The sequence below is a fragment of the Flavobacterium sp. DG2-3 genome, assembly GCF_030730925.1.
Classification (GTDB): domain Bacteria; phylum Bacteroidota; class Bacteroidia; order Flavobacteriales; family Flavobacteriaceae; genus Flavobacterium.
Genome location: NZ_JAVAMB010000012.1, coordinates 1 through 57,671, shown reverse-complemented (window position 1 = coordinate 57,671; position 57,671 = coordinate 1). Strand labels below are relative to the sequence as shown.

The 57,671-nt window shown below is 33.9% G+C and carries 53 protein-coding genes and 1 riboswitch (1 of these 54 running past the window's edge); of the genes, 23 read left to right on the top strand and 30 right to left on the bottom strand.

Annotation, left to right across the window (positions count from 1 at the left end; all coding sequences use genetic code 11):
* On the bottom strand, positions 1–37 hold the beginning of the coding sequence (locus Q9Q97_RS16410; RefSeq protein ID WP_306159056.1) for a DUF4199 domain-containing protein. The gene continues 494 nt to the left of window position 1, outside the view; the window shows 37 of its 531 coding nt (coding positions 1–37); its start codon is at positions 35–37; its stop codon lies off the left edge, out of view.
* A 249-nt stretch (positions 38–286) separates the two neighbouring features.
* On the opposite strand from Q9Q97_RS16410, the gene Q9Q97_RS16405 reads away from it, so the two are divergent.
* On the top strand, positions 287–541 hold the full coding sequence (locus Q9Q97_RS16405; RefSeq protein WP_007804523.1) for a type B 50S ribosomal protein L31: 255 nt from the start codon (positions 287–289) through the stop codon (positions 539–541).
* A 300-nt stretch (positions 542–841) separates the two neighbouring features.
* Positions 842–2,017 (top strand): GlmU family protein, encoded by a 1,176-nt coding sequence (locus tag Q9Q97_RS16400; protein WP_306159054.1) that lies wholly within the window; start codon positions 842–844, stop codon positions 2,015–2,017.
* Between the two features lie 159 nt (positions 2,018–2,176).
* Here the strand turns inward: Q9Q97_RS16400 and Q9Q97_RS16395 are convergent, their stop codons facing one another.
* Positions 2,177–2,620 (bottom strand): PepSY-like domain-containing protein, encoded by a 444-nt coding sequence (locus Q9Q97_RS16395; RefSeq protein ID WP_306159052.1) that lies wholly within the window; start codon positions 2,618–2,620, stop codon positions 2,177–2,179.
* Positions 2,621–2,864: 244 nt separating this feature from the next.
* Here Q9Q97_RS16395 and Q9Q97_RS16390 point away from each other — a divergent pair, with 244 nt between their 5' ends.
* Entirely contained in the window at positions 2,865–4,499 is a 1,635-nt protein-coding gene (locus Q9Q97_RS16390; RefSeq protein ID WP_306159050.1) for an ABC-F family ATP-binding cassette domain-containing protein, read from the top strand.
* Positions 4,500–4,593: 94 nt separating this feature from the next.
* Here the strand turns inward: Q9Q97_RS16390 and Q9Q97_RS16385 are convergent, their stop codons facing one another.
* Positions 4,594–4,878, bottom strand: a complete 285-nt coding sequence (locus Q9Q97_RS16385; protein WP_371878221.1) for a GNAT family N-acetyltransferase — start codon at positions 4,876–4,878, stop codon at positions 4,594–4,596.
* A gap of 299 nt (positions 4,879–5,177) precedes the next feature.
* On the opposite strand from Q9Q97_RS16385, the gene Q9Q97_RS16380 reads away from it, so the two are divergent.
* Positions 5,178–5,837 carry an alpha/beta hydrolase gene (locus Q9Q97_RS16380; RefSeq protein ID WP_306159159.1) on the top strand — a complete coding sequence of 220 codons (660 nt, stop codon included), beginning with the start codon at positions 5,178–5,180 and terminating at the stop codon, positions 5,835–5,837.
* Between the two features lie 338 nt (positions 5,838–6,175).
* Here Q9Q97_RS16380 and Q9Q97_RS16375 read toward each other — a convergent pair whose 3' ends face one another.
* Entirely contained in the window at positions 6,176–6,880 is a 705-nt protein-coding gene (locus Q9Q97_RS16375) for a S24 family peptidase (protein WP_306159046.1), read from the bottom strand.
* A gap of 1,224 nt (positions 6,881–8,104) precedes the next feature.
* On the opposite strand from Q9Q97_RS16375, the gene Q9Q97_RS16370 reads away from it, so the two are divergent.
* Positions 8,105–11,269 carry a hypothetical protein gene (locus Q9Q97_RS16370; RefSeq protein ID WP_306159044.1) on the top strand — a complete coding sequence of 1,055 codons (3,165 nt, stop codon included), beginning with the start codon at positions 8,105–8,107 and terminating at the stop codon, positions 11,267–11,269.
* Positions 11,270–11,449: 180 nt separating this feature from the next.
* Positions 11,450–12,010, top strand: a complete 561-nt coding sequence (locus tag Q9Q97_RS16365) for a hypothetical protein (RefSeq protein WP_306159042.1) — start codon at positions 11,450–11,452, stop codon at positions 12,008–12,010.
* 84 nt (positions 12,011–12,094) lie between these two features.
* Here Q9Q97_RS16365 and Q9Q97_RS16360 read toward each other — a convergent pair whose 3' ends face one another.
* Positions 12,095–12,610 carry a DUF2892 domain-containing protein gene (locus Q9Q97_RS16360; protein ID WP_276172333.1) on the bottom strand — a complete coding sequence of 172 codons (516 nt, stop codon included), beginning with the start codon at positions 12,608–12,610 and terminating at the stop codon, positions 12,095–12,097.
* Between the two features lie 169 nt (positions 12,611–12,779).
* Between Q9Q97_RS16360 and rpmH the strand changes: the two genes are divergently transcribed.
* Complete coding sequence (gene rpmH / locus Q9Q97_RS16355; RefSeq protein WP_008464848.1) at positions 12,780–12,941, top strand: 50S ribosomal protein L34; 162 nt, start codon at positions 12,780–12,782, stop codon at positions 12,939–12,941.
* 147 nt (positions 12,942–13,088) lie between these two features.
* Positions 13,089–15,944 (top strand): carbamoyl-phosphate synthase large subunit, encoded by a 2,856-nt coding sequence (carB, locus tag Q9Q97_RS16350; RefSeq protein ID WP_306159007.1) that lies wholly within the window; start codon positions 13,089–13,091, stop codon positions 15,942–15,944.
* Positions 15,945–16,378: 434 nt separating this feature from the next.
* Here the strand turns inward: carB and Q9Q97_RS16345 are convergent, their stop codons facing one another.
* Genes Q9Q97_RS16345 through Q9Q97_RS16330 form a run of 4 tightly spaced genes read right to left on the bottom strand, consistent with a single transcriptional unit; the run spans position 16,379 to position 18,421 of the window.
* Positions 16,379–16,918 carry a DUF4252 domain-containing protein gene (locus Q9Q97_RS16345; protein WP_306159005.1) on the bottom strand — a complete coding sequence of 180 codons (540 nt, stop codon included), beginning with the start codon at positions 16,916–16,918 and terminating at the stop codon, positions 16,379–16,381.
* Positions 16,919–16,920: 2 nt separating this feature from the next.
* The gene (locus tag Q9Q97_RS16340) at positions 16,921–17,448 is read right to left on the bottom strand and encodes a DUF4252 domain-containing protein (protein WP_306159003.1); all 528 of its coding nucleotides are present in this window, start codon (positions 17,446–17,448) and stop codon (positions 16,921–16,923) included.
* A 15-nt stretch (positions 17,449–17,463) separates the two neighbouring features.
* The gene (locus Q9Q97_RS16335; protein ID WP_306159001.1) at positions 17,464–17,925 is read right to left on the bottom strand and encodes a hypothetical protein; all 462 of its coding nucleotides are present in this window, start codon (positions 17,923–17,925) and stop codon (positions 17,464–17,466) included.
* Entirely contained in the window at positions 17,912–18,421 is a 510-nt protein-coding gene (locus Q9Q97_RS16330; protein ID WP_306158999.1) for an RNA polymerase sigma factor, read from the bottom strand. Before Q9Q97_RS16330 ends, Q9Q97_RS16335 begins: the two co-directional genes overlap by 14 nt.
* 501 nt (positions 18,422–18,922) lie before the next feature.
* On the opposite strand from Q9Q97_RS16330, the gene Q9Q97_RS16325 reads away from it, so the two are divergent.
* Positions 18,923–20,383, top strand: coding sequence for a S41 family peptidase (locus tag Q9Q97_RS16325; RefSeq protein ID WP_306158997.1), 1,461 nt, complete (start codon positions 18,923–18,925; stop codon positions 20,381–20,383).
* 147 nt (positions 20,384–20,530) lie between these two features.
* Here the strand turns inward: Q9Q97_RS16325 and Q9Q97_RS16320 are convergent, their stop codons facing one another.
* From Q9Q97_RS16320 to Q9Q97_RS16285, 8 genes are all read right to left on the bottom strand, one after another.
* Positions 20,531–21,559 (bottom strand): YncE family protein, encoded by a 1,029-nt coding sequence (locus Q9Q97_RS16320; protein ID WP_306158996.1) that lies wholly within the window; start codon positions 21,557–21,559, stop codon positions 20,531–20,533.
* 3 nt (positions 21,560–21,562) lie between these two features.
* Complete coding sequence (locus tag Q9Q97_RS16315) at positions 21,563–23,416, bottom strand: TonB-dependent siderophore receptor (RefSeq protein WP_306158994.1); 1,854 nt, start codon at positions 23,414–23,416, stop codon at positions 21,563–21,565.
* Positions 23,417–23,442: 26 nt separating this feature from the next.
* A riboswitch (cobalamin riboswitch) is annotated at positions 23,443–23,653 on the bottom strand.
* 65 nt (positions 23,654–23,718) lie between these two features.
* On the bottom strand, positions 23,719–24,252 hold the full coding sequence (gene cobC, locus Q9Q97_RS16310; RefSeq protein WP_306158992.1) for an alpha-ribazole phosphatase: 534 nt from the start codon (positions 24,250–24,252) through the stop codon (positions 23,719–23,721).
* On the bottom strand, positions 24,237–25,034 hold the full coding sequence (locus tag Q9Q97_RS16305) for an adenosylcobinamide-GDP ribazoletransferase (protein WP_306158990.1): 798 nt from the start codon (positions 25,032–25,034) through the stop codon (positions 24,237–24,239). The genes cobC and Q9Q97_RS16305 overlap by 16 nt, the downstream gene beginning before the upstream one ends.
* Positions 25,035–25,583: 549 nt before the next feature.
* A complete protein-coding gene (locus Q9Q97_RS16300) occupies positions 25,584–25,865 on the bottom strand; it encodes a transposase (RefSeq protein WP_306158988.1) in 282 nt (93 codons plus the stop codon).
* A 66-nt stretch (positions 25,866–25,931) separates the two neighbouring features.
* Entirely contained in the window at positions 25,932–27,611 is a 1,680-nt protein-coding gene (cobT, locus tag Q9Q97_RS16295) for a nicotinate-nucleotide--dimethylbenzimidazole phosphoribosyltransferase (protein WP_306158986.1), read from the bottom strand.
* A 125-nt stretch (positions 27,612–27,736) separates the two neighbouring features.
* Positions 27,737–28,246 carry a bifunctional adenosylcobinamide kinase/adenosylcobinamide-phosphate guanylyltransferase gene (gene cobU / locus Q9Q97_RS16290; protein WP_306158984.1) on the bottom strand — a complete coding sequence of 170 codons (510 nt, stop codon included), beginning with the start codon at positions 28,244–28,246 and terminating at the stop codon, positions 27,737–27,739.
* 85 nt (positions 28,247–28,331) lie between these two features.
* Positions 28,332–28,694 carry a DUF5522 domain-containing protein gene (locus tag Q9Q97_RS16285; RefSeq protein ID WP_306158983.1) on the bottom strand — a complete coding sequence of 121 codons (363 nt, stop codon included), beginning with the start codon at positions 28,692–28,694 and terminating at the stop codon, positions 28,332–28,334.
* A 94-nt stretch (positions 28,695–28,788) separates the two neighbouring features.
* Here Q9Q97_RS16285 and Q9Q97_RS16280 point away from each other — a divergent pair, with 94 nt between their 5' ends.
* The 4 genes from Q9Q97_RS16280 to Q9Q97_RS16265 all read left to right on the top strand — a co-directional run bounded on the left by Q9Q97_RS16280 (position 28,789) and on the right by Q9Q97_RS16265 (position 32,389).
* Positions 28,789–29,931 (top strand): ABC transporter substrate-binding protein, encoded by a 1,143-nt coding sequence (locus Q9Q97_RS16280; protein WP_306158981.1) that lies wholly within the window; start codon positions 28,789–28,791, stop codon positions 29,929–29,931.
* A gap of 2 nt (positions 29,932–29,933) precedes the next feature.
* Positions 29,934–30,959, top strand: coding sequence for an iron ABC transporter permease (locus tag Q9Q97_RS16275; RefSeq protein ID WP_306158979.1), 1,026 nt, complete (start codon positions 29,934–29,936; stop codon positions 30,957–30,959).
* A gap of 142 nt (positions 30,960–31,101) precedes the next feature.
* Positions 31,102–31,515 carry a GxxExxY protein gene (locus Q9Q97_RS16270; RefSeq protein ID WP_306158977.1) on the top strand — a complete coding sequence of 138 codons (414 nt, stop codon included), beginning with the start codon at positions 31,102–31,104 and terminating at the stop codon, positions 31,513–31,515.
* Positions 31,516–31,612: 97 nt separating this feature from the next.
* Positions 31,613–32,389: an ABC transporter ATP-binding protein gene (locus Q9Q97_RS16265; RefSeq protein WP_306158974.1), complete on the top strand. Its 777-nt coding sequence runs from the start codon at positions 31,613–31,615 to the stop codon at positions 32,387–32,389.
* A 35-nt stretch (positions 32,390–32,424) separates the two neighbouring features.
* On the opposite strand, the gene Q9Q97_RS16260 is transcribed toward Q9Q97_RS16265, so the two are convergent.
* Both Q9Q97_RS16260 and Q9Q97_RS16255 read right to left on the bottom strand, forming a co-directional pair.
* The gene (locus tag Q9Q97_RS16260) at positions 32,425–32,880 is read right to left on the bottom strand and encodes a tRNA (cytidine(34)-2'-O)-methyltransferase (RefSeq protein ID WP_306158972.1); all 456 of its coding nucleotides are present in this window, start codon (positions 32,878–32,880) and stop codon (positions 32,425–32,427) included.
* A gap of 82 nt (positions 32,881–32,962) precedes the next feature.
* A complete protein-coding gene (locus Q9Q97_RS16255) occupies positions 32,963–33,535 on the bottom strand; it encodes a pseudouridine synthase (protein ID WP_306158970.1) in 573 nt (190 codons plus the stop codon).
* A gap of 405 nt (positions 33,536–33,940) precedes the next feature.
* Here Q9Q97_RS16255 and Q9Q97_RS16250 point away from each other — a divergent pair, with 405 nt between their 5' ends.
* The 3 genes from Q9Q97_RS16250 to Q9Q97_RS16240 all read left to right on the top strand — a co-directional run bounded on the left by Q9Q97_RS16250 (position 33,941) and on the right by Q9Q97_RS16240 (position 38,967).
* A complete protein-coding gene (locus Q9Q97_RS16250; protein WP_306158968.1) occupies positions 33,941–34,315 on the top strand; it encodes a hypothetical protein in 375 nt (124 codons plus the stop codon).
* Between the two features lie 155 nt (positions 34,316–34,470).
* Positions 34,471–35,223, top strand: a complete 753-nt coding sequence (locus tag Q9Q97_RS16245; RefSeq protein ID WP_306158966.1) for an SDR family NAD(P)-dependent oxidoreductase — start codon at positions 34,471–34,473, stop codon at positions 35,221–35,223.
* Between the two features lie 300 nt (positions 35,224–35,523).
* Complete coding sequence (locus Q9Q97_RS16240; protein ID WP_306158964.1) at positions 35,524–38,967, top strand: T9SS type A sorting domain-containing protein; 3,444 nt, start codon at positions 35,524–35,526, stop codon at positions 38,965–38,967.
* Positions 38,968–39,014: 47 nt separating this feature from the next.
* On the opposite strand, the gene Q9Q97_RS16235 is transcribed toward Q9Q97_RS16240, so the two are convergent.
* The 5 genes from Q9Q97_RS16235 to Q9Q97_RS16215 are packed head-to-tail and all read right to left on the bottom strand — an operon-like array spanning position 39,015 to position 43,159.
* A complete protein-coding gene (locus Q9Q97_RS16235) occupies positions 39,015–39,524 on the bottom strand; it encodes a MepB family protein (RefSeq protein ID WP_306158962.1) in 510 nt (169 codons plus the stop codon).
* Positions 39,525–39,568: 44 nt separating this feature from the next.
* Entirely contained in the window at positions 39,569–41,275 is a 1,707-nt protein-coding gene (locus tag Q9Q97_RS16230) for a hypothetical protein (protein ID WP_306158960.1), read from the bottom strand.
* Positions 41,272–41,823 carry an RNA polymerase sigma factor gene (locus tag Q9Q97_RS16225; RefSeq protein WP_095929537.1) on the bottom strand — a complete coding sequence of 184 codons (552 nt, stop codon included), beginning with the start codon at positions 41,821–41,823 and terminating at the stop codon, positions 41,272–41,274. Before Q9Q97_RS16225 ends, Q9Q97_RS16230 begins: the two co-directional genes overlap by 4 nt.
* A 51-nt stretch (positions 41,824–41,874) precedes the next feature.
* Positions 41,875–42,276: a hypothetical protein gene (locus Q9Q97_RS16220; RefSeq protein WP_306158957.1), complete on the bottom strand. Its 402-nt coding sequence runs from the start codon at positions 42,274–42,276 to the stop codon at positions 41,875–41,877.
* A gap of 7 nt (positions 42,277–42,283) precedes the next feature.
* Entirely contained in the window at positions 42,284–43,159 is an 876-nt protein-coding gene (locus tag Q9Q97_RS16215; protein WP_306158955.1) for a protease complex subunit PrcB family protein, read from the bottom strand.
* A gap of 187 nt (positions 43,160–43,346) precedes the next feature.
* On the opposite strand from Q9Q97_RS16215, the gene rmuC reads away from it, so the two are divergent.
* The 4 genes from rmuC to Q9Q97_RS16195 all read left to right on the top strand — a co-directional run bounded on the left by rmuC (position 43,347) and on the right by Q9Q97_RS16195 (position 47,295).
* A complete protein-coding gene (gene rmuC / locus Q9Q97_RS16210; protein WP_306158953.1) occupies positions 43,347–44,717 on the top strand; it encodes a DNA recombination protein RmuC in 1,371 nt (456 codons plus the stop codon).
* Between the two features lie 572 nt (positions 44,718–45,289).
* On the top strand, positions 45,290–45,838 hold the full coding sequence (locus Q9Q97_RS16205; RefSeq protein ID WP_306158951.1) for an acyl-CoA thioesterase: 549 nt from the start codon (positions 45,290–45,292) through the stop codon (positions 45,836–45,838).
* 40 nt (positions 45,839–45,878) lie between these two features.
* Positions 45,879–46,274: a VOC family protein gene (locus tag Q9Q97_RS16200; RefSeq protein WP_306158949.1), complete on the top strand. Its 396-nt coding sequence runs from the start codon at positions 45,879–45,881 to the stop codon at positions 46,272–46,274.
* Positions 46,275–46,728: 454 nt separating this feature from the next.
* Positions 46,729–47,295, top strand: a complete 567-nt coding sequence (locus tag Q9Q97_RS16195) for a YceI family protein (RefSeq protein ID WP_306158947.1) — start codon at positions 46,729–46,731, stop codon at positions 47,293–47,295.
* Positions 47,296–47,443: 148 nt separating this feature from the next.
* On the opposite strand, the gene Q9Q97_RS16190 is transcribed toward Q9Q97_RS16195, so the two are convergent.
* Positions 47,444–48,355 carry a TIGR01777 family oxidoreductase gene (locus tag Q9Q97_RS16190; RefSeq protein WP_306158945.1) on the bottom strand — a complete coding sequence of 304 codons (912 nt, stop codon included), beginning with the start codon at positions 48,353–48,355 and terminating at the stop codon, positions 47,444–47,446.
* 98 nt (positions 48,356–48,453) lie between these two features.
* Here Q9Q97_RS16190 and Q9Q97_RS16185 point away from each other — a divergent pair, with 98 nt between their 5' ends.
* Both Q9Q97_RS16185 and Q9Q97_RS16180 read left to right on the top strand, forming a co-directional pair.
* Complete coding sequence (locus tag Q9Q97_RS16185) at positions 48,454–49,113, top strand: TetR family transcriptional regulator C-terminal domain-containing protein (RefSeq protein ID WP_306158943.1); 660 nt, start codon at positions 48,454–48,456, stop codon at positions 49,111–49,113.
* Entirely contained in the window at positions 49,113–50,417 is a 1,305-nt protein-coding gene (locus Q9Q97_RS16180; protein ID WP_306158941.1) for an AarF/ABC1/UbiB kinase family protein, read from the top strand. The genes Q9Q97_RS16185 and Q9Q97_RS16180 overlap by 1 nt, the downstream gene beginning before the upstream one ends.
* A gap of 364 nt (positions 50,418–50,781) precedes the next feature.
* On the opposite strand, the gene Q9Q97_RS16175 is transcribed toward Q9Q97_RS16180, so the two are convergent.
* Complete coding sequence (locus Q9Q97_RS16175) at positions 50,782–52,803, bottom strand: hypothetical protein (RefSeq protein WP_306158939.1); 2,022 nt, start codon at positions 52,801–52,803, stop codon at positions 50,782–50,784.
* Between the two features lie 361 nt (positions 52,804–53,164).
* Complete coding sequence (locus tag Q9Q97_RS16170) at positions 53,165–53,380, bottom strand: hypothetical protein (RefSeq protein ID WP_306158937.1); 216 nt, start codon at positions 53,378–53,380, stop codon at positions 53,165–53,167.
* 407 nt (positions 53,381–53,787) lie between these two features.
* On the opposite strand from Q9Q97_RS16170, the gene Q9Q97_RS16165 reads away from it, so the two are divergent.
* A complete protein-coding gene (locus Q9Q97_RS16165; RefSeq protein WP_306158935.1) occupies positions 53,788–54,153 on the top strand; it encodes a hypothetical protein in 366 nt (121 codons plus the stop codon).
* A 321-nt stretch (positions 54,154–54,474) separates the two neighbouring features.
* On the opposite strand, the gene Q9Q97_RS16160 is transcribed toward Q9Q97_RS16165, so the two are convergent.
* From Q9Q97_RS16160 to Q9Q97_RS16150, 3 genes are all read right to left on the bottom strand, one after another.
* Positions 54,475–55,770: a deoxyribodipyrimidine photo-lyase gene (locus Q9Q97_RS16160; protein WP_306158934.1), complete on the bottom strand. Its 1,296-nt coding sequence runs from the start codon at positions 55,768–55,770 to the stop codon at positions 54,475–54,477.
* A 419-nt stretch (positions 55,771–56,189) separates the two neighbouring features.
* Complete coding sequence (locus Q9Q97_RS16155; protein ID WP_306158932.1) at positions 56,190–56,663, bottom strand: SRPBCC family protein; 474 nt, start codon at positions 56,661–56,663, stop codon at positions 56,190–56,192.
* 208 nt (positions 56,664–56,871) lie between these two features.
* Positions 56,872–57,312 carry a sterol desaturase family protein gene (locus Q9Q97_RS16150; RefSeq protein ID WP_306158930.1) on the bottom strand — a complete coding sequence of 147 codons (441 nt, stop codon included), beginning with the start codon at positions 57,310–57,312 and terminating at the stop codon, positions 56,872–56,874.
* Positions 57,313–57,671 lie beyond the last annotated feature (359 nt).

Genomic DNA, 57,671 nt, shown 5'->3' with positions numbered 1-57,671 from the left:
AAGTAACTCCATTCTTTTTTATAACTTCATTAATCATATTTCGATATGTTTAAAATTAATCCACAAATATAGTAATTCCCACTATAAACGGATATAAAAAAAGCTTTTCGAAATAAACTAAAAAAAAGTAAGCTAACTGTTTGTTTATTAAAAAAGAATTGTAAATTTGCACACTCAAAAATAATTAAATTTTTAAACAAAAAAGAGTAGTGCTTGTTTATACCTTTTTCTAACCATGAAAAAGCTTCAAAATAAAAATGCTCTAAAACAATAAATAAAAGAAAAGATGAAAAAAGGAGTTCACCCAGAAAATTACAGATTAGTTGCATTTAAAGACATGTCTAATGATGACGTTTTTATCACTAAATCTACTGCAGATACAAAAGAAACAATTGAAGTTGACGGAGTTGAGTATCCAGTTGTAAAAATGGAGATTTCTAGAACATCTCACCCTTTTTATACTGGTAAATCTAAACTTATCGATACTGCAGGACGTATTGATAAATTCAAAACTAAATACGCTAAACACGCTAAAAAATAATAGCTGTTTTAAATTATATAGAAAGCCTTCCAATTCGGGAGGCTTTTTTTATTGTTGATTTTAACCGCAAAGAGCACTAAGATTTACGCAAAGTTCGCAAAGGTTTTTATTATAAGCTTTGCGAACTTTGCGTTTTGCCATTGCGTTCTTTGCGTTTAAATCTTCGTCCAAAGTTATTTTTATATTAAAAATATACTCTTTTTTCAGAATAGGATAATACGCGACAAATACTACAATTAAAATATTTGTAACTTTGACCCTAGGTAACCAAACTAATTTTTAATAAACACTCAATTATTTATGAACTACATTCTTTTCGACGGTCCCGTTCGGAATGCTTTATTACCCTTTACTTTTACTAGACCTGTAGCTGATATTTTAGTCGGAATTATGACCATTCGCCAAAAATGGGAAAAATATTTAGGTTCGACTATAACGACTATCACCGAGGAATATTTGTCGGAAAAATTTCCAATGGTCGAAATGGAAGAAAACGTAATGATCAATGCAGCGTATTTGCCAAATGATACTCTTGCAGAGATGGTTTCTAATTTGACAGAAAATCAGGCAATCTTTAAAGGTGAAGATGTAATTGCTTTTTTTGCAAGCGAAAACCAAGAAGAAGTCGATTTTGATTCTTATGAAATTATTCCATACAACGAAGATTGTATCACTATTGAACATACTTGGGATATTTTCTCAAAAAATGATGCTGCTATTCGTCAGGATTTTAAATTTCTTACGGAAGATCGCACATCGCAACCAATTCCTAAAAGCGTTAACGTAATTTCTCCAGAAAACATTTTTATAGAAGAAGGAGCAAAATTAGAGTTTGTAACTTTAAATGCTTCAACTGGACCTATATATATAGGTAAAAATGCCGAAATTATGGAAGGAACTGCAATTCGAGGACCTTTTGCTCTATGCGAAAATGCTATGGTTAAAATGTCGGCAAAAGTGTATGGCGCAACAACTGTAGGGCCTGGATCTAGAATAGGCGGCGAGGTTAAAAACTCGGTTCTTTTTGCGAATTCAAATAAAGGGCATGAAGGCTTTTTAGGTGATTCTGTTTTGGGTGAATGGTGTAATATTGGAGCAGATTCTAATAACTCGAACCTAAAAAATAATTACGAAGAAGTAAAACTTTGGAGTTATGAAACAGAAGGGTTTGCCAAAACTGGACTTCAGTTTTGTGGTTTAATGATGGGAGATCACAGTAAATGTGGTATCAATACGATGTTTAACACTGGAACTGTTGTTGGTGTAAGCGCTAATATTTTCGGATCTGGTTTTCCTCGCAATTTTGTGCCAAGTTTTTCTTGGGGCGGTGCGGCAGGTTTTACAACCTATGTAACTAAAAAAGCTTTTGAAACAGCGCGTTTAGTTTTGTCAAGACGAAATATAGATTTTGATGCAACAGAACAAGCAATCTTAGAACACGTTTTTGAAGAAACTAAAAAGTGGAGAAAAGATTAATTAGATAATTAGTCAATTTGATAATTAGATAATTTTTCTAAGCATTTTTTAATAGTTAAACCCGACAGGTTTTTAAAACCTGTCGGGTTTTGTTGTGTTTAAAGTTTTGAGAATTTTCCAATTATCTAATTTTCTAATTGTCACATTTCCTAATTTGCCTTATCTGTCGATTTTAACGAAATTTTCTTTTAAATTGAATTTTAATTCTAAGCCATTGGTAAGTTTTGTTTCATAACCAGAACTTCCAATTTCTATTTTAGTTACTTTTTCTTTTGGAAAATTGGTTTTGATGTAAGAAGCGATTTTTTTAGGAACGATAGATTTCGGAATAGCAGTATTTTTGCCATCAACTTCTTTCCAGTTTCCTTTCTTGTCGAATTCAATCTCAATTTCGTTGTTAAATTTAACTTGGTATTCTGTAGATAGAATTTCTTTGTCTTCTAAAATATAAGTCGGCTTTTTTGAACCAAAATGAGTCTTTAAAAAAGCTTGTGCATTTGCAGGTAAAGCCTCTTTTTTTATTACCGTTTTTTGCGCATTTGCAGAAAGTCCAAACATTAACCCTGCAATCAAGTAAATAGTCAGTTTTAATTTCGTTTTCATATTTTGCTGATTTTTAAAATTATAGTACAAGATAAGGCTAAATTTTTTAAATTTTTCAAAACCATTTGAGTTTCGTTTATTACAATTGAGGCATTATTTAAATTAGCAATTATCTAATTGACACATTCTCAAAATTATCTAATTATCTCATTGGCACATTCTCTAATTAAATATATCTTTGCAGCACGAAAAAAATGGGTAGTCAGATAAACGATTAACCGATTAAACAAATTAACAAAGACAAATGATTACAGTTAACGATATTTCGGTTCAGTTTGGCGGAACTACACTTTTTAGCGATGTCTCTTTTGCTATTAATGAAAATGATAAAATTGCCCTTATGGGTAAAAATGGTGCGGGAAAATCTACGCTTTTGAAGATAATTGCTGGAGCAAACAAACCTTCTACAGGAAGCATTTCTGCTCCAAAAGAAGCTGTAATTGCATACTTGCCTCAGCATTTGCTTACTGAAGATGGTGCAACTGTAATGGAAGAAGCATCAAAAGCTTTCAGTGAGATTTTTACAATGAAAGCTGAAATTGATCAAATCAATGAGCAACTGACAGTTCGTACCGATTATGAAAGTGATGAATACATGAAGCTGATTGAAAGAGTTTCGGACTTAAGCGAGAAATTCTATGCTATTGAAGAAGTAAATTACGAAGCTGAAGTTGAGAAAATTCTAGTAGGTTTAGGTTTTGAGCGTGAAGATTTTACGCGTCAGACTTCTGAGTTTTCGGGAGGATGGAGAATGCGTATCGAGCTTGCTAAAATCTTATTAAGAAAACCAGATTTAATTTTGCTAGATGAGCCAACCAACCACATGGATATTGAAAGTATTCAATGGTTAGAAGATTTCTTGTTGAATCAGGCAAAAGCAGTTGTGGTAATTTCGCACGATAGGGCGTTTGTAGATAATATTACCAATCGTACAATCGAAGTGACGATGGGAAGAATCTACGATTATAAAGCAAAATATTCTCATTATTTAGAATTAAGAAAAGACCGTAGAATTCATCAGCAGAAAGCATACGACGAACAGCAAAAAATGATCGCTGACAATAGAGCTTTTATCGACCGTTTCAAAGGGACTTTCTCTAAAACAGATGCGGTTCAATCTCGTGTAAAAATGCTTGAAAAACTGGAAATTGTTCAGGTTGATGAAGTAGATACTTCTGCATTACGATTAAAATTTCCGCCAGCAGCACGTTCTGGTCAATATCCGGTTATTGTAAAGGACATGTCTAAGGCGTACGGAGATCATGTTGTGTTTAAAGACGCAAACATCGTAATCGAGCGAGGACAGAAAGTGGCTTTTGTCGGAAAGAATGGTGAAGGGAAATCGACTATGATTAAAGCGATTATGAAAGAAATCGGCGTGGATTCTGGAAGCGTTGAAATTGGACATAATGCACAAATTGGATATTTTGCTCAAAATCAGGCTGCATTGCTAGATGAAAATGCAACGATTTTTGAAACAATTGATGGTATTGCAGTTGGAGATATTAGAACGCAAATCAAAAATATATTAGGAGCTTTCATGTTTCAGGGGGATGATATTACTAAAAAAGTAAAAGTGCTTTCTGGAGGAGAAAAAACGCGTCTAGCGATGATTAAACTATTGCTGGAGCCAGTTAACTTATTGATTCTGGATGAGCCTTCAAATCACCTTGATATGAAGACTAAAGATATTATTAAAGATGCTTTAAGGGATTTTGACGGAACTTTAATTTTGGTTTCTCACGACCGTGATTTCCTTGACGGATTGGCTACTAAAGTTTTCGAATTCGGAAACAAAAGAGTAAAAGAGCATTTTGAAGATGTTGCAGGTTTCCTAGCTCATAAAAAAATGGATTCTATGAGAGAGATCGAAAAATAGATCCTAAGTAAATATATATAGTAAAAGCACAAGAGTTACCTTGTGCTTTTTTTATTTCTTTATAATTATTAAGATTCCGTATTATCGGCGATTTTTAGATTCTGATTCCCGGAGGAAGTAATTCTTTGTATCTAGGATTTTTTTTGAAAAAAGAAACAATTTTCGGGTGGATAGGAACTACTCTGTAATTTTTTTCAGAACTTAATTCTAAAATATTTTTTAGCAAATTGTTGATTGCTTCTTCGTTCTCGTAAGAATCGGGCTTGTTGATTTTGGTTAAAAAGATCTTTTTTTCTTGAAATGAATACTCAACTGCTAACATTCCTTCAGGGATGACAGTTTCGAATTGGCGTGCAAATGTGTTGTCTTTGATTTCCATAGTTACAGATGTTTCCATAGTAATTTCTTGTTAGGTTATTGGTAAATAGCGAATTTGGGATTTCAAAACATTTTTGAAAGAAAACTCTTTATAAGATTTAAAATCAATAAATATTTCGAAATGCAAAGGTAATCATTTGATTTTCAATATTAAATAAAATTTTAAAGAAGCGTTGCGATTCGTTTCTTTTTTTTGGAATCGATTACACAATTAAGGCTTGAATTTTGATTAAGATTACAGTAAAAAAGCTAATTTTAGTTTTAGAAATAATAATTGTAATCGTAATCTCTTTTGGTGCTATGAGTAAAATTCCAGTTTATTTTATGCCAGGTTTGGCAGCAAGTTCATCTATTTTTGAAAGGATAAAATTGGATGAAGATGTTTTTGATATGTATCTTTTGGAGTGGGAAATTCCGAATACGAAAGAATCGTTGTCAGATTATGCGCTTCGAATTAGTGAAAAAATACAGCATGAGAATCCAGTTTTAATTGGAGTTTCTTTTGGCGGAATTCTAGTTCAGGAAATTTCTAAACATATAAAAACAAGAAAAGTAATTATTATATCGAGTGTTAGAAGTAATCTTGAGTTTCCGCGAAGAATGAAAATAGGGAAGAGAACGAAAGCTTATAAACTTATCCCGATGCAGTTAATTCTTAATATTGAGAAGTTAGCTAAGTTTTCTTTTGGCGAAAAAGTCAATAAGAGAATTAAATTATATGAGAAATTTTTATCGGTTCGTGATCTAGGTTATCTGCAATGGGCGGTAGAAAGCGTGATTTTATGGGATAGAGATAAAATTGATGAGAATGTAATTCACATTCACGGCGATCAAGATGAAGTTTTTCCAATAAAATATATAGACAAATGCATTCTGGTAAAAGGAGGAACTCATATCATGATATTAAATAAGTATAAATGGCTGAATGAGAATTTGCCTTCGATAATATTAGAAGATTAAAATATGAAAATTTCAATTTATGAAATTCCAAATTCCAAGCCTAGACAGAGTTTGCGCAAAGTAAACCTGACAGGTTTCTAATTCCAGCTCTCTTTTTTATCGACAGTTTAGAGCTCAACTTTGTCAAAGGTCAAAAATTTTGACAAAGATCAAGAAACAAAGTTATCCGCAATATTGTTATCTCATTCAAGATAATTTTGTTAAATAAATAAAAAGTAAGATTTTATTTATTTTTTCTATAAAGTATTCAAGAAAATAATTTAGAAAAAAGACCCTTTTTTAGGGAATCTTAGTGAGAAAAATATAAATAAGTTTATATTTTTGAAAGAAACAAGGCATTATTCTAGTCTAATTACTCCAGTTACAATCGCAACAGACAGTATTTCAGATTTGGCCAATTCGAACGAATCATACTCTTTATTATCGCTGACAATTGTGATAAAATCTGGGTTATTGGATTTGCAAATCCTTTTCACCAGAATGCCCTGTGCTGTATTTACTACATATACTTTATTCCATTGAAAAAAAGTAGTCTGCGATAGATGTTTACAGGCAACGATGTCGCCATTATTATATTTTGGATACATAGTATTGCCTATCACGGTAATCAAATAATCAGATCCTTTAAAAGTTGGAATAACAAAATCTTTTCTAAGTTGCGTTGTAATATCTTTGTTTCCAGAATTGTACTCAATCATAGTTTCGGGAGAAATTAAAGATAATCCCTGGTTTTTTAGATATGTACTATCGCTGTAATTTGTATTTATAGTAATATTCTCTCCATTATAACTTTTGTTAGTGCTGTTGTTATTTTCCAGAATATTGCCTTTTCCTGTTTTAATCCATTCTTTATTAATTGCTGAATTTAGATGGCATAATCTGTCTACAAAATCAGCAGGCAGGTTAACAATACCATTGATTACTTGAGAAAAAGATGACTTATTTGAGTATCCTAATAACCTTCCAATCTCTTCCTGGTTTTTTGCAACACCTAAACTTATTAATGTTTTTAAGCTTATTTTAATTCTCTGTAACTCAGTCATCTATGTATCAATTGTAGGAATTTTAGTTTTTTTTCTTGTTTTATTGTAAACTAGTTTATATCTTTGCTACGTTTTAACAAATAAAGCTATGGGTAAAAGTAAGACAAAAATTTACAAATCCTATGATTCTAATATTTTGGAAGCCCTGTTTATAAAGTATGGCGTGTCAAAGTATTACATACGCAAAAGTATTAATGGATCTGTGCAGGGGATGACGGCAAATAAGATCAAAGAAGATTATTTGATAATGGAGGAAGTAAACAAGGATACAGTTTTCAATCTTATTAGAAGATCAAGTAAGCAAAATTATTAAAGATATAATTATGAAATTTTAATTAAAAAAATATCGGTAACCATTACATAGTATGGTGCACTATTGAAATTCGTTTAAAAAATTATTAATCTTTGTTTCAAAGCGTAAATTTTATACAATAGCAGTCACAAATAGGAGTGATAGCAGTAAAATATAATACTGCGGCCAAACAAGATAAAAAAGGGTATAGATAATATTAATACTATTTGTTTTGTGCAAATGCTAAAAAATCAGAACCTGCAATTAAGTCTAAAAACAGGCATACAAATTACTATTACTGCGGCAATACCACACCGCTGCACTAATATATTTAGACTCTAATATAGCACCCAAGTTTTATTAGGGGTTTTACAAACTAAACGCCTTATAAGAAAAGCACTACTTGCTTTTTTTGCGATTTATTAAAATTTTCAGACCATCATCATTCTGCTTTGTAAGGTTTTTTTTCTTATAGGGCAAAACCCTATGTAGTATTAAATGAACGGAATGAAGAGGGATGAAAATAGTAATACATTAAAAGTGTTACTAGCAATTATTTGAAAATATACTGAGGCAGATGCTTAAAAGATAATGATAAAATTGAAAACAGTACCTGAATCTTTTGGAATAAAAAAGAATTTCAAAATAAACAGGAATAACATACAGGCTGGTAATGCATCAGCTATAATTTAATCGAATTTTATTTAAGATAAAACGCAATGAAAAAGAATACTACAATAAAAAGAAATGACAGCTCTTACAACAATAGCCTGTTATTTCTTCCTTATAGTTGAATGATAAATAAAACTAAAAAAAAAGAAGTTTAAAAATGGTTTGCCAATAGTTGATTAACAGCACTGTATATTTTGTAATCTGTTATTTTTTTTACTATTTAAAAAAGCTTCAATTTAAAACAATTTAATAATTAGATAATGAAGAAAAATCTATTTTCGATGTGGCTGATGCTTCTGGCCATATTATTTTCGGTAAACATGGAGGCTCAGATGACGATAGGAGGAAAAAAAGAGCCCGAGGCTTTCTCTGTTCTGGAACTGCTGAATAAAGGCGGACTTAGACTGCCTCAAATGACCACTGCAGAGCGCAATGCATTTGCCGTAAGAGGGAATGATAAAGGGGAAGGTCTTACGATCTATAATAAAACAACAGGCTGTGTAGAGTATTGGAACAAAGCACGCTGGGTGAGTTTGTGTGAAGGAACATCACAAACTAGCATTAGCCCAGATCCCTGTGTAAATGTACCGGCTAACGGTACGGGCTGCGATAGCACTTTTAACATTACTGATCCAGACTGTCCAAATGGGCCTTTCTCAATTGCTATTACGGCGGGAAGCCAATATGCATCGTTGTATGATGTAGATGAGAGCAACGGAAGTTTTAAAATTGCTTTCATGCCAAACGAAACGGTAAGCACACATACGGTTTTAGTGCGTGTAACAAGCACATGTACAAGTCTGTATAAAGAATTTTTATTCTCACAAAATGGAGTAGAGTGTAATTCTATGTCATATACTGCACCGGCAATTTCGCCATCGAGTGCATCATCTTTAACATTATGTGCAGGAGGTTCTGTGTATTTATCAGTGCCTTCAAATACAGCAAATCTGGATAAATTAATCTGGACACGCAACGGTATTGAGGTAGCGCGCGGAGTATCATATTATATTGCGAACCAGAAAGGGAAATACAATATTTCTATGGGTGCTGTAGGATGTAACACCAATGCAGCAAACGAACGCAATGTAACAGAATCTTCAACAGCAGCACCGGGAAGCATCAGTATAATGGCTTCTAATAACGGAGTAATCTGCGGAACCAATGCTGTGAAACTTTCGGCAACTGGAGCAGGTAGCGGTACTGTTGTATGGTTTCATAATGGAGTAGAAGGACAAACAGGTGCGAACATAGATATTTCTGGAGACAGTAATGTGGGCGAATGGTTTGCAGCCGTAAAAGATGGCAGCTGTTATTCTAAACAGTCTAATATCCTGACAATAACAAAAAGTGCAGCAACAGGACAAGTAAATGTTGCAGCGGGAGATGTATTGGTAAATGGTGTAGCGTTAAATACGTTCAGTTCTTTCTGTGCCGGAGGATCTTTAAATTTAAGCATTGCCAACAAATTAGATGGTGTTACCTATACATGGTATAATGGTAATGATGTTATTACGACAAACCCATATATAGTGCCAAGCGGACAGGCTACCATGTCACTGCGTATGGTTGCTACAGATAACAGCGGTTCTAAATGTCCAGCAGAGGCTAGTGTAATCGAAAAAAACATTGTAAGCGGCAGCACGCCGCAGCAGCCTAATATTACAGGAAATGCAACTCTTTGCGATGGAAGCACCGATTTAACATTAGTGCCGGCTACACCGGGAACGTATACATATACTTGGTACAAGGATAATGTAAAAATGGCCGAAACAGCAGCTACCATTACGGTAACTACGCCAGGTTCAGTATACAGCGGAACAGTAACAAATACTACTGGCTGTACCAGTACGCTGGCAACAAAAACGATCTCTAGCACGCTTTCCAGCTTACCGGTAGTTTCTTTTGTAACCAAGCCAGCTACAGCAGTATTTGGAGCAAAAGTAACCTTGCAGACCGCTATTGAATTTGGTCCGGCAACATCATACACTTGGACAGCAGATAACGGAGCGGTTGTAACAGGTTCTGGCGCAAGCGTTTCGGTGCAGCTTCCGGCTAGCGGAACGGATGGCTTAACAGTTACCATTAAAGTAACAGCAATAAACAGCTGTGGTACTTCAGTGCCAGCAGAACTTGCGATCATATTAAACAATGACTGTCCTACGCCAGTAGTAACAGCACAGTCTGCTATATCGCAAAATACAGTAGCAAACAAATCGGTAGATTTAAAAGTGACTGCCTCAAGCGCTGTTAGTGCAACTTACCAATGGTACAGCAACACGAGCGCAAGCACTACTGGAGGAACAGCTATAAGCGGAGCTACAACAGCTGCTTACACTTATACGCCAACCGCAGTTGGTACTTCTTATCTATATTGTGTGGTAACGAATGGCTGTGCAGGAAATAAAACAGGAACTTCACCAGTGTTTACAGTAGTAGCGGCACAAAATCCTGCTTCTATACCAACAGGAACTGGTTCTTTGAGCGGTAAAACCTGTTTTGATATTGCAGAAAGCAATGACGGAGTTTCTTGCGGTGCATTGGCAAGCCGTCTGTCTAATAAATCAGATTTTAACTTAACAGCAACCAATACACAGACTTATATGTTTACCCCAAGCGGTACAGTAAGTAAAGTGCGTTTTGTATATGTAGAATCGTATAGCGGTCATATAGTACAGTCTCTGACCCCAACAGTTGACAAATCACAAGCGACTAACGTAACAGGTGCACAAACGGCAGTGTTGGTTTATAAGTCAACATTAAGCAGTGGTAGCGCAGGAACAGGAGATGCTAAAGGAAAAGACGCGACAAGTGCACTTTCTGTAGATATCTATGCGATTTATAATGATAATGCATCAGGTACAGGTACAGATAAAACCGTAAAACTAACCGCTAAGATCAAAGACTGTGCGTGCTGTGGTGCACTTATCAGCGCTACAAAGTGGAAAGAATTTATGTGCCATAATTTAGGAGCAGACCAATCTTTAGATCCTTTTACACCGGTACCAGGTTTGTTGGGGGATAATTATTCACAGGGGGCAAAAACACCGACTGCAACATACGTAAGTAGAGGATGGTATGATACTACTGGTGCCAAAACGGCTTCTGACCCTTGTCCTGATGGTTATAGAGTGCCAACTTATGAGGAATGGGATGGAGTTGCAAGAAATAATAAGCTAAGTTTCGTGGGCACCAAAGACTTTAGTGGATACGGAGGTACTATGCTGGGCAACAATTTGATGTTTCCTAATGCTTCGCAATTCAATGCAAATAATGTGGATCGTGGGTTTAATTATCCTATTATGTTGTGGAGTACTTATGCTAATTATACGATTCATGTCGCTAGTTTTAATTCTACCGCTGCTTCTTTGCCTGTTAGTTGTACTGATTGCAAAACAAAAATTCGTTGTATCTCAATAAATTAACAGAATACTTTACTTAAAACATTTTATTTAAAGAATGAAAAAGTAAAACCTATGAGAATAACTTAAAATAAGTACGGAAAAAGAAACTACGCTTTTCATATACTGTCTACGGGCAGTTATGAAAGGCGTATTTCTAATTTATGAAAACAACTACTATAGTGTAAATCTTATAATAATGTCATGAATAAGCTACTATTAAAAATGGTGGCCATTTTGGGTTTTACCAACGTTATGCAGGCGCACACGATAAACCTTACTTTTACGCATTATGCAGGTAAACAATATGTGTATGTCACCACAGGCAAGCTAGATGGAGAAGGAAAAGCGGTTCTAGCGGTGCCACTTAAAAATAATTATGCCGGGATATCTAATTTTATACTTACCGATGACGGCGGAATGGATTTTGTGGTAAACAAAGAAAATTTCCTTATTTCCTGCACCGAAGAACAGCCTAACTTTGACAATACCAAATATATTGTTTCTGCAGAAAACGACTATTTAAACAATAGAGCAAAAACGCAGCGCAGTCTTTTAGAAAAAGCAGGAATGATTAGATGTGGGCTTCAAGTTTATAAAAAAGAAGATGCGCTGTATTCGGCATTAGAGAAAGAACAGCAAACTGAGATTGATGTAATGCTGTTACTTGAGCTTGCATATAATTACTTCCTGAAGATGAAATGGAATTGTTGGATGAAGTTTATAAATTTATCACAACTCTCAAATGTAGTCATGGCTTATTAATAGAAATCAAAAAAAAAATCCCAAATTCGTCCCGACGCTTCGGGGGAATTTGGGATTTTAAATATTTGGAATTTTAAAAAATCTTTAGATTTTCTTCATTTGCTCTTTCATCATAGTAATCTGTTCTTTCAGCATTCCTTGTTTATCTAGCTTTTTAGCTTCGTTTAACAGATTAGTTGCCTCAAGCTTTCTTCTGCGTGACATTGCAACTCCGGCAAGGTTTAATTTAGCTACAGCTAAATCCATATCCATTGATAGTCCAAGTTCGATTGCTTTTTTGAAATGTTTCTCTGCTTGGTTGATATTGGTTTGAGATAACATGATGCCTTGTAAATAATTTAAGTAACCTTGTTGTTTTCTTACTAATGCACCTTCAGGATTTTTAATATATGATAACCATTTATTAGCGCCTTCAAAGTCTTGTTTTCTTAATTTAAGGAAAGCTAAAAGGATAAATTCGTTTTTAAAATAAAGAAAAATTGGAATCGCAGTCAATAATATAAGAAAAATTCCATTTCCGATATTACTTTCTGTAAATTGCCAAATGCCCGCCACCACTAGAAGTCCGGCCAAAATAAGTTTAATATTTTTGTGAAACATAATTGTTGTAAATTTGTGATTGCAAATATAGTAAAATGAATTAAAAATATTTTTATAAAAGTGCTTGCCAGAAAAAAAAAGCTTTGTATATTTGCACTCGGTTTTTGAATAACGATATCCAAAGCCAAAATAAAGAGTTAATAGATACCATTTTTAAAGATACAAAGCAATGAGCAAAAGAACATTTCAACCATCGAAAAGAAAAAGAAGAAATAAGCACGGATTTATGGACAGAATGGCTTCTGCGAATGGAAGAAAAGTTCTAGCGCGTAGAAGAGCAAAAGGAAGACATAAATTAACTGTTTCTAGCGAGCCTAGACACAAAAAATAATGTTTGTATAAACATACATAAGGCGATTACTTTTTTAGTATCGCCTTTTTTTATACCTTGTCGGTAATAATTTTCCCAACATTCTAGTTTAGAATAGACTACGAATGTTTTTTAGAAGACTTTTTATAACTACACAATACATACAAAATGCCTAAAGACACATCAATTAAATCCGTTTTAATAATAGGTTCAGGACCTATTGTTATTGGTCAAGCTTGCGAATTCGATTATGCAGGATCTCAATCTGCACGTTCGATTCGTGAAGAAGGGATTGAAGTTATCTTGATTAACTCAAATCCAGCGACGATTATGACCGACCCATCTATGGCCGATCATATTTATTTGAAACCATTAACTACAAAATCGATTATTGAAATTCTTAAGGAGCATCCACAAATTGACGCTGTTTTGCCAACAATGGGAGGGCAGACAGCCTTAAACTTGTGTTTGGAAGCTGAAGAAAAAGGAATCTGGCAAGATTTCGGAGTAAGATTGATCGGTGTTGATGTTAACGCAATCAATATTACAGAAGACAGAGAGCAGTTTAAACAGCTTTTAGAAAAAATTAAAGTGCCAACTGCACCAGCAAAAACAGCTACTTCTTACTTAGAAGGAAAAGAAATCGCTCAAGAATTTGGTTTCCCGCTTGTAATTCGCCCTTCGTTTACACTTGGAGGAACTGGAGCAGCTGTGGTTTACAAAAAAGAAGATTTTGATGAGCTTTTAACAAGAGGTCTTGAAGCTTCTCCAATTCACGAAGTTTTAATTGACAAAGCTTTGATGGGATGGAAAGAATACGAATTAGAGCTTTTAAGAGATAAAAATGACAACGTTGTAATTATTTGTTCTATCGAAAACATGGACCCAATGGGAATCCATACTGGAGATTCGATTACAGTTGCGCCAGCGATGACATTATCAGATACAACTTTCCAAAAATTACGTGACTATGCTATCTTAATGATGAGAAGCATCGGAAACTTTGCGGGAGGATGTAACGTACAATTTGCAGTTTCGCCAGACGAAAAAGAAGATATCGTAGCTATCGAGATTAACCCTCGTGTATCTCGTTCTTCTGCTTTAGCATCAAAAGCTACAGGTTATCCAATTGCTAAAATCGCTTCGAAATTAGCTTTAGGATATAACTTAGATGAATTGCAAAACCAAATTACAAAATCTACTTCGGCTCTTTTCGAACCAACTCTAGATTATGTTATCGTAAAAATACCACGTTGGAACTTCGATAAATTTGAAGGTTCAGACAGAACTTTAGGTCTTCAGATGAAATCTGTAGGTGAGGTTATGGGAATCGGACGTTCTTTTCAAGAAGCGCTTCACAAAGCAACTCAATCTTTAGAAATTAAGAGAAATGGTTTAGGAGCTGACGGAAAAGGATACAAAGATTACGAGTTGATTATCGACAAACTGACTCACGCAAGCTGGGATCGTGTTTTCGTAATCTACGATGCAATCGCAATGGGAATTCCGTTGAGTACTATTCACGAAATTACAAGAATCGATATGTGGTTCTTGAAACAATACGAAGAGCTTTACACTTTAGAAAAAGAAATTTCTAACTATAAAGTTTCAGATCTTCCAAAAGAATTATTGTTGGAAGCGAAACAAAAAGGTTTTGCTGACAGACAATTGGCACACATGATGAATTGCTTAGAAAGTGAAGTTCATACTTTACGTATGGAGCAAAAAATCAACCGTGTATTCAAATTGGTTGATACTTGTGCGGCTGAGTTTAAAGCGCAGACTCCTTATTACTACTCTACTTTTGAAGCTGAAATCGAAAAAGCAAACGGAGAACGTTTTGTAGACAACGAAAGTATCGTTACAGAGAAAAAGAAAGTAATTGTTTTAGGTTCTGGACCAAATAGAATCGGACAAGGAATCGAGTTTGATTACTCTTGTGTACATGGAGTTTTGGCTGCAAAAGAATGCGGTTACGAAACCATCATGATCAACTGTAATCCTGAAACGGTTTCAACTGACTTTGATACGGCTGATAAATTATACTTCGAACCAGTTTTCTGGGAGCATATTTATGATATCATTCAGCACGAAAAACCAGAAGGGGTAATCGTTCAGTTAGGTGGGCAAACAGCTTTGAAATTGGCTGATAAATTGTCTAAATACGGAGTAAAAATCATCGGAACTAGTTTTGATGCGCTTGATTTAGCAGAAGATAGAGGACGTTTTTCTGACTTATTGACTGAATTGCACATTCCTTTTCCAAGATTCGGAATCGCAGAAACGGCTGATGAAGCTTCTAAATTAGCAGATACTTTAGATTTCCCACTTTTAATTCGTCCTTCTTATGTACTAGGAGGTCAGGGAATGAAAATTGTAATCAACAAAAAAGAATTAGAGGAGCACGTAATCGACTTGTTGAAAGCTATTCCAGGAAACAAATTATTACTGGATCACTACTTAGCTGGAGCAATCGAAGCAGAAGCTGATGCAATCTGTGATGCTGATGGAAATGTTTACATCATCGGAATTATGGAGCATATCGAGCCATGTGGAGTTCACTCTGGAGATAGTAACGCGACATTGCCTCCTTTCAACTTGGGAGAATTTGTAATGCAGCAAATTAAAGATCATACGCATAAAATTGCTAGAGCTTTAAAAACGGTTGGTTTAATCAACATTCAGTTCGCAATTAAAGATGATACAGTTTATATCATCGAAGCAAACCCTAGAGCTTCTAGAACGGTTCCGTTCATCGCGAAAGCTTACGGAGAGCCTTACGTAAACTACGCTACAAAAGTAATGTTAGGACACAATAAAGTAACAGATTTTGATTTCAACCCGCAATTAAACGGATATGCGATCAAACAGCCAGTTTTCTCTTTCAGCAAATTCCCGAACGTAAACAAAGCGTTAGGGCCAGAAATGAAATCGACAGGAGAAAGCATCTTGTTTATTGATGACTTAAAAGACGATCAATTCTACGAATTGTACTCTAGAAGAAAAATGTATTTGAGTAAATAATCTCAGATTCTATTATATAAAAAAAAGGAGCAGTCTAATTAGACTGCTCCTTTTTTTTATAATGTTGTTCCGTAGGAACATTTCATTGGTAGAAAATTATGTTTTTATCATTGTTTACGTTCCGTAGGAACGTTTGATTTAGGTATCGTTTTAATAATTGACAAACAAACGTTCCTACGGAACGTAAATGTGTCTGATTTTCTATTTTTTTTACCAATGAGACATTCCTAATGGAATGATAACGAATTAAAGTTCTTTTCCTGCAAGGTTTTCAAAACCTTGTAGGTATTTTGAGTTTTATATTTTATACCCTGTGTATAATGTAAACCTACAAGGTTTTGGAAACCTTGCAGGAACGTATATTTTATAGTTTCATCTAAAAAAGAAAAGCCCCAATAATGGAGCTTTCTTAAATTATAAAAAAGTAAGGGTAATTATTTTTTAAGCAATTGTTCTAAAGGTTTTAACTGTTCCATATCTATTTTAGATTTCTGTAAAACAGACATCAAAGTCATAATGTTATTGGGGTTCATATCTTGGCCTAAAACTCGAACTACAGCAAAGCCATTTTCTTTTTTATTGGCAAAAATGATAAACTCTTTAATATTATCGTCACTTCCAACATAGCTTACAGAAGCACCTTCTTTACCAGAACCAAATTTCATTAATTCCTGATATTTCGGATCTTTTAATATGGCTTTTACTTTATTTCTTTCTGTCTCAAACTGCGTCTGATTGCTTTCATTGGCTTTAAAAGCGATAATATTCATTTTCTCGAAAGAATTTACAGCTTCAGTCTGTTCTGCTGACAGTTTAGTTTTTTCAAGATTTAAAATGCTTGGCGAAATATCTAAAGCAATGAAATCTTTTTTCTCCGAATTCTCAACAAAATACTTTTGCAGTGTTGGTTCAGAATTACAGCTCCCTAAAGTTAGAAGAGCTGTAAGTGCTAGTATGAAGATTTTTGTTTTCATTTTTATTTTTTGCTTTTAGAAGCTTTTTTTAAGTCAGTACCTCCTGGAAGCTGCATTTTATCTGTTAGAACTGAGATTTCGTTTAAATCAAAATTACCAGTTAAAGATAGCAAAACAGTTTCGTCGTTTTTGGCACCGTCAACATACATTAAAAGTTCTCTTATTTGCGTGTCTGTAGCTCCAGATTTAACCATTATTCTAACATTTTTTCCGCTGTCATTTACGCGCATTAACTCTTCTAGACCGGCAGTTTTTACATATTTGTCAGCAGTAGCTTTCATATCGGCTTCGACTTTTGGGTTTTTAGTGGTAAACACTTTTAAGTAATCCAATTTTTTGATTAGAGCAATGTATTGCTGTGTTTCTTTATCAGAAGCATCAACTTTTACTTTACTCATTAAATCAAACATTTTTTTGTTTACAATTACTGAGGTTACATCGTCTTGACCATCAAATTTATCAAAAGCACCTTGTGCGTAAAAAGTTGTGGTAACGAATGCGAATACTAAAGTTATGATGAAATTTTTCATTTTGATTGAATTTAATTACCGTTTAAAAATTTTGTTTTTTGATTGTTCATATTCTTTAATGTACTGTACACTTTCAATACCTACATTAACATTGTTTGATAATAAAGCCAAAGCCTTTTGAGTTGCTTTTAAAGCTTCTTCGGGATTATCGTAAGTTCCTAATTCTGTTTGCGAAGCCACTGCAGTTGTATTGTTTTGTTCGCTCACAAAAAAGTAAGTTCCGATGCCCAGTAAAAGAACAGCTGATGCCGCAATCGATAACCACGCTAAGTTACGTTTCTTAGATTGTAGTGGAATTTCATACGTTGATTTCTGTTCTTTTGCTTGAGAGAAATAGCCAAACATAGGTTTGTACTGCTCCAAATGCTGCGCAACATCTGGTGAAGAAAAATATTTTTTTAATTGATTTTCTTCGGCAATAGAAGTTTCTCCCTGAAAGTATTTTGCTAATAAATCTTCTATTTTATTTAGTTCCATAAAGGTGTGTATTTGTAATTGATTCTCTAATTTTTTTTCTTGCTCTCGAAAGCGCCACTCGTATAGCGGTTTCGTTCATGTTTACGATTTTGGCTATTTCTTCAAATTCATATTGCTCTACATCTCGAAGCTGAATTAATAGTTGCATTTGTTCGGGCATCTCATTTATAATTTTTTCGACCCATTCTAGAGTATTTTCATCTTCTAGTTTTTTATCCAATTGCGGCTGCCTATCGGTAAAGTTGTTATGAACAATCTGCAGATTGCTGGCTCTTTTGGATTTTAACTGATCCAGACAATAATTTTTGGTCATTGTCATGGCTAAGGCCTCAACACTATTATAACTATCCAGATTATCTTTTTTATTCCATAATTTTACCATTACTTCCTGAGTGGCATCTTCGGCCTCTTCAGTACTTGTAAGCAATCTTTTTGCCAGACGAAAAACTTTGTCTTTAAAAGGATTTACTAATTCTATAAATACAACTTGGTTCATTAATTGGATGGTTAATCGTTAGCTTATATATTCAAGACGAGGTACAATTATATTTGTTACAACAAAAGCGCAAAGTTTTTTTTAAACCATTTAAGTTATATAAGTTCATTTTAGAATAATTAATTTATCTTATATACTTTAATTCTCTTAGCTCAAGACGAGTGGCAATTATATTTGTTACCGCAAAAGCACAAAGTTTTTTTAAACCATTTAAGTTATATAAGTTCATTTTAGAATAATTTAATTTATCTTATATACTTTAATTCTCAGCTCAAGACGAGTGGCAATTATATTTGTTACCGCAAAAGCGAAAAGTTTTTTTAAACCATATAAGTTATAAGCTTATTTTAAAATAGCTTAAATTATCTGATATTACTTATATGGTTTAATTGTCTTAGTGACTCTGCGCTTTTTTATGTAAAAAAAATACTGCTTTAATGATAAAGCTAAAACTAAAGATACTACTTTTACGTTTATTCAGAATATAGAAACCTACACGATATGAAAACAACTTTCAAGAGCATTCTTTTACTCTTTTTGTTCGCTTTTTCTTTGCAGTCTTGTGAAGATCAGGACGATATTGCTGCTCCAGCAGATACACAAATTAATAATTTCATTTGGAGAGGATTGAATGAAGTTTACTTATGGCAGGCCGATGTGCCAAATCTAGCCGATGGACGAAATCTGCAACCCGATTTTAATCAATTTTTAAAGGGGTATTCTAAACCTGAAGACTTGTTTGAAGATTTATTGTACAAGCCAGAAAGTAAATATCCAAATGACGCCATTGATCGTTTCAGCTGGATTGTTGACGATTATACTGTTCTAGAACAGGAGTTAAGCGGAGTTACAAAAAATAATGGTGTCGATTTCAGATTGAGCCGTGTTGCTGCAGGTTCAAATGATGTGGTAGGTTATGTGCGCTACATTATTCCAAATTCGGATGCTTCTACAAAAGCAATTAAACGTGGAGACTTGTTTACAAGTGTGAATGGCGTAAAATTGACTGTTTCAAATTATCAGGAACTATTATTAAATTCTGATAATTATACGCTAAACTTGGCAGATTATAATGGAAGTGGATACGTTTTGAATGGAAAATCGGTTGCGTTGACTAAAACTGTTTTAGAAGAAAATCCTATTTTGATTAATAAAGTGATTACTTCTGGAAGCCATAAAATTGGTTATTTAATGTATAATGGATTTTACCCAGGATATGATGATAAATTAAATCAAGCATTTGGTGAGTTGAAAGCTCAGGGTGTAACAGATTTAGTTTTAGATCTTCGATATAATGGAGGAGGAGCTATTACTTCTTCAATTAGACTTTCTAGTATGATTACTGGTCAGTTTGATGATCAGGTTTTTGCTAAAACGCAGTTTAATACAAAGCTGATGAAAGAATTTACAGCTGAAGATTTAGAAGATTTGAATTACAGATTTGTAAATAATATTGACGGTAAAGCGTTGAACAGTTTAAATTTAAATACAGTTTATATTATTACGACGGAAAGTACCGCTTCTGCGAGCGAATTGGTTATTAACGGATTAAAGCCTTATATTAATGTAGTTCAAATTGGGGAAACGACAACAGGTAAAAATGTGGGTTCGTATACAATTTATGACTCTGAGACACTTTTTTCTAAAAAAGGAATCAATCCAAATCATAAATACGCGATGCAGCCTTTGGTTTTAAAAATTTCTAATTCTGTAGGTTTTGGAGATTATACTCAAGGTTTACAGCCTACATATCAGCAAACAGAATATATAGATACTTTTGGTGTTTTAGGAGAAACCTCTGAACCTTTGCTTAGTCTGGCTATTTCAAAAATTACAGGATCTGCGGCGAAAAGAATTCTTACTTCTGGACCAGAGCTTCCCTATTTAACAGATTCAAAAATCATTAATGGATTAAGACACGGAATGTATTTTCAAACCGCTCCTCCAGTAAAGGGGTTATAATAAAATTCCAATATTTAAATTCCAAATTCCAATATTGAATTGGAATTTGGAATTTGAATATTAGGATTTAAAAAGAAAATAGAAAAGGCTTTCATCACTGAAAGCCTTTTCCATAAAAAAAAACAAAAACTAATTCTAAGGATAAAATTAATCGTTAAAGTAGAATCCGTTTGGACCTACACCAACCGTTAATTCTTTTAATAAGCTTCCTGCGAAGTTGTAAATATATGCTTTACTGTCTGTTTTGAAGTTTCCTCCATCTGAAAGATAAACGCGGTTGTCTTTTACAGCAAATCCGTAAAGGTATCCAATATCTGAAGTAGCTGTGAAAAGTGGGCTAATAGAAGCTGTTGTTGCAGCTGAATTAATTGAATATATTGAGTTTCCTACTGTATAATAAATCTGGTTATTTTCGATATCTAAATATCCAGCAACTCCTTGAGATTCTGGAATTTCAATTTTAGAAACTGATTTGTCAGAGATTTTAACTTTTATAATTTCACTACTTTGTGTGTAAGAAGGACGTAAGATAAAAAGAGTTCCGTTTTCTTCTCCAATAGAATCTGAACCAGAACCAATTGTTATCGGATCTTCTAAAGATTTTGTATTGATGTTGTAAATAGAAAGCTTGTCACTACCCATAGGATCTGTAATGTATAATTTTCCGCTTTCTTCAATAATTCTATTTCCGGTCGTGTTTAAGTTAATTTTAGATTCAACAAGGTTTGTTGCCAAATTAATAACAGCAATATAATCATCTGTAACAGAATCGTAAGAGTTTGCATTTGTTACATAAGCTTTACCGTCTTTAACAACACCATATCTTGGGTTAACCAATCCGCTGTCAACTTTAGCAATTAGCTTAAAAGTATAACGGTTTACAATGCTTATTACATTTGATCCTCCTGCGATAATATACGCTCTGTCTCCACTAAAAAAGATGTTTTGAACAAATTTTCCAAGTACATCAGATCCGTTTTCTGCTTTGTAAGCATCTTTTGTGAAAATACTGAAATCATTACTAGAGAATGATACAGTTCCAGCATCTGTCGATCCTTCATTCAAAATGAAAAAACCATTGTCGTAAGCACCTTTCGGAGAATCGTCATCATCGCTTGAACAAGAAGCGAATAACGAAATGCTTAACGCTATTAAAAGTAATTTACTAAACTTCATATATTAAAATTTTAAGGTTAAATACACATTGAAATTGCGACCAGGCATCGGTCTGTTTTCTAAACTTTCATAATCTTTATTCAAAAGATTCAAAACTTGAAAGCCTACTTTGAAAGAATCTAAAAACTTCAGATCATAATCGATTCCGATATTAGAAATCGTATAATCATTAATAATTTCGTCCGGATTATTGTCGGCTCTTGTATAGACAAATCCGTTATAAAGCACTTGATAATAAGCGCTTATTTTATTTCGAGAATAAGATAATGCTCCAGTTGCTTTATGAAACGGAACAAAAAAGATCTGGTTTTTTGTTTCCTCATCTTGAGAAACCGTGTAAGCATAAGTAGCATTTACAGCAAAAATGTTTTTGCCATAGCTTTTTTTCCATCCCAATAGCGTCTCGGTTCCGTAGCTGTTTACTTTATCTTGATTTTGTGGAGTCCAAATACCGCCTGAACCAGGAACCCATTGTAGCATATCGGTAATTTTCATGTAATAGAAATTCTGCGTCCAAGTCAGATTTTTGAAGGTAAAGACATTGCCAATTTCTCCTTGATAAGAACTTTCAGGTTTTAAATCTGGATTTCCTCCTTGATCCCAATACAAATCGTTGTAAGTTGGAATTCTGAAATTTCTAGAAATATTTAGTTTTAAATTGTACCAGTTACTGAATTTATACGAAGATCCTAAATTGAATAAAACAGGCGATTTGTAATTACTTGTAAATTCTTTTCTAACGCCGAATTCATTCTTCCAGTCAGCACCAATATCTTGTCTGATCAATAAAGCAGCCGAACTTATTTCTCGAATATGACTCCCAAAACTGGTTCCGTAACCATTTGTTCTGCTGTAATCAGCAATTCCGTTTATATGAGTTGATTTGAATAAATGATAATCGACATCCAACTTGGTAATCAAGTTTTCTGTCTTTCCGTAGGTATAATATTTTGAAGCATTATCAGCAAAATATTGATAGTTCTCGAAAATATAAGCCGTTTTGAAATTGGTTTTCAGTTTACCGAAAGTTCCATCATACTCCAAGAGATTTCGATTAAAACCATTTACATATTTACTTTTTGTCTCAGATTCTGTCACCAAAGAAGTATTGCGATCGGTGTTTGAAGTCTGACTGTAAAGTTTTAAAATATGATTTTCATTGATTTTATATCCAGCATTGGCGCTTACTGTAATAATATCATATTGCCCGTTTTGATTCCAGCGCTGTTCGCCTCTCCAAGTATATCGATTTAAATATTTGTAATCGTTTGTCGAACTATTTTTCGAAAGTCCGATTTGAGCACTCCATTTTTTGTTAGAAATGGAAGTTTTATAATTAATCCCAATCGTATTAAAACTGCCGTAATCCAGTCTTAAATTATTCTCAAAACGATTAAAAAACAACAGATCGTTATTTAAATGCACAGTTCCTCCAACTGCGCCACTTCCGTAAATGACACTTCCGCCACCGGCTTTTACGCTTATCGAATTATAATCGGAACCTGAAATTGTATTAAAATCGGTACTTCCGTTCATTTGGGAATTAATATTTATTCCGTTCCAAATGACAGCTGTCTGAGAAGAAGTTGTTCCTCTAAAAGAAACTGTAGAAAGCATTCCGCGTCCGTATTCTTTAAAATATAAAGTCGAATTAAAGTTTAATAGATCGGTTAGAAGCGCTTCATTTTTATTGATTATAGAATCGTTTAATTTTAAAACAGACTGTGAAGCGGAGTAAGTTTTTAAATTTTTGTCTGAAACAAAAACCTCTTTTAGACTGGTAATAGAATCGCTCTGCGCCGAAATAATCTGGCACATTACACATAAACAAAAAGTAAAAAGTCTTTTTAAAGTCATAACTTCTACACTCTTTTTCCCGAGAGCTCGATAATTGTTACAAAGGCAGGTCTCCTGGCTTGCGTCTTGCTGTTTACCTTCCCATCACGCAGGGGCGTGGCAGTGGTTTGTAGATAACAGCAAGCATTCATTTTTTTGAACGTAGCTTACAGTTGCGGGTACAGCTCAAGAATTTACTTGATTCCCTTTTAATGTATTTTTTAAATTAAAAACACAACCTTAATTTGCTGCAAAGATAAAGTTAAAAATATTGATTATTCAAATTTCTTTTGCGTTTCATGAAAAATTATAAATAATTTGCTTTAAAAATCAATTTTTATAACTTCTCCGAAATCTACTTTATTATCAAAAGCATCTTTTAGCGGAAGCGAAGTTTGATGGCATAAAATACTTCTGATGATTCCGGCGTGTGCAACAATGATGACAGGCTGATCTATTTTTGATATTTTTTCAGATAAAAATTTTCCAACTCTTTTGTGCAATTCAACAAAAGATTCCCCGTTGGAAACTTTGATGTTTACAAAATCTTCCATCCACGGATTGAGTTGTTCGGGCGGAATTTCATTCCAAGTTTTTAATTCCCAATCTCCAAAATTCATTTCTTTTAAGCGTTCGTCTTCCTGATATGAAATAGCTTTAATATTGTTTTGAATGTGTTTAGCTAAAACCACACAACGCTTTAAAGGACTAGAAAAGATAACTGCTTCTGAAGGTAATTCTGAAATAATTTTGCTGAAGATTTCATTAAACGGTTCAGCAATATCCACATCAGATTGTCCATAGCAGATTCCTTTTTCGCAAATGGTTTCGGTATGGCGAACTAAATAAATTTCCATAAAAATAAGATACCTAAGTAAAAGACCACTTCACAAACCTGTTGTGTCGCGCCAAGACAATCTCCAGTATATCCATCGATCCATTTTTGAAAATATCGGGCAAGAAAATATCTTGTTATAAAAACGGGAATAATGGCTAAAAGGAATTTTAAATTAAAAGTAGAAAACACAATCATTGGAATTAAACCAAAAAAGAAAGAACCAAAAACTTCTTTCCAAGTATATTGTTTGGCAATAGGTTTGCTTTTGCTCGAAGCATCTTCTCGAGAATATTCATGTGTAAAAATAATGCTGATTGCCGCGAGACGACTCAAAGAATGAGCAGAAATAAATAAAAGGAAAATTTTTAAAACTGCTTCAGAATCATAAACTTGAAATAGCAGAATAGATTCTGAAAGCAATTTGTATTTTAATAAAAAAAGCAAAACCAATCCGATGGCTCCGTAAGCACCAATGGCGCTGTCTTTCATAATCATTAATATTTTTTCTTTGGTCCATCCTCCTCCAAAACCGTCACAGACATCGGCAAAACCGTCTTCATGGAAAGCGCCCGTTGTTAAAATAGAAGCAATGATCGCTACTATTGCAGCTGCTTCTGTAGAGAGAAATAGGGCAAATGCAGAATAAACAAAAAATGAAATGCTCCCAACAATCCATCCAATAAAAGGAAAATATCTTGTGGCTTTATTTAAATAATCTGGATGATGTGTAATGTTTTTTGGGCATGGAATTCTGGTGTAAAACATTAAACAGGTAAAGAAAATATGTAGTTCTTTTTTCATTGATTTATAATTATTTGGCTAAAGCCCTCTTAGGAGCAAATTTATGACCTCCAGATAAATCTGGAGGCAATTCAAAAATAAAATTTTAAAAAATTGTTTTGATGAACTGCCAACATCTTTAGATGTTGGTTTTTATATTGCTGTTTAAGAAAGGCTTTAGCCAAATTTATTTCTATTAAAGTCGTGTGTGTTTGGCTAAAGCCTTTTGGAATGCCAATATTTTGTTCCAACATCTAAAGATGTTGGCAATTCATTTTTTTAATTTTTCATTGATTGGAATTAAAAACTCAACAGATGTAAAAACTATTTCTTAAATTAAAATTATGGAATAAATTTGAATTGCCTCCAGATTTATCTGGAGGTCGAGATTGTGTCAAAGAATTAGGCTTTAGCCAAACTTTGAAGATTTGCTAAATCCAAATTTGATAATAAATTCTTCATATTCTTCTTGAAATGTTTTCTTTTTATGATGCTCTTCCTGATTTTGATATAATCTCGAACTTTATCTACAATAGATTCTGAAACTGAGACAGCAAAATACTCATCCTGTCATTCAAATTTATCTATCGTTAATTGATTTTTATTAATCCAATATGAAGATTCTCCTTTTAAAAGTTGTATTGTTTTTTGAATAGTTTGATCTGTTCCTAAAGAAATCAAACAATGAAAATGGTCAGTATATCCGTTAATAAAGTCAAGATAAATATCTTTTTTCAGTGCATTCTCTTTTATATGTTGCCATACTTTTTGCCGGAGGTCGATTGAATTTAGAAATGGAAATCTGTTTTTTGTGCTCCAAACACAATGAATATAGACTTTGGTAAATGGCATGTATAATATATTTTAATAATTTTGATTTTGTCAATCAAAGGTATTAAAATTAAACACAAAAGTAATTTATTTCCTACTAATCCCCGCGCTTTCAAAACTAGCCATTTCATTCAAAAAAGCCTCAGCCGATTTCAAAATTGGGAAAGCAACAGCGCAGCCAGTACCTTCTCCTAATCGCAAATCTAAATTTAAAATTGGTTTTGCTTCTAAATAATGTAATAATTGCGAATGTGCTTTTTCCGCAGAACAGTGGCAGAAAACAGCATTTTGCTTGATGTTCGGATTCATTTTATACGCAATTAAATAAGCAACCGTACAAATAAAACCATCAACCAGAATCAATATTTTATTTTCAAAAGCTTCAAGCATAGCGCCAGCCATTTGAAGAATTTCAAAACCTCCAAAATAAGAAAGTTGCGATAGTATTTCGGCTTGATCGGAATAATTATCAATTGCTTTTTTGAGCAAGTTTTGTTTCAGAAGCAGTTTTTCGTTTTCAACTCCAGTTCCCTTTCCGATGCATTCTTCAAGAGGAAAACCAGTTAAAAGGCTCATTAAAACAGAAGCGGTTGAAGTATTTCCAATTCCCATTTCTCCAAAGCCAATACAATTGGAACCCGATTTTGCAATATTTTCAACAACTGATTTTCCTTTTTCGAAACACAATTGAACTTCAGATTCGCTCATTGCGGGAACATGCAGAAAAGACTGCGTTCCTTTAGCAATTTTAGCATCGATTAATTTTGCATTTGTTGGGAAATCATAATTCACTCCAGCATCTACAATGGATAATTGTATGTTGTTTTGTTTGCAGAATACGTTTATGGCAGCGCCGCCTTCTAGAAAATTAGTCACCATTTGCCGCGTAACATCTTGCGGATAGTCGCTTACGCCATGATTTGCAATTCCGTGATCGGCAGCAAAAACGACAATGTTTGGCTTGGTAATTTTCGGATTTAAAGTTTCAAAAACCGATGCCATCTTAAAAGCCAAAGATTCTAAAGTGCCCAAAGAACCAACAGGTTTAGTTTTAGAATCTATTTTTTCCTGTAAAAGAGAATGAAAATCAGATTTGTTTTGGATCTTTTTTTCTGCTTTTACATCCAGATTGGGAATATGTATTTGATTGATTTCTTTAATTTCAGAACAAATAGGAGCTTCAGATTTTTGTTTCCAATGCAATTGCTGCAGCATTGGCTGATTGTTATAATTAGTAGCTGGTTTTCCAATGCAGAAATAACCAAGTGGCTCTATATTTTCGGGTAAATCGAGGATTTTTTTAAACTGATAATAATTTAAAATCGAAACCCAGCCCATTCCGTAACCTTGTTCTGTCAGCGAAAGCCAGATATTCTGCGCCGCACAAACCGAACTAAATTTCACTGCTTCGTTACTCCCAATGGTTCCAATCGTAAACTGATTTAAAACAGAACGGTCATAAGCAATTATAAGTCCGATTGGTGCTTCTTCGATTGCTTCTAGTTTCAGCGATCTGTAAAGTTCTTTTTGTTCTGGATTGTCGGTTAGTTCCTCCGCTTTTTTATTGTAATCTAAAAAGAGCTTTTTGATAGACGTTTTAACCTCATCCGATTTAATAAGATAATATCTTGTAGCATCAGTCAGTCCGACCGACGGAGCCCAATGTCCAGCTTGCAGTGCTTTCTGAATTACTTCGTCGGGCACTTCATCGGCAGTAAAATGTCTGGTGTCGCGGCGTGATTTTAAGATATCGTCTAGGTTGCTCATTTTTTATAAATTCCAATTTCGTTTAAATCTCAAATCCCAAATCCCAAATCCCAAATTCCAAATTGAGAAATTAAAAACATTCTAGTAAAGGTAAAGCTTAGCTTTGGAATTTGAAATTTAAAATTTTATCCTTTTATTTTAACCGGAATTCCGGAAACCATCAACACAACCTGATCGGCATTTGCGGCAATAAATTGATTCATCCAACCTTGAAGTTCAACAAATTTTCTTCCGATGTGAGTTTCAGCATGAACGCCCATTCCGATTTCATTTGTTACAATTATGATATTGGCATTTTGGTGTTTAGCAATGGCAAGAAATTCTTTTTTTGCTTCTTCTAAACTTAAAGCCACATCGTTTTTAGTGTCAACAAAAAAATTAGTCAGCCAAAGCGTTACGCAATCAATCAAGGCCGTTTTTCCAGAAAAATCAATTTCGCTTAAAAATTTCTCTTTTTCAATATTAGTCCAATGCTCGTCTCTTTCTTGCTGATGGCGATCAATTCGATTCTGAAAATCGGCATCCCATTTTCTGGCAGTTGCAACATATAAAGGAGAATTTGAAAGTTCTAAAGCCAATTTCTGAGCATAACTGCTTTTTCCAGAACGTTCGCCGCCGGTTATCAAGTAAATCATTTTGATTAATTATAAGTTTTGAATTATGAATTATGAGTTCTGCCAAGTTATAAATTAATTATGAAGGCCAACTCATAATTCATAATTAATAAGGACAATGTCGGCAGTTATTTCCGCAGCAAGTTCCTCTTTTTAGATGAAACCACGCTTTAAAAACATAATTGCCATTTTCGATATAATAATCGATTCCTTCAATTAAATTATCAGATTTAGGCAAAAACATAGCCTTATTATTAAGAGCCTTTTTGGGAGTTACAGTTTCGACATAAGCATCAATTTTATCTTCGCAGGCTTCCTTAAAGCAGGCGGGACAAAGACAATCGCCTCCGTCTGAAAGATTGAAAATAGGTGGGAAATCATTACACCAGCACTTATTTTCGGGTGAAGTGTCGCCGCAGGAAAAAGCAGTTTCACAACTGGAGCAGATTTTTGTTTTTGGTACATTCATCAAATAAAAGGCTATTTGTTTAAATTTGTAGGAATAAAGGTAAACAAAAAAAATAGAAATTGATTTACCTTTGTGACCACACAAAATATAAAACATGAAATATTTTTTCCATAAATTACAAGTCGTTTTTTTACTTTTTATTGTAATCAGCTGTAAAAAAAATGAAACGCAAGATACTGTAAAATCTATCGCTGCCAAAGAAAGTATCGAATTTGCATCGGGACTTTCCATTGTAAAAAACGAAGGTTATTCGATTGTGAAAGTTAGCAATCCATGGCCAAATGCTAAGGGAAAATTCACTTATATTTTAGAAGAAAAAGAGGCGCAAATTCCAGACAGTTTAAAAAAATATCCTTCTATAAAAGTTCCTCTAGAAACCATTGTGGTAACTTCAACAACCAATATTCCTTTTTTAGAAATGCTGGAAGTGGAGAATAAATTGGTCGGATTTCCGCATACTGATTATATTTCTTCTGAAAAAACCAGGGCGTTAATTGATAAAGGTTCTGTGAAAAACGTTGGACAAAATGAAAAATTGAATATTGAACAATTAATCGAATTGTCACCCAATTTGATTGTTACTTTTGGTATTGATAACAATAATCCGATGCTGGATAATCTTAAAAAAAGCGGATTGAATGTGCTAATTCAAGGCGATTGGATGGAACAATCTCCACTTGGAAAAGCAGAATGGATTAAACTTTATGGCGCTTTGTTCGGAAAAGAAGCTAAAGCGAAAGAGCTGTTTGATAAAATAGTAGACAGTTACAATCAAGCAAAAAAACTGGTTCATGAGAAACCTGCAACTTCAAAAGTTTTATATGGTACGATGTACGAAGATGTATGGTATGTTGCAAAAGGAAATAGCTGGGTTGCGCAGTTTATGAAAGATGCGAAATCTAATTATTTATGGGCTGATCTAGAGGGAACAGGAAGCGAAGGTTTGTCTTTTGAAAAAGTTTTGGACAAAGCAAAAGATGCCAATGTGTGGATTGCTTCGGGCTCTTTTAGAAGTTTGGACGAATTGCAAAAAGCAAATCCGCATTATGCTGAATTTGATGCTTTTAAAAATAAAAGTGTTTACAATTTTGAAGGAAAACTGGGAGCAACTGGAGGAACGGTTTATTATGAATTGGCGCCAAGCCGACCAGATTTGGTTTTGAAAGATTATATTAAGATTTTCCATCCTGATTTATTGACGAGCTACGAATTTACTTTTGCTTCTAAACTGAATTAATTTTGGTAAGTAAAACTCGAAATACCATTTTATTTGCCGTTTTGGCATTAAGTCTTTTAGTAATGTTTTTTGCCAGCATTAGTTTAGGATCGGTTACTATTCCGCTAAAAGATGTTTTTGCCAGTTTAACGGGAGGGCATGCGGCAAAATCAACTTGGGAATATATTATTATCAATTACCGTTTGCCAAAAGCAATTACAGCCGTTTTAGTCGGAACGGGACTTTCAATGAGCGGACTTTTGATGCAGACTTTATTTCGTAATCCGCTTGCTGGGCCTTATGTTTTAGGACTCAGTTCTGGCGCGAGTCTAGGCGTTGCTTTTGTGATTTTAGGAGCTGGATTTCTGCCTTCTTTTTTAAGCGTAATTGCATTGTCTTCTTACGGAATCGTTTTGGCTTCTACTTTAGGAAGCACTTTAGTTTTATTTCTAGTTTTAGTCGTTTCGCAACGTTTACGCGATACAATGGCAATTTTAATTGTCGGATTGATGTTTGGAAGTTTTACAACCGCCATTGTAAGTGTTCTAACTTATTTTAGCACCGCAGAACAGCTGCAGAAATTTACTTTCTGGTCAATGGGAAATCTCGGAAACCTTTCTTGGACAACCATTGTGGTTTTGACATTCTGTGTTGGAATCGGATTGCTATTAAGTGCCAAAAGTATCAAACCTTTAAATGCATTGCTTCTTGGCGAAAACTATGCGAAAAGCATGGGATTAAATTTTAAACAGGCAAGGCTAATAATTATTTTCGCAACTAGTATTTTATCTGGAGCCATTACCGCATTTGCTGGACCGATCGCTTTTGTTGGTTTAGCAGTTCCCCATATCGCAAAACTGACTTTTCAGACCAGCAATCATACCATATTATTCTGGAGCACTTTATTTTTCGGATCTATCATAATGCTATTTTGTGATATCGTCTCTCAAATGCCGGGCTTTGACGTGACACTTCCAATTAATGCTGTTACCTCTATAATTGGCGCACCGGTTGTGGTTTGGCTTTTAGTTAGAAAAAGAAATATTTAGGTAAAAACTTACAAAATTTATTATCTTTAATTTTTAAACACATAGAGACATAGATTTAGAAAGCTTAGTAAAGGCGTTTCACTTTTTTGAAATAAACATAGCCTTTGCGGTAATTTAGAAAGTGTCATTAAAATTGAAGGTAATGATTACACAGAAATATTTAGATGAATTAAGTTTTAATGTAATTGGTGCATGTATTGAAGTGCATAAAGCTATTGGAAAAGGATTGCTAGAAAGTGTTTATCACGAATGTTTGAAAGAAGAACTGAGTTATCGCAGAATAAATTTTTTTACAGAAATGAATGTGCCATTAATTTACAGAGATAAAGAATTAAGTGCGAATTTAAAATGTGATTTATTTATTGAAAACTGTTTAGTTCTAGAATTGAAAGCCTCATCAGAACTAAATCCTATATATGAAGCACAATTAATGACTTATATGAAACTTTTAAAAGCGCCAAAGGGAGTTCTAATTAACTTTAATTGCTTTAATATCTTCAAAGAAGGCCAGAAGGCATTTGTAAATGAATATTTTAAATTATTGCCAAAGTTTTAAGCTCAAAGGCTATGTGTTAATTTACAAGTAAATTTTCAGTTTAACTTTCAGAGAAAAAAATAAAATCTATGTTTCTATGTGTTAAAAAATATCCGCAATGAAAACAATTCTATCGACTTCAAATTTAACGATTGGATATAAATCCAAGAAAGGTATTACGACTATTGCTGAGAACCTCAATCTAAATTTAGCTTCGGGGAAATTAATTACTTTAATAGGAGCAAACGGAATTGGAAAGTCAACGTTGCTGAGAACCATCACCGGAATTCAAAAGCCATTATCTGGAAATGTTTATTTGAATGAAAAAAAGATTTCCGATTATCAGCCTTTAGAATTGGCGCAGAATCTGAGTTTGGTTTTAACCGAAAAACTGCCGCCAAGTAATCTTTCTGTTTTTGAATTGGTTGCTCTTGGTCGCCAGCCTTATACCAATTGGGTTGATAAATTGTCTGATGAAGATATCACGAAAGTTCAGGATGCAATGGGGTTAACTCAAATCGAACATTTGGCTTCAAAAAAGCATTTTCAGATTAGCGACGGACAATTGCAGAAAGCTTTAATTGCACGAGCTTTGGCGCAAGATACACCATTAATTATTCTAGACGAACCAACAACGCATTTAGATTTGCTGCACAAAGTTTCTTTATTCAAACTATTGAAGAAACTGACTCAAGAAACGCAAAAATGTATTTTGTTTTCAACGCATGATATCGATCTGGCGATTCAGCTAAGCGATGAAATGATTATGATGACGCCAGAAAGTATCGTACAAAATGAACCTTGTAATTTAATTTCGAATGGAAGTTTCAGCAATTTATTCAAAGATGAACATATTATTTTTGATGCTGAAAAAGGAAAGTTTATTGTGAGTTAGGAATTTTTTGTTGACCTTCAAGGTTTTCGAAACAGTTATTTTTTCAATCCAATTTGTCTCTTTGCTTCTCCAATTACAAACGCAACAGAATTAGCAATATTAAAACTGCGAATAAGCGGAGACATCGGGATTGTTAAATGATTTTCGAATTTCTCCATAAACTCCTTGCTCAACCCCACACTTTCTTTTCCAAAAACCAGCCAGTCGCCATCTTGAAATTCATTTTCTAAATAGGACTTTTCAGAATGTGAACTCATTAAAAATACGCGCGAATGATCTGGAATCTGCGCGATCCATTCTTCCACATTTTGATATTCGGTAACATCAAGATGAACCCAATAATCCAATCCCGAACGTTTCAGGTTTTTGTCGTTAATTACAAATCCGAACGGATGGATTAAATGAAGTCGGCTTTCTGTACCAACGCACAATCTTCCGATATTTCCGGTATTATTTGGTATTTCTGGTTCTACAAGAACTACGTTTAACATCTTTTTGAGTTATGAATTATGAGTTATGAATTATGAGTTATGAATTGAAATTATCTAATTATCAAATTGACACATTATCTAATTAATTATCTAATTCAAAATCGGAAACTTCACGCACTTCACCTGCTTTTAGGTTTTGCAAATATACGTTTCCTATTCGAACGCGGACAAGACGAAGAGTCGGAAAACCAACTGCAGCGGTCATTTTTCGAACCTGGCGAAATTTACCTTCACGAACTGTAATAGAAGCCCAAGAAGTCGGGCCGTGGCGTTCGTCTCTGATTTTTTTTGCTCTAGGACCAAAATCAGGAATCTCGGTTACCATAGAAGCTTTACAGCGTTTGGTTTTGTATTTTCCGCCGTCAAGGCCGATTTCAACACCATTTTGCAATTTTTCTATGGCTTCGGGAGTAATTATTCCATCAACTTGAACATAATATTCTTTGTCTACTTTTTTGCTGCGAACCAATTCGCTCATATTGCCATCAGTAGTCAGCAAAAGCAAACCTTCAGAATCTTCATCCAATCTTCCAATTGCCATAGTTCCTTCAGGAAAATCATGCAGTTCGCCCAAAAGCTTCTTCTTTCTTTTTAATTCATAAATAAATTGACTTAAATAGCCGTAAGGTTTAAAAAGAATGAAGTGTCGGTGCATTTTTAATTTTTTGCAAAGATAGTTCCTTTATTAAAATTAAATCCTATTGCGGTGTTTGTGATTTCATTTTTTTCAGCCATTGGTAGACAAACCAAATTACAGTGAAGCCAAATACAATGAATAATATGTTATAGTAATCTTGAAAAAAGTTATGGAAATAACTTCCGATAAAAAGATATGCAGAACCCATACAAAGTTTGATTAAGATAAATTCGGCGTTAGACCAGCTGGTTTTGATCGTAAAGAAATTCATAAGTCAGGATTTAGTTTAATTGTAAAATGTTGTAAATAAAGATAGTAAAATAAAAAGCAGATGGCAATTATAAAAGAAAAGTACTCTGAAGTCATAATTTTTTCAGAGTAAGAATTCGTAATATTATAAATTAAATTTAAAATGAAATTGTTATGGAAACGAATAATTTAGGAACCAAAAAGATAAACGGAACGCAGAAAAATATTGACGAATCTAAAGGAAAAAACGTTTCGCACGATGATGAATTAAAAGATGCAAAATTGAACAGAGAATTGATAACAGATAGAGACGGCGATAAAAAGATTGTTGAAAGAGCTAGAAATGAAAATGAAGATATTCATAAAGCCGTGCATCAGACTAATTCTGATAATCCAAATTCGAATCGTGGAGTAAAAACAGATGAAGAGGCTGAGAAAACCGTAGAGAATAAAGATCGAAATTCAGATATAACTGCAAACCGATATCCAAACTCACATCCCGATAATCATAAGGATCGCGGGAATATGAAATTGGATGAAGACGAATAAGACAATACGAAATTTTCAGCAAAATCGAGTCAATTTAGTATCAAATAACATAACATTAGCGGTAAGCGTTAATGTTATTGTAAACTCTTTTTAAAGCTTCGGTATACTTTGAGTTCTTCGTAAATTAGAGGAATCAATTTAAAATATATAATAAAATGGCACTTTTAGAAAATAAAGTAGCTTTTGTATCTGGCGGAGGTTCAGGAATCGGTCGCGCAGTTGCAGAAGCGTACGCTCGAGAAGGAGCAAAAGTTGTAGTATCTGATATAAATGTAGAGCACGGTGAAGAAACCGTAAATAAAATAAAAGAAAAGGGCGGAGAAGCTTTTTTTGTAAAAGGAGATTCGTCGAGTGCTAGCGACAATAAACATATGGTTGAGGTTACGGTTTCAAAATACGGTCGTTTGGATATTGCCTGCAACAATGCAGGAATGGGAGGGCCGGCTAAACCAACAGGAGAATATGAGCCTGAAGCTTGGGACAAAGTTATTGCGCTAAACTTAAACGGTGTTTTTTATGCCTGTCGTTACCAATTAGAGCAAATGGAGAAAAACGGAGGAGGAAGCATCGTAAATATCGCTTCGATTCACGGACAAGTCGCGGCTCCGCTTAGTCCAGCGTATACAGCTTCTAAACATGCAGTTGTTGGTTTAACGAAAAATATAGCGGTAGAATATGCGCAGAAAAATATTCGATGCAATGCTGTTGGGCCAGGTTATATCGAGACAGCGCTTTTAAAAGATAATTTAAATAAAGAAATGATGCAGGCCGTGGCAGCAAAATCTGCAATGAACCGTTTAGGAACTGCAGAAGAAATTGCCGAATTGGTGACATTTTTAAGTTCTGAAAAATCTTCTTTCACGACAGGAAGTTATATTATAGCCGATGGAGGTTATACAGCAGTTTAGTATTTATTAGAGTAAATAACATAAACAATTGGAAAAGCAGTAAGCGAAAGTTTACTGCTTTTTTTAGTTTAAAATCCTGCTGTATTTGTAGGAAGTACAGTGTTTGCTAGTGTTTTTTGGTTTTGAATAATGTTTTGTAATAGCTGTTTTTTGTTGATTTTATTTTATTATCTTTAATAATGTGTTAGGCTTTATTGAATTATATTGATAAATAAGTAAACGTTAAATTTATGGTTTTGTAATATTGGCTTAACTTTAAAGACTCTAAATTTGACTTCTAAAAACTCTATTTTTTAACGTATGAAAAAACTTTACCTTTCGCGCCATCTTTTGGCTCTTTTATGTTTTTTTAGTTGCATTTCTGGGAATCTTTTTGCTCAGACAATGCCAGCGGCTCAGTCTTTACCTTATAAACAAAAATTTGAAGGATTAGTAGATAATCCTACTACTTATCCTGATGGTATTCAAGGTTGGAATGCTAGTACACCTTCAAGTTCAAGCTTAACAACGCCTTCAAATTTTACCACTACCGTAACATCTGATAAACCATTAACAGCAGGTGGTTCAGCTAGTTCTAATGGAGGAAATATTTATAATTATAATCAAAAAATCGGTTTTTTAAATGCTGGAAGCTTCCTTGATCAAACAATAGCTCTTGCTATAAATACAAGTGAAAATACAAAAGTGCGAGTACAATATGATGTAATGGTAGTTCGTAATCCATATGTTGCAGGAACTACTACTAACCGTATTAATGAGATGGCTTTGCAATATCGAGTTGGTGAGACAGGGAATTTTATAACCTTGAATGAAACGTTATTTCAAAATAACACAACTACACGTACAAGTGAAACCGCTGGAGTTCCGATGCAAACGAAGCATTTTTCTTTAACATTGCCGACAGAATGTGATGATAAACCTATTGTTCAAATTCGTTGGATAACAAGACAAGTTTCTGGATCAGGCGCTCGTCCAGCTTTTGCGATTGCTGATATTGATGTTAGAAGTGATAATGTTGCTCCAATTTCTGATGCAGGTTATCCTAAAGTGGCTAATATCTTGTCTGCTGGTTTTGATTTTGTTAATAAAATAAATGAAGGAGGAAAAACATATTATGTGTTAGTACCTGTCGGAAGTGCTGAACCAACAATTGCACAAATAAAAGCAGGGCAGGATGCAACAGGAAATGCTGCTTTACAATCTGGTTTTTTCAATATCACAGATCCAGCATTAGAATACTCAAAAAGTTTTACTGCTTTAGATCTAAATACAACGTATTCTGTTTTTTCTATATCAGAAGATCTTTATGATAATACGCAAACAGTTGTAAGTAAAGTTGACGCAACAACTTTAAGTGTTGCAAGTCCAGAAATATCTACAACAATTGCTTCTTTAGATTTAGGAATTGCAGAATTTAATTATGCTTCAAATACTTTAAGTTATCAAGTTCAGGCTTCAAACCTTACTGATAATATGGTTTTAACTTCTTCTGCAAATTTTACTATTTCTAAAGATAATATTGCATTTGCATCTTCAATAACATTTGTTCCTTCAGAATTTGCTTCAAATGCAACTCCAACAGTATATGTAAAATTTACACCAGATGCAGTTTCTGCTTTTAGCGGACAAATAACACATGAAACAAACGGGGCAGTAACAAAAACAGTTACTTTGACTGGATATGGAATTAATGCTTACGAGCAAGATTTTAATGATCCTAATGTTTTAACTAACAGTGGTTGGAAACAATACGATGAAGCAGGTCCTTTAAATAAATGGGCTTATACTAATGTCGTGAGAAATGTGAATTCTGGAGCTGGAGCAGTTTTAGTTAATGGATATTCAGATGCTGGCGCTAGTAAAGATTGGTTGATTTCGCCTAAATTACGTTTAAATAATTTTGGAGAATTTCCATTATTATCTTTTTATTCTCGCAAATTCTATGCAGGACCATCTCTTAAACTAATGGTTTCTACTAACTATGATGGAGTTAGCGATCCAAATACTGCTATATGGACAGAAATTGATGGTAAATTCCCAACAACTACAGGAAGTTATGTACAATCACAATATATAAAATTGACAGACTATAAAACAGATCATACTTATTTGGCTTGGGTTTATGAGACAACAAAAGGAGGTACAAACTTTGCCTCTGAATGGTCGTTTGATGATTTTGTTGTAAAAGACGAGACAGGTTATGTAGATTTAAATCCTTTTTTAGATTTTGGTGTAATTAATGAAAATACACTGTCAGATGCTCAGTCTTTTAATTTTAAAGCAGAAGGTTACGGAGACATTACAATTACAGCTCCAGCATCATACAAAATTTCAGCAGATAATATTTCGTTTACATCAAGTATCGTAATAACTTCTACAGATGCTTCAGCAGGTAAAACACTTTATGCTAAGTTTGCGCCAATTGTAAAACAATTTAAGATATCTGGTTCTTTAACAGTAACGGGAACATCATTAAGCAAACAAGTTGGATTTCTTACAGGTTCTTCTTTGCCAAAATCAGAAACTTTTGATGTTGTTACTTATAATTTAGAGTTTTTTGGTTCTGATAATCCTAGTAATGGACCATCAGATAATGCGTTGCAAATTGAAAACGTTGCAAAAGTAATGAATAAACTAGATGCTGACGTATATGTTGTTCAGGAAGTTTCTAGTGATACAGCAATAGATGATTTAATTCAGAAATTGAATATAAATGGGAAGACGTTCGATAAAACTATTTCGCCAATTTGGTCATATTCATGGGATCCAACTTCAGACCCAAATTTTCCGCCTCAAAAGCTAGTAGTTATTTATAATACTCAAACTGCTACATTGAAAAAAACTCGAGTAATGTTCAAGGAGTTTTATGATGAATTAGTCGCAGGAACTAAAACTTTAGCTAATTATCCTTTACCTGCAAGTAATCCGCCAGTGCATCCAAGTTCAGGATTCTTCTCTTCAGGACGTTTGCCTTATATCGTAACTTTAGAAACAAATCTTAACGGAGTTAAAAATGAAATTAAGTTTATAGATGTTCATGCTCGTGCAAATAGCGGAACTGATATGACGACATATACGAGACGTAAATATGATACTCAGATTTTTAAAGACAGTTTAGATGCGCATTACCCAAATGATAATTTAATTATTTTAGGGGATTATAATGATGATGTGAAAAAATCTGTTTTTGGGACTAACAATCCGTCAACTTATGAGAACTTTGTTACAGACACGAGTAATTATAAAGCGCTTACATTAGAGATAAGCCAAGCAGGTGCTTTTAGCTTTTTGACTTCGGGTGGATTCTTAGATCATATTATGATTTCTAATGAATTATTTGATCAATATATAAACGAGTCAACAACTGTTTATGATCCAAGAAATGACATTGCAAATTACACGACAACAACATCAGATCACGGACCCGTAATTGCTCGTTTTGACTTAAAGCAAGATGTGCTTTCTACACCTGATTTTGGAAAAAACAAATATTTCGTAAAAGCCTATCCAAATCCTGCTACAGATGTTTTGAATTTTGATATCAAAACAACAGAAGGAAGAGATTTAAAAATTAGATTATACGATTTTAACGGACGCGCCATTGGAAACCCAATTAGCGTTAAAAACGAATCTGAAGTAAGTACTGCCGTTGTTGCGGTTAATAATCTAGTTTCTGGAGTTTATTTCTATACTGTGACGGAAAACAATAAAGTGATTTTTAAAGATAAAGTCATTAAAAAATAAGAGTTTTTATAAAGCACAAAAGGCAGTCATTTTACGACTGCCTTTTTTTATGCAAATATTTTTTTGAATTCTTTAAAATCAATATTGCTTTGATCGGTAAAGAGAAAGAAATACTCTAACTGCCATTTCTGAGTTTTCTGCGCCTGTTTACTTGTAGTTTCATTCCAAGGCGGATAAACTCTTGTAGCTCGAATTCCTTCTTTATTTGGAGTAGAAAAAATGCCTTTTTCTAATAGTATTTTCTTCGGAAAAACAAATTGTCCCCAATTTTCGTCTTTTCGAACATTAACAATCACAAAATCAATGTTGTCAGAATAATCAAAAGGTTCAATAATTCCAGTTTTATTTCGTTTCCATAACGTCACAAACTGTCCTGTTTTGGTTGGCGTAATTTTCGCTTCACGATAACAAATATTTTTGCTGTTTAGCACAAAACGAAAAGCGCTATATTCTTCACTTTCGGTTTCTTTTTGTAAAGAAGCCAACTGCAATTCGGCTTTGTCAAAAATGATTTCTTTACTTAATACTAAATCAGCTGAAGCAGTAGTAATACTCATAGAAAGGAATTCTGAATTTTTTCTGAAAAGTACTGCAAATTCATTTAGAAAGAAAAATTCAAACCAAAATTTAACCCCCATTGAAACTGGTTGAAAGACTGGCTGTTTAACGGATTGATATAATAATTTACCGCAGGCTCAACAAAAACATTGGTTTTTTTGTACACACGATATTGAACCGTACTGCTCAAAGTCGAACCATAAACGTAATCATTCGCATCGATGTTTTCTCCAATCGAATGTCCGTCTAGGGCAACATTATTAGAAATCAATTTACCTACAAAACCTCCCGTATTCAAATTAATGCTAGCTTTATTTTTATTGAAAATAGAGTAAGAAACCTCCAGCGGCATTTCTATATATCTTAAACTTTGATCCAAACTTCCACTCTGTACATTATCACTTTTCAAAGCTTCTTTTGTGCTGTTAGATACAAAAAGGTATTCTGAACTATTTCCTACCGGAGCCGCATCACTCACTAATGAAGAAGCACCAGGAACAAAAAGAGCATTGTTTTTAGCATTTACATACGAAACATTGGCAACGCTTTGTCCTAACTCATTAAATTTCAGCCCAGAGCTTACAGCCCATTTTTTATTGATGTTGTATTTTGTTTTAACACCGTACGTACTAGACTGTTTAGAATCGTTTACGTTTCCTAAAGTTTTCTCGTTTTTGGTGTTTTCAGAACTAGCGACACCGGCAAAAACAGCAAGATTCCATCTTTCTTTTGGATCAATTTTTTTATCCTTTTTCTCTTTCTTGTCTTTCTCCACTTCTGGAGTTGAAATTCCTTTTTCTAAATTCTGAAGTTCTGCCAATTGTGCCGAATCAACTTTTGTTAAGGCATTACTATTAAACTTCGAATTATCTTTGAAGCCGTCGTTCAAGTTATTCTTTAAATTGTTTTTCAAATTATCTTTAGAATCGCCTTTAAATGCTAACTCTGCAGAAGTATTTTCGTAGACTGCTTTCGTTTTCGCTGTATTTTGTTTCGAAATATTGGCGTTTACATCTGAAACTGAAGTATTAAAAGCAATATTTGAATTGTTTTTAGCATTCAATTTTTCTTCAAAAATAGAGTTCGAAAGCTGTTTTTCTGTTTTCGAATTAAATTGGTTTGTTTTGCCAAATGCCACTCTTTCTTCAGAAACTCCTTTATAAGAAGATCTGTTAGAAGATTTAGCACTGTTTTCTAAAACAGATTTTTTAGAAGATTTCACAGCAGCTTTTTCTTCTGATGAGACAGAGTTCTCAAATGCAATAGATTCGTTCGGAACATTAGCAGTACTTGGCGTACTGTATTTAGAATCTTTTTTATTGTTTTTGTTTGTAGAATTGGAATGCGCTACAGAAGTTTCTTCAACTTGGATTCCTGATCCTGTATTGAATTGATTTTTTATAGCAGAATTTTCGTTTAAAGAATCAGCTGTTTTGCTGCTATTTCTATTTTGATCTAGATTTTTGTCGTTAGCATCATTTGTCTTTTTGTCAAGAACAACACTATTTGTACTATTCTGTAAAACGCCGTTGTTAAGATTGATATTCTCAGGCGAAGCAGTAAAATGTAAAATTGTAGGCAGAAGCAACCCTAATAATAAGCATGCAGCAGCCGACCACCAAAGAACAACTCTCTTCTTCTTTTTAGGTTTGTCTAGTTTTTCTTCAATCTGACTCCATAATTCCGGTGGCGGAACAGTGGAAAAGTCTTCCATTGATGAAAAAATATCTTCTATTTTATGCTTCTTCATGCTGTTTTAAAATTTTTTATGCTCAAAATTCGCTTTTGTAATATATGTTTGGCGCGATTTAAATTTGATTTTGATGTTCCTTCGGAGATTTTTAATAGTTCGGCGATTTCCCGATGTTTCATTTTTTCAAATACATACAAGTTAAAAACCGTCCGATATTGATCTGGTAAATCCCGAATGTACTCTAGCAGTTTTTCCTGTTCTATTGGTATCGCTTCGAGTTCCTCTTCTTCGACAAAATCGGTGTCGGGATCAAAAACATCTAAAAAGAAACTCTCTTTTTTCTTTTTATTTAAAGTTTCGATGAGTTTGTTTATAAAAATCCGTTTCAGCCAGCCTTCAAAACTTCCTTCAAACTTATACTGGCTTATTTTCTGAAACGCAATTACAAAAGCTTCCTGAAAAACGTCCTTCGCGTCATCTTCATTCTTCATATACTTCAAACAGATACCATACAAAACAGGAGAGAACAGCTGATAAATTTTCAGCTGTCCCTCCCTGTCATTTTTCATGCACAGTTTGATGTATTTTTCTAACTCGTCTTTCAAGAAATGGTTCAAATTTGATTTTGCAAAAATAGTTTTAAATAGCTTACAAAACTATCTTTTAAAAATAGTTCGACTACCTTCCTGATTGTTGCTTACAATTGTTAGGTTTTGATTGTCAAGGTTTTCTATCACGTAAGTTTTGCCTTCAAACGTAATTAGGTCATGTTCTGACTGGTCAAAATATCCCTTTCCTTTTTCAATTTGATAAGCGCTATTTCTTATTTCTACATTGTTTTTATACGTAATAACCCTTCCATTTTCTGTAAAGACAATTTTCTTGGTAAATCCAATTGTTTTTGGCGTTGCCACATAAGGATTAGTAGAACCTCCTATAGATTTTTCCCAAATCCAAGTGTTTACTATAGATCCTGCTGCAGCCTCTTTAGAAGCGTCTACAGGCATCATCGATGTTAAAAGAAAACAGACAGTAAAAGACAATAAAAGTTTCTTCATGATGGTATTATTTTAAACTTGTAATTTTTTCTTGAATTGCTTTTTTGAAAAGTTTGATATCCGCACTTTGATCTTGCGTATCATTATTATCGATAAAAACTTTTGTTACGCTTGCTCCTTGGCGTAGCTCAAAATAAATTCCGCCTTGATCTGCAGCATCTGGAGAACCGTAAGTTTTAGTTTGGCCTTTTAAAGCTAAAATTTCAGCAGGAACGCTTTTTAGGAATAAAGTATATTCACCTTTTTTAATTGTTGGAGTGTATTTGTACTGATTAAAATCATACTGTCCAGCTGCAACATTTAAGAATTTTAAAGTATTGTAATCGTTAATCTGGAAGAATTTTTGGCAGTCGCCACCAGTACAATTGCTGTTAAAGCTTCCGATAACAATGTTGTCTGAAGTTTCTGTTGTTTTATTAAAAATCATTCCTTTTGATGTTTTCGGAATCAAAACAAAATCATAAGGATAGGTAGGAGAAGGTGTAACCACTTCGCCTGTAGCAGGAGCTTTTTCGTGGTAGTTCACTACAATTTCGCAATTATTTTCAACAATCGAACTAATTACGATATCATAACCGCTTGTAGGTTTAGCGCCAGCAAAAATTCCAACTAAATATTGTTTGGTAAAATCAATGTTAGGATCACTTGCAACAGGACAGCTGTTAGCATGTTTTGAAAAGAACTCATCCATTTTTTCCTGAGAAGCAATAACTGCTACAGCAGGATTATTTGGCATATTTTTTACACTATAGTTACATGCGAAAGGAAAACCAGTAAAATTTACAACAGTATTGGCACCACAGTCTACATAGTTATTTCCATCATTAAGAGAACAGGCGCTGAATCCGAAGGCTACAAACAAGCCAAGCATTAATTTTTTCATAATTATTTAAATAGGTTTATATCTTGTAGATAGCCGTTTAAAAGAATGGTTGCGTTGAGGTGCAATTTTTTTTAAAAAAAATTAAAATGTTGGTTTAGTTTGGATTAAAAATGAATTAGTGAAATTTCTGTTTTTAAAACTAAGTACTACGTATTATTGCGTACTTTTACGTAAAATAAACTTAGTTATGTCTGATTATATACCGTTTTTATTAGGTTTTGTTGTAGCGCTTTTTATAGGCATCTACGTAGGCAGAATGCTTTCTGGATCCAAATTTCAGTCTGAAAAAGTCATTTCAGAAGAACGATTGAATGCGTTAAACGGTCAATTGAAGATGCAGAAAGAGCAGTTTGAAAACGAAAAAAATAATTTGCAAAAACAATTGCAGCTAAACAATGCTGAGAAAGAAAACATTCGAACAGAAAAAGACAGTCTGGCGATTCAGCTTTCTAAAAAAGAAGTTGATTTTGAAAATTTATGGGAACGCCATAAAGAACAGAAAAACGAAATCAGCGAACTTCAAGAAAAATTTACCAAAGAGTTTGAAAATCTCGCCAATAAAATCTTAGAAGAAAAATCGGCTAAGTTTACCGAACAAAATACCGTTAATATGAAAAATATCCTGACGCCTCTGCAGGATAAAATTTTGGTGTTTGAACAAAAAGTAGAACAGACCCACAAAGAAAGTATTGATTATCATGCGGCGCTTCGTCAGCAAATTATTGGTTTGAGCGAAATGAACGCGCAAATGAGCAAAGAAACCTTAAACCTGACCAAAGCCTTAAAAGGTGACAGCAAAATGCAGGGAAATTGGGGCGAATTGGTTTTGGAACGTGTTTTAGAAAAATCAGGATTAGAAAAAGGAAGAGAATACGAAGTACAGCAGAGTTTTACCAACGCAGAAGGAAACCGCGTTTTTCCAGACGTTATTATAAATCTTCCAGACGGCAAGAAAATGATTGTCGATTCTAAAGTTTCGCTAGCAGCGTATGAAAAATGGGTCAATGAAGAGTCGGAACTTTTAAAAATAGAATTCCTTAAAGAACATGTCATTTCCATCAAAAGACATGTGGACCAATTGGGCAGTAAAAATTATCATGATTTATATCAAATGGAAAGTCCAGATTTTGTACTGCTTTTTATTCCGATGGAACCTGCCTTTGCGATTGCTTTAAACGAAGATCCGTCTTTGTACACCAAAGCCTTTGACCGAAATATTGTGATTGTAACCCCAAGCACGCTTTTAGCAACTTTACGAACAATAGACAGCATGTGGACCAATCAGAAACAGCAAGAAAATGCCTTAGAGATTGCAAGACAGGCAGGCGCGTTATACGATAAATTTGAAGGTTTTGTATCTGATTTAGTTCGAATTGGAAATAAAATAAAAGACACCAAAACAGAATACGAAAGTGCGATGAACAAATTGGTAGAAGGAAAAGGAAACCTGATTTCAAGCGTAGAAAGACTGAAAAAAATGGGAGCAAAAGCCAAGAAATCACTTCCTGATGCGATTATCACGAGAGCCAGTTCAGAGGAAAATGAATTGCTGAATTAAAAAAATAAACCATATAAGTCATATAAGTTTATTTAATGCGATGTCTGACTAAGCGACGAAGGGCATATGAGAAGGCGATGCAACAAAGGGCTTCGACTCCGCTCAGCCTGACAAAATGTGATTAATGCGATTGTCTCTCTGAGCGTCCCGAGAATTCGGGAGAAGGGCATCTCATGTCACTCAAACTGAAAAAAAATTAAAATAAATAATTTAAACACATAGACACATAGAAATTGAGATTGGAGGAAAAGGCGTTTCACTTGCATAAATACACATAGCGCTGTGTTTAAAAAAATAAACCATATAAGTCATATAAGTTCACTTAATCCAAAACTTACTTTTTCTTATATGACTTATATGGTGAGAATAAACACATAGTTCTATGTGTTAGAAACTAGTTTCTTTCTTTTACTCTTTTCAAGAAAAACAAAATCTATGTTCCTATGTGTTTAAAAAAATATACAGCTAATCAAAAAACAAAAAAACAAACCATATAAGTTTATTCAGTTCAAAACTTAAAAATATCTTATATAACTTATATGGTTTAAAATAAAAACACCAAAAACAAAAACATGAGTACAGATTTTAAGCCCGTTTCTTCATCAAAAGTGAGCATATCAGAATTGATGCTTCCTTCGCATACCAACTTTAGCGGAAAAATTCACGGAGGATATATTTTACAATTATTAGATCAGATTGCATTTGCATCGGCATCAAAATTCAGCGGCAATTACTGCGTGACTGCTTCTGTAGATACCGTAAACTTTCTAAAACCCATTGAAGTTGGAGAATTGGTAACCATGAAAGCTTCTGTAAATTATGTCGGAAGAAGTTCTATGGTAGTCGGAATTCGCGTTGAAGCAGAAAATATTCAGACAGGTGTTATCAAACATTGTAATTCGTCTTATTTTACAATGGTTGCTAAAGACAAAGAAGGAAAAAGCGTTCAAGTTCCAGGATTGATTTTGTCTAATTTGCAAGAAATACGCCGTTTTAGAAAAGCAATAAAACATATCGAAGTTAGAAAAGAAGTCGAAGAACACGAAAAATTGGCCAACATCAATTCGATAGAAGATTTGGCAAGCCTAGAAAAATACAATGTTCTTTTAGAAATCAGCTAAATTTTCTTATATTTATTTCACACATTAAATACTAGAAAATATGGTCAAGTTTGGATATACAATATTATACGTTGAAAATGTCGAAGAATCTATTTCGTTTTATGAAAACGCATTTGGATTTTCGAGAAAATTTGTCTCGCCAGAAAATGATTATGGCGAATTAATTACGGGAGAAACAACACTTTCTTTTGCTTCTAAAAAACTAGCGGCAAAAAATCTGCCTGATGGTTTTATCGAAAGCAGTTTAGAAGATAAACCTTTTGCTATCGAAATTGGTTTTATAACAGAAAATGTACCCGAAGTTCTGCAGAAAGCCACTTCTTTTGGTGCCATTATGGTTTCAGAACCGGTTGAAAAACCGTGGGGACAAATTGTGGCCTACGCAAGAGATTTAAACGGATTTTTGATTGAGATTTGTACAGAGGTAAAAGGGTAATTTTTGAAATGAACTACATACAAAGAAAACCGTATCTTTTATTTTTAGCGCTAATAGTCTTTCTTTTAAGTTTTGGCTTTTATAAAGGAGATGAAACACTTGATGTTAATATTCACGATACTTATTTTATCATTTCGTGGAAACATTTCATGATTCTTGTGTCATTGTTTTTGTTTTTTATCTATGGAATTTACTCTATGGTAAAAAGAAGATTTTAAAAACATTTCACATCTGCCAATTCTCATTTTACAAGAGAAAAACATTCACAAATATTTAGCATAAGTTCCAAAACTTTGCGTGCAAAAATTCCGTAACTTTAAGTGTAATTATTGGGTTACGGAATTTTTTCACTGAGTATTGCCGTTCAATTTTTCAGATTAATTTAGAATCTGATTTCCTTTTTTTTCTTAGTCAGAATAAATTGAATGACATAATTGTTTAAATGCAGACGATTATGAAAACAACTACTTTATTATTTTTACTTTTTACCGCCTTTACTGTCATTGCCCAAGACAAATTTTTTACGAGTACAGGGACAATAAACTTTGAAGCGTCTGTTCCGCTGTACGAAGAAGTGACCGCTGTAAATAGACAAGTTGCCATACTTTTAGAGCCTAAAACTAGTACTTTTATCTGTACTGTTGTAATCAAAGATTTTCGTTTTAAATTGAATCTTATGCAAGAGCATTTCAATGACAATTACATGGAAAGCAATCGTTATCCTAAAGCCGTATTTAAAGGAAAGATTGAAAAATTTGATTTGAAAGATATCAATGAAACCGAAAAGCAATATCAGATAAAAGGAAAATTGAATTTACGAGGCAAATCAAAAGAGATTATCGTAAATGCTTTGATTAAAAGAGTTCCAGAAGGCATTCAGGTTATCTCCGATTTTCCTATTGCGGTATCCGATTTTAATATTCGCATTCCGAATTCTATTGCGTCAAAAATTGCTAAAACGGCCAATACAGAACTGACGGGAATAGTACGCAGCGATGAAACCATGCTGACTTTAAAATAATTTTTTTTCGGGTTGCGTAAATGGAACGCAGATGACACGGATTTGCTATCGCAAAGACGCAGATTTATACTGATTTTATTTAAAAAAAATCCGTTTTTATCCGCGTTTTCGCAAAGCGAATCCGTGTCATCCGCGTTTCATGAAGAAGCTATTTTATACAGCTAATTAAAGTTTTTTCTAAATCGGTAGATTGAAATTCAAAACCTGTTTTCTGAATTTTCTCTGACGAAACACGCTGTCCCGTTAAGACTGCAATGCTCATTTCACCAAGTAAAATCTTTAATACAAACGGCGGAACTTTAGGCAGCCATATCGTATAATCGTACAGTTTAGCCATAATTTTAGAAAATCGGGAATTGGTCGTATTGTCTGTTACACAAGCGTTGTAGGCGCCTTTTAGTTTGGTGTCTACAATGCTTTTTAAATAAATCTGGCACAAATCTTCAATATGGATCCAAGGCAAGTATTGTTTGCCCGAACCCAGAACCGCACCAAAACCAGATTTAAAGGTCGGAATCATTTTTTTTAAGAAACCTTCGTTTTTTCCTAAAACAATACCCGTTCTAATTTTGACCGTTCTAATGTTTAACGAACCAATTTTATCTGCGGCCTCTTCCCATTTTTGGCAAGTTATGCCAAGGAAATCATCAGCTGGTGGCGTGTTCTCGGTACAGATTTTATGACTCGTAACGGCACCATAAATTCCGATTCCAGAAGCAGAAACAAACGCTTCCAGTTTTTTATTATTCATTTCCAAAACCGAATAAATCATTTCTACAGGACGTACGCGGCTTTCTATAATGGCTTTTTTGCGTCTTTTGGTCCATCTTTTTTCGACAATTCCTTCGCCTGCAAGATGAATAATATAATCGGCATTGAGAATCGCATTTTTGTCAATATAATTTTTCTTTATATCCCATTTGTAATACGAAACCCTTGGCGTATTTTCTCTATCAGAACGGCTCAAAACCGATACAGTAAAACCTGCTTCGATCAGTACATCTGTCAAATGTTTTCCGATAAAACCGCTTCCGCCCGTTAGTAGAACATTTTGAGCCATAATAGTTTATAATATATTTAACAGTGTATAATGTTTAAGGAAGAGTAAAGGTACTTAAACAATGTTTACCTTTATGGCAAATTCTAAATTTTAATAAGATGGCGACTAAAAAGAAGGTAATTACCAAAGACGATATCGTTTCAAAATATATGGAAGAAGTTCTGGAAAAAGGACAAAAACCGAAATCGGTTTATCATTTTGCTAAAGAAAATGATTTTACAGAAGCCGAATTTTATGCATTTTTTGGAACATTAGAAGGTTTAGAAAAAGAAATATTCCGACTGTTTTTTGAAAACACGGTGAATCTACTTCACAAGAATGAAGAATACCAGCAATATGACATGAAGAATAAAATGCTGAGCTTTTATTTTACTTTCTTCGAAATCCTGACAGCAAACAGAAGTTATGTTTTGCAATCGCTTAAAATAGATAAAAACCCGATTAAGAATTTAGTGCAGCTAACAACGCTTCGCAATAGCTTTAAGGAATATGTTTCTGAAATTTTAACCGACGATTATAGATTAGAACAAGAAAGATTTCAGAAGTTTCAGGAAAAAGCCATTGAAGAATCGTCTTGGCTGCAATTAATGCTGACGATCAAATTCTGGATGGAAGACGAATCTCCTGCTTTTGAGAAAACGGATATTTTTATTGAAAAATCGGTTAATGCTTCATTTGAATTGATGAATGTGGCACCGATGAATCATCTGATTGATTTCGGAAAATTTTTGTTCAAAGAAAAAGTACACAGCAGATAATGAAAACGATAGATTATATTCCGACTTCAAAAATTGAAAGAGCGGGAAAACTGGTTCAGACTGGAGCTAAAATTGGCGTAAACTATGTAAAACATTATGCCGAGAAAATAGTAAATCCTGACCTGACTCGCGATAAATTGAATGAAAACAACGCCGAAGATATTTACGACGGACTAAAAAGCCTTAAAGGAAGCGCCTTAAAAGTGGCTCAAATGCTGAGCATGGACAAGAACTTTTTGCCTCAGGCTTATGTAGAGAAATTTTCTTTGTCACAATTTTCTGTTCCGCCGCTTTCTGCGCCATTGGTTTTAAAAACCTTTAAAAGCAATTTCGGAAAAACACCTTATGAAATTTTTGACGAATTCAACCCAAATTCTGTAAATGCAGCTAGTATTGGTCAGGTGCATTTGGCAAAGAAAAATGATAAAAAACTGGCGGTTAAAATTCAGTATCCTGGAGTTGCCAATAGTATATCCTCAGATTTGGCTTTGGTAAAACCCATTGCGATTAGAATGTTTAATCTTCAAGGAAAAGATTCTGATAAATATTTTAAAGAAGTTGAAGACAAACTGATTGAGGAAACAAACTATTTGCTGGAATTGAAACAAAGTCAAGAAGTGGTTGATGCTTGCGGTAAAATAGAAAACATTAAATTTCCGAATTACTACCCAGAGTTTTCTTCAGAGAAAATCATAACCATGGATTGGATGACGGGAATTCACCTTTCTGAATTCACCGCCCAAAATACCGATCAGGAAGTAGGCGATAAAATAGGGCAGGCGCTTTGGGATTTTTATATGTATCAAATCCATGTTTTACGAAAAGTACATGCAGATCCGCATCCAGGAAATTTTTTGGTCGACAATCAAAACCAATTGATAGCTTTGGATTTTGGCTGTATGAAACAGATTCCAGAAGATTTTTATGTTCCGTATTTCGAATTAATCAATAAAAATGTAATTACAGACGAGAAACTTTTCAACGAAAAATTATTCGAATTAGAAATTCTGCGTCAAGATGATACACCTGCAGAAATTGAATATTTCACCGAAATGTTTCATGATTTATTATCGCTTTTTACAAAACCTTTCCAAAACGAAACTTTCGATTTTGCCGATGAAAAATTCTTTAACGCGATCGCCGAATTAGGAAAACGTTTCTCAGAAGATACCAATCTTAAAAAAATGAACGGAAATCGTGGCTCTAAGCACTTTATTTACATGAATCGTACTTTCTTTGGTTTGTATAATTTAATGTTCGATTTGAAAGCTAAAATTGTAGTAGATAATTATTTGAAATATTAAAGTTTAAAATTCCAAAATAAAAAAATCCAAATTCCAATCTTCTTAGAACTGGAATTTGGATTTTTTTTATTTGTTTAGCCTTAAAATTATATACTGTGTGTGTCTTTTTGAGCGATCTTTAAGTTTCAGGAGAAGAATCGCACATATGCACAATGCGAGCGATCCTTTTTCTTCAATTATAAAAATCTAAATTACAAATCTGCCAAATCAGCAAAGCCTGCTAGAGAATAAAATAATTATTTGATTTGAAAAAAGTAAAAAGGCTACATTATGTAAGATACACAATGCAACCTTTTTTATCCAAATTATAGTTGAAGATTCATTTTAATCTCTAATGGAAAGATAACTTTTAAAGATCATTTGATTAATTAATTTTTTGCCTCATCTCATAAACTCTATTTACGTTTCCATTATTGGTAATTATAAGTTTACCAGTTTGTTTTAATATTGTGACATCAAATTGTGTACTATTACCTCCATCTTGGCAAGTCGTAGCAGAACCTGTAAATTTTAAACCTGTGGCGTAACCGTTAGTATTAGTTACTGTATAGGGATTTCCAGCTCCAGAACCTCCTGTGTAGGCCATACCATTATAATATGTGGCAAGATTTATAATCATCGGTACAGTACAGCCATCTGCACTGCTAATAGTGAAATTTGAGAATTTTGGATCAGCAGTAAGATTAAATGTGTAAGAAGCACCAGGAGCCACGGTGGCACTAGTGTATACTATAGCGCCAAAATCTTCCAGTTTTGTCCAGATCACATTACCTGAAGCGTCTGCAGATGTTGCCACATCTCCTGCTTGAGGTGCTTTATTATTTGTTCCCAATTTAATTTGCGCTGTATTTGTCGTTGTTTTTCCTGTAGCGGTTATATTTGTAGCGGCTGTAATGTTTTTAGTCGCCATATTTAAATCCTGCGTTGCAGTATGGTTACCTAGGTTATCACCAGCTCCAATAGAGGCAGCAGATTTCCAAATTATGTTACCATTAGCATCTGCAGCTGTTGCAATAGAACCAGCAGCAGGAGCGGTGCCGTCTGTACCTTTAGAGATTGCTAAATTATTAACTGTAGTTTTGCGGGTTGCTTCTTCAATTGTCAAATCGTTTGCGCTATTTTTGCTAGAGTAAATACCAAAATTGCCTGATTCTTTGTACAATATATAAGTGTTGTCGTTATTTGTTGATCGGTCTTTGAAGTAAGCATCGTAAATATTATCAATTCTATTTCTGTTTAGATTAAGCGTTGTAGTAGCGGTATGATTACCCAAATTATCACCAGCTCCAATAGAAGTTGCAGATTTCCAAATTATGTTACCGTTAGCATCTGCAGAAGTTGCAATAGAACCAGCTACAGGAGCAGTGCCGTCTGTACCTTTTGCTATTTGTGCTTGTTGTGCATTTAGTTTGTTAGAAATAGTAAGAGTACCGCTATTGTCAAGAGCCATACGTTGTACCCATGCTTTATTAGCATCAATGGTTTTCCAAGTAAACTGACCTGAGTTGGCCCAAGCAACGTCACCAGAATGATTTACCAAGTTGTATGCACCCTCTGTTGCAATTTTAGTCATGTCTTTACTTCCATAAATCCATATTTTGTCTCCAGTTACTACTTGGTCAAAAGAAAGCTGTCCATTTGCAATGCTTACCTTCTTGCTGGCATTGATATTTGTCGCATTATTTATGTCTTTAGTAGACATGTTTAAATCCTGCGTTGCGGTATGGTTACCCAGATTATCACCTGCTCCAATAGAGGCAGCAGACTTCCAGATTATGTTACCGTTAGCATCTGCAGCAGTTGCGATAGAACCAGTAGCAGGAGCAGTGCCGTCTGTGCCTTTAGAAATTGCTAAATTGTTAACCGTAGTCTTACGGGTATTTTCATTAATGGTTAAATCGTTTCCGCTATTTTTACTAGAGTAAATTCCAAAAACACCTGCGTTTTTGTACAATCCATACGTGCTATTATTGTCAGTTACCTGATCTTTAAAGTAACTATCGTAAATATTATTAATTCTGTTTCCGTTTAGATTAAGAGTTGTAGTTGCGGTATGGTTACCCAGGTTATCGCCAGTTGCATCGGCACCTGTAATTAATTTATTCCAAGTGGTTCCGTTCCAAAAGTAAAATCCTGCTCCTCCTGTAAGGGCGGTATTGGTATTATAAACCAGTAAACTGTTTACAGGGTTTCCTCCGTTAATAATGCTTTTGTCTGTAAGACTAGGTATACTTATCCTAGGTACTAATAGTCCTCTGTTTGTGGAGTTAAGATCTAATATAGAGGAGTCATCTGGGGCTTTTTTTCCAGGTATTGCCATTTGGGCATTTACTTGGCTTAAGGATAAAATTCCTGTTAATAAAATAAAGATAAAATTCTTTTTCATGATGAATGTTATTTTGTTACTAAAATTAAAATATAAGCGGTTGCTTATCAGGTTTAATTACAGCGCAAAATTACTTCGGCAATGAAAGTTGAATAACCTTTAAAAGTTTTTATACTATTAAAATAAGATAATTATCTTCTTCATGTTGATAATTATACAAAATGGCAATTTTTTTATTTCTGTATCGGATATAAAAATGTCGTACCTCTCTTATGGAAATAGCGTGTAGGATTGAATTTTATTAGATATTGAAGAGAAACTAAAAACAGCGTCTGTTGAAATGGAAAATAGAAAACGGAAATATTGTTTTGTATGCTTGCTGTTTATTTTGTTTGAAAAAATATGTTAATTCTGAGAAAAGCTATTCTGATACATTCCTTAAAAGGTTAGCAATGGTCTGTTCGTTGGCTTTAACCATCTTAGCATAATCTCTTTTAATGTTATCGGGTTTAATACCACTAACTGCTCCGCTAATAGATTGACGGATATAGTACTTAGAAACTTTATATTTTAAAAACAACGCTTCTAAAATATTTGAATCATAAGATTTGTAAATTTTGTTCTTATTAGTATTCATCACTTTATTGTTTTAAAAATCGTTACAAAGTTAGTTGATAATTTTAATCTGTCAAATTTTTTAGATGATAATTTCTTACTTTTTGGTGTTTAATTATAATTTTAACGTGGCTAAATTATTGGAATTACCAAGTAAAAATGGCTGTTTTAGCAGATTTGCTTTTATTAGATTTTTAATAGAATTATAATTCAGTTTATAATAATTTTACTATAGTTGTAAATTATATCCTGTTTTGGATTTTTAAATAATCATTTTCAATAAATATTTATAAAAGCTTATGCGTAAATAAATTCCGACATAAAACTTTTTATTGTACTTTTGTGTGTTTATTCATTGGTTTAAAATTTTGCAACTAAAAAAAAGTATCTTTTTATATAAATAATTTTATTGGAGGGTAATTTTGTATAATGAATCCTATTTTAGAGCGCCTTAAATTATTGGCGAAGAATGAAGGTATTACAATCACTAAGCTCGAGCTGACAATCGGAGCTAGTAAGGGTGTGCTGTCACGGGCTATAGCGCACAATAGTGACATACAATCAAAATGGCTTTTAAACCTTGTAGAAAATTTTCCTGCCTACAGCTGCGAATGGCTTATAAAAGGTATTGAGCCCATGATAAGGGCTGAAATTGATTCTTTGCAAAACATGCCAGAATCTGACCTTGCCTATAAAGATCTCGCAGAATCCCGAAAAGAAACCATAGAAAGTTTAAAAAAGATTATTGTGCTGATGGAAGATAAAATTGCCTATAGCGAAAGCGAAAAGGTTTAGTTTTATTTTCTGTTTATTGGCACGCGGATGAGACAGATTCGCTTTCGCGAAAACGCTGATTTAGACTGATTTTTTCTTTAGTCCAAACTTTCATACACGTATGTCTTCCTGAGCGTCCCGAGTCTTCGGGAGAAGGAGCGCGCGCATTATCTGAACTGTGCGTCCTCTCTTTGCGGTCCTTCGACTCCGCTCAGGAAGACATACGTTGAGCTAAAAAAACTGACAGGTTTACTTGGAATTTGGAATTTAAAAAATTTGGAATTTATTTCAATATTTTCTGAAATCCAGCCACTTGGATTTGGAATTTTAAAAATTTGGAATTTATTTCAAGATTCCCTTCTTATAAGTTGCAATCGCGCGATCTCTGGCAAAAGCATGATCCACCATTGGTTCGTTGTAACCCAAATCAAACTCTGGAATCCATTTTCGGATGTATTCGCCTTTTTCGTCAAATTTCTTTTGTTGAATTTCCGGATTGAAAACTCTGAAATACGGCGCGGCGTCGCAGCCAGTTCCCGCTGCCCATTGCCAGTTGCCAACGTTGGATGCCAATTCGAAATCTAACAATTTTTCGGCAAAATAAGCTTCGCCCCATTGCCAATTGATGAGTAAATGTTTGCACAAAAAACTAGCCACGACCATACGCACGCGATTGTGCATATATCCCGTTTCGTTGAGCTGGCGCATTCCGGCATCAACCATTGGGTATCCAGTTGTTCCGGAACACCAGCGTTTGAAATCTTCTTCGTTATTGCGCCATTGAATTCCGTCGTAATTGGATTTGAAATTATGATTGACGCAATTTGGGAAACTAAACAGAATCTGAATAAAGAATTCTCTCCAGATTAATTCGCTTAAAAAAGTCTGATTTTTTCGGTTGGCCCAATTTACTAATTTTCGAATGCTAACGGTTCCAAAACGCAAATGCGGAGAAAGATAAGAGGTGCTGTCTAAGGCAGGAAAATCTCTGGTTTCTTTATAATTGGCAATTTGAGTTAAATTATGAGGCTGTACTTTTATGGTGCTTCTTTCGAAACCAATTGCGTCTAATTTTGGAAATTGGAATTTGTTTTTTGAAAAGTTCGATTGAAATGGAACAGAATCATATTCTGGAGCAGAACCAGAAAGATGGTATTTTTCTAGCCATTTATTTTTATAAGGTGTGTAAACGGTATAGGGAAGTCCGTCTGCTTTTGTGATTTCTTTTTCTTCGAAAATTACATGGTCTTTATACGAGAAAGATTCGATATTATTTTCTTTTAATAAAGTTGTGATAGCAGTATCACGTTTGATGGCAAACGGCTCATAATCTTTATTGAAGAAAACCGATTGAATGTCAAATTCTTCAATAAGTGATTTCCAGACTTCTTTTGTTTTTCCTTTTTTGATTAAAATAGAAGAATCTAGTTTTTGTAATTCGGAGTTTATTTTTTCGAGTGTATCGTAAATAAAAGTTACTCTGGCGTCATTTTTTGGAAGGTGTTCTAAAATTTCATCATCGAAAATGAATAAAGGAACAACAGGAAAATCGGATTGTAAAGCGTGAAATAATCCTGTGTTGTCTTCTAGACGCAAATCACGTCTAAACCAGAAAAGGGTAACTTTTTGTTTTGTCATTGTTTTGTTTTTTTTCTTTTGCCACGAATTTCACGAATTACACTAATTTTTTTGATATGCTGTGTGTGTTGCCACAAATTCACGAATTTTTTTTGATATGCTTTGTGTATTTTTTGCCACAGATTAAAAGGATTGGAAAGGATTTTTTTCTTTTTCTTTTGCCACGAATTGCACTAATTTCTCGAATTTTTATTATCTAGCGCACAAATAATTAGTGAAATTGCTTCGCCCGTTCCTATCGCTCGGGTAGTAGCAGCATTTTTTTCATTTCCCAAGAATTCACGTTTTTTTTGTCTCAGTTTGGAAAAAATTAGTGTAATTCGTGAAATTCGTGGCTTATAAACACACAGCATATAAAAAAAAATTCGTGAATTGCTTCGCCTGTTCGCTATCGCTCGGGTCGTGGCTATAAAATTTTGCTAATAAACTTTTTTGGAATTAAATAATTCTTCGATTTTGTTGTGTCTGTATTCGAATATGCTTTTGAGTTTGTTTTGTACGACTAGCTTATTCATGATTCTGCCTAAAATTCCGAAGGGAAGGGCGTAATGCACAATGTCTGTCATTTTTGTTCCACCATCTGGAACTGGTTCGAAAAAGTGTTTGTGATGCCAGAGTTTATAAGGTCCGAATTGCTGAATGTCGACAAAATATTCGTTTTCTTGACAAGCCGTGATTTCGGTAACCCAAGACATTTTAATTCCGAAAAGCGGTTTTAAAGTGTAGGTAATGATCTGTCCCTGATACATTCGCTTGCCGTCATAATCTTGAATTTGGAAATTCATGTTATCCAAAGTGATCGTCTGAAGGTTTTTTGGACTTGAGAAAAAATCCCAACATTCTTCTATGCTGGCGTTTATATGCTGTACGGTTACTATTTTGTATAATTTCATAAACTTTATAAATTCCAAATTTTTTAAATTCCAAATCCCAAACTGTGTATTTATTCTCACCATATAAGTCATATAAGAAAATCAAGTTTTGAATTAAATGAACTTATATGACTTATATGGTTTTTAAATATAGAATATGCAAGTGAACGCCTTTTTCGCTGTCTTTATTTCTATGTTCTATGTGTTTAAAAATTACGCTCAAATAATGCTACATTTTATAATATTTAAAAGGCACGAACAGCATTCCGAAACATTCTCCTTTTTCTTTTTGAAGGTGTTTGTGATGGATTTTGTGTGCTTTTCTGAGTCCGATGAGGTATTTGTTTTTGGTGTTTTTAAACCATTTAAAACGCTGATGAATCAAGACATCGTGAATTAGGAAATAGCAGGCTCCATAAAGCGTGATTCCGCAGGCGACAAAAAACAGATAATTGAACCCGCCTTGAACGCCAAAATAAAACAGCACAATACTCGGAATGGCAAAAATGACAAAGAAAATATCATTGCGCTCGAAGGTGTTTTCATATTTCGGCTGGTGATGATCGGCGTGAAAATACCACATAAAACCGTGCATTACGTATTTGTGTGTTAGCCAAGTAACACATTCCATAAACAGAAAAACGCCTAAAAAGATTAAAAAAGAAATCATTTTTTTATTGTTGATGTTATTATTTTGTTCAATGTTTTTTGTCAATCCGACGAAGGAGCAATCACACTAGTGATTCGACAAAGATTGCGGAGCTTCTTGCGTGCCCTTCGACTCCGCTCAGGGTGACAAAACTGTATGTTTAATTTTTTTATAAATTTATTTTATTGACTCTTTTCGTGTTTTTTGTCATTCCGACGAAGGAGGAATCGCACTAGTGATTCGACAAAGATTGCGGAGCTTCTTGCGTGCCCTTCGACTCCGCTCAGGGTGACAAAGCTTTACGTTTAATTTTTTTATAAATTTATTTTATTGACTCTTTTCGTGTTTTTTGTCATTCCGACGAAGGAGGAATCGCACTA

Coding starts and splice junctions, on each gene's coding strand:
- Q9Q97_RS16405 (WP_007804523.1), top strand. CDS start 287: ATGAAAAAAGGAGTTCACCCAGAAAATTACAGATTAGTTGCATTTAAA.
- Q9Q97_RS16400 (WP_306159054.1), top strand. CDS start 842: ATGAACTACATTCTTTTCGACGGTCCCGTTCGGAATGCTTTATTACCC.
- Q9Q97_RS16395 (WP_306159052.1), bottom strand. CDS start 2,620: ATGAAAACGAAATTAAAACTGACTATTTACTTGATTGCAGGGTTAATG.
- Q9Q97_RS16390 (WP_306159050.1), top strand. CDS start 2,865: ATGATTACAGTTAACGATATTTCGGTTCAGTTTGGCGGAACTACACTT.
- Q9Q97_RS16385 (WP_371878221.1), bottom strand. CDS start 4,878: ATGGAAATCAAAGACAACACATTTGCACGCCAATTCGAAACTGTCATC.
- Q9Q97_RS16380 (WP_306159159.1), top strand. CDS start 5,178: ATGAGTAAAATTCCAGTTTATTTTATGCCAGGTTTGGCAGCAAGTTCA.
- Q9Q97_RS16375 (WP_306159046.1), bottom strand. CDS start 6,880: ATGACTGAGTTACAGAGAATTAAAATAAGCTTAAAAACATTAATAAGT.
- Q9Q97_RS16370 (WP_306159044.1), top strand. CDS start 8,105: ATGAAGAAAAATCTATTTTCGATGTGGCTGATGCTTCTGGCCATATTA.
- Q9Q97_RS16365 (WP_306159042.1), top strand. CDS start 11,450: ATGAATAAGCTACTATTAAAAATGGTGGCCATTTTGGGTTTTACCAAC.
- Q9Q97_RS16360 (WP_276172333.1), bottom strand. CDS start 12,610: ATGTTTCACAAAAATATTAAACTTATTTTGGCCGGACTTCTAGTGGTG.
- rpmH (WP_008464848.1), top strand. CDS start 12,780: ATGAGCAAAAGAACATTTCAACCATCGAAAAGAAAAAGAAGAAATAAG.
- carB (WP_306159007.1), top strand. CDS start 13,089: ATGCCTAAAGACACATCAATTAAATCCGTTTTAATAATAGGTTCAGGA.
- Q9Q97_RS16345 (WP_306159005.1), bottom strand. CDS start 16,918: ATGAAAACAAAAATCTTCATACTAGCACTTACAGCTCTTCTAACTTTA.
- Q9Q97_RS16340 (WP_306159003.1), bottom strand. CDS start 17,448: ATGAAAAATTTCATCATAACTTTAGTATTCGCATTCGTTACCACAACT.
- Q9Q97_RS16335 (WP_306159001.1), bottom strand. CDS start 17,925: ATGGAACTAAATAAAATAGAAGATTTATTAGCAAAATACTTTCAGGGA.
- Q9Q97_RS16330 (WP_306158999.1), bottom strand. CDS start 18,421: ATGAACCAAGTTGTATTTATAGAATTAGTAAATCCTTTTAAAGACAAA.
- Q9Q97_RS16325 (WP_306158997.1), top strand. CDS start 18,923: ATGAAAACAACTTTCAAGAGCATTCTTTTACTCTTTTTGTTCGCTTTT.
- Q9Q97_RS16320 (WP_306158996.1), bottom strand. CDS start 21,559: ATGAAGTTTAGTAAATTACTTTTAATAGCGTTAAGCATTTCGTTATTC.
- Q9Q97_RS16315 (WP_306158994.1), bottom strand. CDS start 23,416: ATGACTTTAAAAAGACTTTTTACTTTTTGTTTATGTGTAATGTGCCAG.
- cobC (WP_306158992.1), bottom strand. CDS start 24,252: ATGGAAATTTATTTAGTTCGCCATACCGAAACCATTTGCGAAAAAGGA.
- Q9Q97_RS16305 (WP_306158990.1), bottom strand. CDS start 25,034: ATGAAAAAAGAACTACATATTTTCTTTACCTGTTTAATGTTTTACACC.
- Q9Q97_RS16300 (WP_306158988.1), bottom strand. CDS start 25,865: ATGCCATTTACCAAAGTCTATATTCATTGTGTTTGGAGCACAAAAAAC.
- cobT (WP_306158986.1), bottom strand. CDS start 27,611: ATGAGCAACCTAGACGATATCTTAAAATCACGCCGCGACACCAGACAT.
- cobU (WP_306158984.1), bottom strand. CDS start 28,246: ATGATTTACTTGATAACCGGCGGCGAACGTTCTGGAAAAAGCAGTTAT.
- Q9Q97_RS16285 (WP_306158983.1), bottom strand. CDS start 28,694: ATGAATGTACCAAAAACAAAAATCTGCTCCAGTTGTGAAACTGCTTTT.
- Q9Q97_RS16280 (WP_306158981.1), top strand. CDS start 28,789: ATGAAATATTTTTTCCATAAATTACAAGTCGTTTTTTTACTTTTTATT.
- Q9Q97_RS16270 (WP_306158977.1), top strand. CDS start 31,102: ATGATTACACAGAAATATTTAGATGAATTAAGTTTTAATGTAATTGGT.
- Q9Q97_RS16265 (WP_306158974.1), top strand. CDS start 31,613: ATGAAAACAATTCTATCGACTTCAAATTTAACGATTGGATATAAATCC.
- Q9Q97_RS16260 (WP_306158972.1), bottom strand. CDS start 32,880: ATGTTAAACGTAGTTCTTGTAGAACCAGAAATACCAAATAATACCGGA.
- Q9Q97_RS16255 (WP_306158970.1), bottom strand. CDS start 33,535: ATGCACCGACACTTCATTCTTTTTAAACCTTACGGCTATTTAAGTCAA.
- Q9Q97_RS16250 (WP_306158968.1), top strand. CDS start 33,941: ATGGAAACGAATAATTTAGGAACCAAAAAGATAAACGGAACGCAGAAA.
- Q9Q97_RS16245 (WP_306158966.1), top strand. CDS start 34,471: ATGGCACTTTTAGAAAATAAAGTAGCTTTTGTATCTGGCGGAGGTTCA.
- Q9Q97_RS16240 (WP_306158964.1), top strand. CDS start 35,524: ATGAAAAAACTTTACCTTTCGCGCCATCTTTTGGCTCTTTTATGTTTT.
- Q9Q97_RS16235 (WP_306158962.1), bottom strand. CDS start 39,524: ATGAGTATTACTACTGCTTCAGCTGATTTAGTATTAAGTAAAGAAATC.
- Q9Q97_RS16230 (WP_306158960.1), bottom strand. CDS start 41,275: ATGAAGAAGCATAAAATAGAAGATATTTTTTCATCAATGGAAGACTTT.
- Q9Q97_RS16220 (WP_306158957.1), bottom strand. CDS start 42,276: ATGAAGAAACTTTTATTGTCTTTTACTGTCTGTTTTCTTTTAACATCG.
- Q9Q97_RS16215 (WP_306158955.1), bottom strand. CDS start 43,159: ATGAAAAAATTAATGCTTGGCTTGTTTGTAGCCTTCGGATTCAGCGCC.
- rmuC (WP_306158953.1), top strand. CDS start 43,347: ATGTCTGATTATATACCGTTTTTATTAGGTTTTGTTGTAGCGCTTTTT.
- Q9Q97_RS16205 (WP_306158951.1), top strand. CDS start 45,290: ATGAGTACAGATTTTAAGCCCGTTTCTTCATCAAAAGTGAGCATATCA.
- Q9Q97_RS16200 (WP_306158949.1), top strand. CDS start 45,879: ATGGTCAAGTTTGGATATACAATATTATACGTTGAAAATGTCGAAGAA.
- Q9Q97_RS16195 (WP_306158947.1), top strand. CDS start 46,729: ATGAAAACAACTACTTTATTATTTTTACTTTTTACCGCCTTTACTGTC.
- Q9Q97_RS16190 (WP_306158945.1), bottom strand. CDS start 48,355: ATGGCTCAAAATGTTCTACTAACGGGCGGAAGCGGTTTTATCGGAAAA.
- Q9Q97_RS16185 (WP_306158943.1), top strand. CDS start 48,454: ATGGCGACTAAAAAGAAGGTAATTACCAAAGACGATATCGTTTCAAAA.
- Q9Q97_RS16180 (WP_306158941.1), top strand. CDS start 49,113: ATGAAAACGATAGATTATATTCCGACTTCAAAAATTGAAAGAGCGGGA.
- Q9Q97_RS16175 (WP_306158939.1), bottom strand. CDS start 52,803: ATGAAAAAGAATTTTATCTTTATTTTATTAACAGGAATTTTATCCTTA.
- Q9Q97_RS16170 (WP_306158937.1), bottom strand. CDS start 53,380: ATGAATACTAATAAGAACAAAATTTACAAATCTTATGATTCAAATATT.
- Q9Q97_RS16165 (WP_306158935.1), top strand. CDS start 53,788: ATGAATCCTATTTTAGAGCGCCTTAAATTATTGGCGAAGAATGAAGGT.
- Q9Q97_RS16160 (WP_306158934.1), bottom strand. CDS start 55,770: ATGACAAAACAAAAAGTTACCCTTTTCTGGTTTAGACGTGATTTGCGT.
- Q9Q97_RS16155 (WP_306158932.1), bottom strand. CDS start 56,663: ATGAAATTATACAAAATAGTAACCGTACAGCATATAAACGCCAGCATA.
- Q9Q97_RS16150 (WP_306158930.1), bottom strand. CDS start 57,312: ATGATTTCTTTTTTAATCTTTTTAGGCGTTTTTCTGTTTATGGAATGT.